The organism is Barrientosiimonas humi (assembly GCF_006716095.1).
Taxonomy (GTDB): Bacteria; Actinomycetota; Actinomycetes; order Actinomycetales; family Dermatophilaceae; genus Barrientosiimonas; species Barrientosiimonas humi.
Genome location: NZ_VFOK01000001.1, coordinates 2,833,331 through 2,889,758 on the forward strand (window position 1 = coordinate 2,833,331; position 56,428 = coordinate 2,889,758).

At 72.4% G+C, this 56,428-nt stretch carries 53 protein-coding genes (2 of these 53 cut by a window edge); 21 read left to right on the top strand and 32 right to left on the bottom strand.

The window, feature by feature from the left end:
• The 9 genes from selD to FB554_RS13295 all read right to left on the bottom strand — a co-directional run.
• Window positions 1–174 carry the start of a selenide, water dikinase SelD gene (selD, locus tag FB554_RS13260; protein ID WP_142006788.1) on the bottom strand. It extends 819 nt beyond the left edge of the window, so 174 of the gene's 993 nt are visible here — the first part of the coding sequence; it begins with the start codon at window positions 172–174; its stop codon lies beyond the left edge, outside the window.
• Between the two features lie 10 nt (window positions 175–184).
• Window positions 185–1,954, bottom strand: coding sequence for a lysine--tRNA ligase (locus FB554_RS13265; RefSeq protein ID WP_236022402.1), 1,770 nt, complete (start codon window positions 1,952–1,954; stop codon window positions 185–187).
• 100 nt (window positions 1,955–2,054) lie between these two features.
• Window positions 2,055–3,320, bottom strand: coding sequence for a choice-of-anchor P family protein (locus FB554_RS13270; protein ID WP_142006792.1), 1,266 nt, complete (start codon window positions 3,318–3,320; stop codon window positions 2,055–2,057).
• A 206-nt stretch (window positions 3,321–3,526) separates the two neighbouring features.
• A complete protein-coding gene (locus FB554_RS17210) occupies window positions 3,527–3,697 on the bottom strand; it encodes a hypothetical protein (protein ID WP_170206883.1) in 171 nt (56 codons plus the stop codon).
• 113 nt (window positions 3,698–3,810) lie between these two features.
• Window positions 3,811–4,239, bottom strand: coding sequence for a DUF3592 domain-containing protein (locus FB554_RS13275; RefSeq protein ID WP_142006794.1), 429 nt, complete (start codon window positions 4,237–4,239; stop codon window positions 3,811–3,813).
• Window positions 4,236–4,682: a DUF3592 domain-containing protein gene (locus FB554_RS13280; protein ID WP_142006796.1), complete on the bottom strand. Its 447-nt coding sequence runs from the start codon at window positions 4,680–4,682 to the stop codon at window positions 4,236–4,238. The genes FB554_RS13275 and FB554_RS13280 overlap by 4 nt, the downstream gene beginning before the upstream one ends.
• A 15-nt stretch (window positions 4,683–4,697) precedes the next feature.
• On the bottom strand, window positions 4,698–5,999 hold the full coding sequence (locus FB554_RS13285) for an adenylosuccinate synthase (RefSeq protein WP_142006798.1): 1,302 nt from the start codon (window positions 5,997–5,999) through the stop codon (window positions 4,698–4,700).
• 44 nt (window positions 6,000–6,043) lie between these two features.
• Complete coding sequence (locus tag FB554_RS13290) at window positions 6,044–7,009, bottom strand: helix-turn-helix domain-containing protein (protein ID WP_142006800.1); 966 nt, start codon at window positions 7,007–7,009, stop codon at window positions 6,044–6,046.
• Window positions 7,010–7,047: 38 nt separating this feature from the next.
• Window positions 7,048–7,455, bottom strand: coding sequence for a DUF3151 domain-containing protein (locus tag FB554_RS13295; protein ID WP_142006802.1), 408 nt, complete (start codon window positions 7,453–7,455; stop codon window positions 7,048–7,050).
• Window positions 7,456–7,620: 165 nt separating this feature from the next.
• On the opposite strand from FB554_RS13295, the gene FB554_RS13300 reads away from it, so the two are divergent.
• The 4 genes from FB554_RS13300 to FB554_RS13315 are packed head-to-tail and all read left to right on the top strand — an operon-like array spanning window position 7,621 to window position 12,200.
• The gene (locus tag FB554_RS13300) at window positions 7,621–9,018 is read left to right on the top strand and encodes an ABC transporter substrate-binding protein (RefSeq protein WP_142006804.1); all 1,398 of its coding nucleotides are present in this window, start codon (window positions 7,621–7,623) and stop codon (window positions 9,016–9,018) included.
• Window positions 9,015–9,971, top strand: a complete 957-nt coding sequence (locus FB554_RS13305; protein WP_211344606.1) for a carbohydrate ABC transporter permease — start codon at window positions 9,015–9,017, stop codon at window positions 9,969–9,971. The genes FB554_RS13300 and FB554_RS13305 overlap by 4 nt, the downstream gene beginning before the upstream one ends.
• A gap of 13 nt (window positions 9,972–9,984) precedes the next feature.
• Complete coding sequence (locus tag FB554_RS13310) at window positions 9,985–10,812, top strand: carbohydrate ABC transporter permease (RefSeq protein ID WP_142006806.1); 828 nt, start codon at window positions 9,985–9,987, stop codon at window positions 10,810–10,812.
• A 50-nt stretch (window positions 10,813–10,862) separates the two neighbouring features.
• The gene (locus FB554_RS13315; protein WP_142006808.1) at window positions 10,863–12,200 is read left to right on the top strand and encodes a glycoside hydrolase family 32 protein; all 1,338 of its coding nucleotides are present in this window, start codon (window positions 10,863–10,865) and stop codon (window positions 12,198–12,200) included.
• Here FB554_RS13315 and FB554_RS13320 read toward each other — a convergent pair.
• The 11 genes from FB554_RS13320 to FB554_RS13370 all read right to left on the bottom strand — a co-directional run bounded on the left by FB554_RS13320 (window position 12,124) and on the right by FB554_RS13370 (window position 22,899).
• On the bottom strand, window positions 12,124–13,143 hold the full coding sequence (locus FB554_RS13320; protein ID WP_142006810.1) for a LacI family DNA-binding transcriptional regulator: 1,020 nt from the start codon (window positions 13,141–13,143) through the stop codon (window positions 12,124–12,126). The genes FB554_RS13315 and FB554_RS13320 overlap by 77 nt on opposite strands.
• A gap of 3 nt (window positions 13,144–13,146) precedes the next feature.
• Entirely contained in the window at window positions 13,147–14,175 is a 1,029-nt protein-coding gene (fbaA, locus tag FB554_RS13325; RefSeq protein WP_142006812.1) for a class II fructose-bisphosphate aldolase, read from the bottom strand.
• Window positions 14,176–14,316: 141 nt separating this feature from the next.
• The gene (locus FB554_RS13330) at window positions 14,317–15,222 is read right to left on the bottom strand and encodes an SDR family oxidoreductase (RefSeq protein ID WP_142006814.1); all 906 of its coding nucleotides are present in this window, start codon (window positions 15,220–15,222) and stop codon (window positions 14,317–14,319) included.
• A gap of 82 nt (window positions 15,223–15,304) precedes the next feature.
• On the bottom strand, window positions 15,305–16,774 hold the full coding sequence (locus FB554_RS13335; protein WP_142006816.1) for an alanine/glycine:cation symporter family protein: 1,470 nt from the start codon (window positions 16,772–16,774) through the stop codon (window positions 15,305–15,307).
• Between the two features lie 11 nt (window positions 16,775–16,785).
• The gene (locus tag FB554_RS13340; protein WP_142006818.1) at window positions 16,786–17,469 is read right to left on the bottom strand and encodes a TrmH family RNA methyltransferase; all 684 of its coding nucleotides are present in this window, start codon (window positions 17,467–17,469) and stop codon (window positions 16,786–16,788) included.
• A 170-nt stretch (window positions 17,470–17,639) separates the two neighbouring features.
• Window positions 17,640–18,290, bottom strand: a complete 651-nt coding sequence (locus FB554_RS13345) for a 4a-hydroxytetrahydrobiopterin dehydratase (protein ID WP_142006820.1) — start codon at window positions 18,288–18,290, stop codon at window positions 17,640–17,642.
• Between the two features lie 65 nt (window positions 18,291–18,355).
• Window positions 18,356–19,303, bottom strand: coding sequence for a helix-turn-helix transcriptional regulator (locus FB554_RS13350; protein ID WP_142006822.1), 948 nt, complete (start codon window positions 19,301–19,303; stop codon window positions 18,356–18,358).
• A gap of 39 nt (window positions 19,304–19,342) precedes the next feature.
• Window positions 19,343–20,398, bottom strand: a complete 1,056-nt coding sequence (locus tag FB554_RS13355) for an ABC transporter substrate-binding protein (RefSeq protein ID WP_142006824.1) — start codon at window positions 20,396–20,398, stop codon at window positions 19,343–19,345.
• A 409-nt stretch (window positions 20,399–20,807) separates the two neighbouring features.
• Complete coding sequence (locus FB554_RS13360; protein WP_142006826.1) at window positions 20,808–21,431, bottom strand: hypothetical protein; 624 nt, start codon at window positions 21,429–21,431, stop codon at window positions 20,808–20,810.
• Window positions 21,432–21,569: 138 nt separating this feature from the next.
• On the bottom strand, window positions 21,570–22,112 hold the full coding sequence (gene pyrE, locus FB554_RS13365) for an orotate phosphoribosyltransferase (RefSeq protein ID WP_142006828.1): 543 nt from the start codon (window positions 22,110–22,112) through the stop codon (window positions 21,570–21,572).
• Window positions 22,113–22,125: 13 nt separating this feature from the next.
• Window positions 22,126–22,899, bottom strand: coding sequence for an SDR family NAD(P)-dependent oxidoreductase (locus FB554_RS13370; protein ID WP_142006830.1), 774 nt, complete (start codon window positions 22,897–22,899; stop codon window positions 22,126–22,128).
• 73 nt (window positions 22,900–22,972) lie between these two features.
• Between FB554_RS13370 and FB554_RS13375 the strand changes: the two genes are divergently transcribed.
• Entirely contained in the window at window positions 22,973–23,773 is an 801-nt protein-coding gene (locus FB554_RS13375) for an exodeoxyribonuclease III (protein WP_142006833.1), read from the top strand.
• A gap of 10 nt (window positions 23,774–23,783) precedes the next feature.
• Window positions 23,784–25,256: a flavin-containing monooxygenase gene (locus tag FB554_RS13380; RefSeq protein ID WP_142006835.1), complete on the top strand. Its 1,473-nt coding sequence runs from the start codon at window positions 23,784–23,786 to the stop codon at window positions 25,254–25,256.
• A gap of 34 nt (window positions 25,257–25,290) precedes the next feature.
• Here the strand turns inward: FB554_RS13380 and FB554_RS13385 are convergent, their stop codons facing one another.
• The 4 genes from FB554_RS13385 to FB554_RS13400 all read right to left on the bottom strand — a co-directional run bounded on the left by FB554_RS13385 (window position 25,291) and on the right by FB554_RS13400 (window position 33,687).
• On the bottom strand, window positions 25,291–27,012 hold the full coding sequence (locus FB554_RS13385) for an MFS transporter (RefSeq protein ID WP_142006837.1): 1,722 nt from the start codon (window positions 27,010–27,012) through the stop codon (window positions 25,291–25,293).
• Window positions 26,990–27,721, bottom strand: coding sequence for an LppX_LprAFG lipoprotein (locus FB554_RS13390; RefSeq protein WP_142006839.1), 732 nt, complete (start codon window positions 27,719–27,721; stop codon window positions 26,990–26,992). Before FB554_RS13390 ends, FB554_RS13385 begins: the two co-directional genes overlap by 23 nt.
• Window positions 27,722–27,866: 145 nt before the next feature.
• Window positions 27,867–30,518: an ATP-dependent chaperone ClpB gene (gene clpB / locus FB554_RS13395; protein WP_142006841.1), complete on the bottom strand. Its 2,652-nt coding sequence runs from the start codon at window positions 30,516–30,518 to the stop codon at window positions 27,867–27,869.
• A gap of 187 nt (window positions 30,519–30,705) precedes the next feature.
• The gene (locus FB554_RS13400) at window positions 30,706–33,687 is read right to left on the bottom strand and encodes a S8 family serine peptidase (RefSeq protein ID WP_211344607.1); all 2,982 of its coding nucleotides are present in this window, start codon (window positions 33,685–33,687) and stop codon (window positions 30,706–30,708) included.
• 172 nt (window positions 33,688–33,859) lie between these two features.
• Between FB554_RS13400 and FB554_RS13405 the strand changes: the two genes are divergently transcribed.
• Both FB554_RS13405 and FB554_RS13410 read left to right on the top strand, forming a co-directional pair.
• Window positions 33,860–34,324, top strand: a complete 465-nt coding sequence (locus FB554_RS13405) for an SRPBCC family protein (RefSeq protein WP_142006844.1) — start codon at window positions 33,860–33,862, stop codon at window positions 34,322–34,324.
• A gap of 2 nt (window positions 34,325–34,326) precedes the next feature.
• Window positions 34,327–34,857: an O-acetyl-ADP-ribose deacetylase gene (locus FB554_RS13410; RefSeq protein WP_142006846.1), complete on the top strand. Its 531-nt coding sequence runs from the start codon at window positions 34,327–34,329 to the stop codon at window positions 34,855–34,857.
• Here FB554_RS13410 and FB554_RS13415 read toward each other — a convergent pair.
• Window positions 34,851–35,129, bottom strand: coding sequence for a hypothetical protein (locus FB554_RS13415; protein WP_142006848.1), 279 nt, complete (start codon window positions 35,127–35,129; stop codon window positions 34,851–34,853). The genes FB554_RS13410 and FB554_RS13415 overlap by 7 nt on opposite strands.
• A 122-nt stretch (window positions 35,130–35,251) precedes the next feature.
• Here FB554_RS13415 and FB554_RS13420 point away from each other — a divergent pair, with 122 nt between their 5' ends.
• Window positions 35,252–36,067: an SGNH/GDSL hydrolase family protein gene (locus FB554_RS13420; protein WP_142006850.1), complete on the top strand. Its 816-nt coding sequence runs from the start codon at window positions 35,252–35,254 to the stop codon at window positions 36,065–36,067.
• 228 nt (window positions 36,068–36,295) lie between these two features.
• Here the strand turns inward: FB554_RS13420 and FB554_RS13425 are convergent, their stop codons facing one another.
• From FB554_RS13425 to FB554_RS13445, 5 genes are all read right to left on the bottom strand, one after another.
• Window positions 36,296–36,739, bottom strand: a complete 444-nt coding sequence (locus FB554_RS13425) for a heat shock protein transcriptional repressor HspR (RefSeq protein ID WP_142006852.1) — start codon at window positions 36,737–36,739, stop codon at window positions 36,296–36,298.
• The gene (locus FB554_RS13430) at window positions 36,736–37,815 is read right to left on the bottom strand and encodes a DnaJ C-terminal domain-containing protein (RefSeq protein ID WP_142006854.1); all 1,080 of its coding nucleotides are present in this window, start codon (window positions 37,813–37,815) and stop codon (window positions 36,736–36,738) included. The genes FB554_RS13425 and FB554_RS13430 overlap by 4 nt, the downstream gene beginning before the upstream one ends.
• Window positions 37,816–37,858: 43 nt before the next feature.
• Complete coding sequence (locus FB554_RS13435; RefSeq protein ID WP_142006856.1) at window positions 37,859–38,581, bottom strand: nucleotide exchange factor GrpE; 723 nt, start codon at window positions 38,579–38,581, stop codon at window positions 37,859–37,861.
• Complete coding sequence (gene dnaK / locus FB554_RS13440; protein WP_142006859.1) at window positions 38,578–40,476, bottom strand: molecular chaperone DnaK; 1,899 nt, start codon at window positions 40,474–40,476, stop codon at window positions 38,578–38,580. Before dnaK ends, FB554_RS13435 begins: the two co-directional genes overlap by 4 nt.
• A 337-nt stretch (window positions 40,477–40,813) precedes the next feature.
• Window positions 40,814–42,913, bottom strand: coding sequence for a heavy metal translocating P-type ATPase (locus tag FB554_RS13445; RefSeq protein ID WP_142006862.1), 2,100 nt, complete (start codon window positions 42,911–42,913; stop codon window positions 40,814–40,816).
• Between the two features lie 85 nt (window positions 42,914–42,998).
• Between FB554_RS13445 and FB554_RS13450 the strand changes: the two genes are divergently transcribed.
• Window positions 42,999–45,233 carry an ATP-binding cassette domain-containing protein gene (locus FB554_RS13450; protein WP_142006864.1) on the top strand — a complete coding sequence of 745 codons (2,235 nt, stop codon included), beginning with the start codon at window positions 42,999–43,001 and terminating at the stop codon, window positions 45,231–45,233.
• Window positions 45,234–45,320: 87 nt separating this feature from the next.
• On the opposite strand, the gene FB554_RS17215 is transcribed toward FB554_RS13450, so the two are convergent.
• Entirely contained in the window at window positions 45,321–45,479 is a 159-nt protein-coding gene (locus FB554_RS17215) for a hypothetical protein (protein WP_170206725.1), read from the bottom strand.
• On the opposite strand from FB554_RS17215, the gene FB554_RS13455 reads away from it, so the two are divergent.
• On the top strand, window positions 45,478–46,524 hold the full coding sequence (locus FB554_RS13455) for a DNA polymerase IV (protein ID WP_236022468.1): 1,047 nt from the start codon (window positions 45,478–45,480) through the stop codon (window positions 46,522–46,524). The genes FB554_RS17215 and FB554_RS13455 overlap by 2 nt on opposite strands.
• 27 nt (window positions 46,525–46,551) lie before the next feature.
• Here FB554_RS13455 and FB554_RS13460 read toward each other — a convergent pair whose 3' ends face one another.
• Entirely contained in the window at window positions 46,552–48,099 is a 1,548-nt protein-coding gene (locus FB554_RS13460; RefSeq protein ID WP_170206885.1) for a GntP family permease, read from the bottom strand.
• Between the two features lie 107 nt (window positions 48,100–48,206).
• On the opposite strand from FB554_RS13460, the gene FB554_RS13465 reads away from it, so the two are divergent.
• The 10 genes from FB554_RS13465 to FB554_RS13510 form a co-directional block, all read left to right on the top strand.
• Complete coding sequence (locus FB554_RS13465) at window positions 48,207–48,599, top strand: ArsR/SmtB family transcription factor (RefSeq protein WP_142006870.1); 393 nt, start codon at window positions 48,207–48,209, stop codon at window positions 48,597–48,599.
• A complete protein-coding gene (locus tag FB554_RS13470) occupies window positions 48,599–49,510 on the top strand; it encodes a cation diffusion facilitator family transporter (RefSeq protein WP_142006872.1) in 912 nt (303 codons plus the stop codon). Before FB554_RS13465 ends, FB554_RS13470 begins: the two co-directional genes overlap by 1 nt.
• Window positions 49,511–49,614: 104 nt before the next feature.
• Window positions 49,615–50,022, top strand: a complete 408-nt coding sequence (locus FB554_RS13475; protein WP_142006874.1) for a TOBE domain-containing protein — start codon at window positions 49,615–49,617, stop codon at window positions 50,020–50,022.
• Entirely contained in the window at window positions 50,019–50,858 is an 840-nt protein-coding gene (gene modA / locus FB554_RS13480; RefSeq protein WP_142006877.1) for a molybdate ABC transporter substrate-binding protein, read from the top strand. The genes FB554_RS13475 and modA overlap by 4 nt, the downstream gene beginning before the upstream one ends.
• A 4-nt stretch (window positions 50,859–50,862) precedes the next feature.
• Complete coding sequence (locus tag FB554_RS13485; RefSeq protein WP_236022403.1) at window positions 50,863–51,684, top strand: ABC transporter permease; 822 nt, start codon at window positions 50,863–50,865, stop codon at window positions 51,682–51,684.
• The gene (locus tag FB554_RS13490) at window positions 51,681–52,958 is read left to right on the top strand and encodes an ABC transporter ATP-binding protein (RefSeq protein WP_211344608.1); all 1,278 of its coding nucleotides are present in this window, start codon (window positions 51,681–51,683) and stop codon (window positions 52,956–52,958) included. The genes FB554_RS13485 and FB554_RS13490 overlap by 4 nt, the downstream gene beginning before the upstream one ends.
• Window positions 52,959–53,085: 127 nt before the next feature.
• Window positions 53,086–54,051: a threo-3-hydroxy-L-aspartate ammonia-lyase gene (locus tag FB554_RS13495; RefSeq protein ID WP_142006879.1), complete on the top strand. Its 966-nt coding sequence runs from the start codon at window positions 53,086–53,088 to the stop codon at window positions 54,049–54,051.
• On the top strand, window positions 54,048–54,779 hold the full coding sequence (locus tag FB554_RS13500) for a VIT1/CCC1 transporter family protein (protein ID WP_142006881.1): 732 nt from the start codon (window positions 54,048–54,050) through the stop codon (window positions 54,777–54,779). The genes FB554_RS13495 and FB554_RS13500 overlap by 4 nt, the downstream gene beginning before the upstream one ends.
• 32 nt (window positions 54,780–54,811) lie before the next feature.
• A complete protein-coding gene (locus FB554_RS13505) occupies window positions 54,812–55,615 on the top strand; it encodes an enoyl-CoA hydratase-related protein (RefSeq protein ID WP_217925249.1) in 804 nt (267 codons plus the stop codon).
• A 51-nt stretch (window positions 55,616–55,666) separates the two neighbouring features.
• Window positions 55,667–56,428 carry the 5' portion of an aldehyde dehydrogenase family protein gene (locus tag FB554_RS13510; RefSeq protein ID WP_142006882.1) on the top strand. 672 nt of this gene lie beyond the right edge of the window, so only the first 762 of its 1,434 coding nucleotides appear in the window; the start codon lies at window positions 55,667–55,669; its stop codon lies off the right edge, out of view.

The window sequence follows — 56,428 nt, forward strand, 5'->3', positions numbered from 1 at the left end:
GATGCGCACGGCGGCCGCGTCGTCGCCGCTGTCGATGCCGACGAGCAGGTCGCCGCCGGCCCGCGAGGTCGGCAGGTCACCGAGCACCCGCTCCAGCTCCCCCGGCGGCACCTTGCACGCGCAGCCGCCGCCGGCGGCCAGCTGGGTCAGACGTACGGCGTCGGTCGCGGTCATGCGACCCAGACTAGGCAGCGAGCAGCGCGCGCAGCCGCTCCGGCCCGATCGCCAGCAGCAGCGTGGGCAGCCGCGGGCCGGCGTCGCGCCCGATCAGCAGCTGGTAGAGCAGCCGGAAGAACTCGCGCTGCGCCTGGCCGAGCGCCGCGGCGGTCTCGGGGTCGGCCTTGCGGTCGGGGCGGAAGTCGGCGCTCTTGCCCTGCATCACCTTGGGCACGCCGTAGACCTGGTGGGTCAGCCCGTCGATGCTCCAGTCGGCGTCGATCGCGCCGAGCTCGGCCCCGTCGCCGTCGAGCAGCAGGTCGAGGCTGCGTCGCTCGTCGGCCGAAAGCCGTTGCAGCGCCTCATGATCCGGCTGCTCGCGCACGATGGTGCGGTCTTCGGCCGGCACCTGCTCGGCGACCCACTGGCTGGCGCGGTCGAGCCGCGGCCGCAGCACGTCGAGCCCGGTCACCCGCTGCTCGGGGTCGAGCGCCGACAGGATGCGCAGCGTCTGGTCGTCGTCGCCGGTGGTGATGTCGACGACCGACGCGATCGTGCGGTACGCCAGCGGCACCGGCGTCTGGGGCAGCTCACCGGCGGCCGTCGTGCGGGCCCGCGCGAGCACCGCCACGTCGCCGGCCTGCGCCTTGCCGGCGGCGACCTTGCGCGCCAGCCCGTCCCACTCGTCGTAGGTGCGCTGGATCTCCGCGTCGAGCGCGACGTCGAACGCCTGGTTCGGCCGCTTACGGGCGTACAGCCAGCGCAGCACCGACGGCTCGAGGTAGCGCAGCGCCTGCGCGGGCGTGGGCACACCGCCCTTGGACGAGGACATCTTGGCCATGCCGCGGATGCCGACGAAGGCGTACATCGGGCCGAGGGGGCGATCCCACCCGAACAGCGGCGCCAGCTCCAGCCCGACAGCGAACGAGGACCCGGGCGACTGGTGGTCGACGCCGGACGGCTCGAACACGACCCGCTCGTAGGCCCAGCGCATCGGCCAGTCGACCTTCCAGACCAGCTTGCCGCGGCGGAAGTCGCGCAGCACGACCCGCTCGGTGTGGCCGCAGCGGCAGGTGTAGGTCAGCTCGGTGGTGGCGTCGTCGTAGTCGGTGACCGTGGTGAAGTCGGTGCCGCAGACGGTGCAGTAGGGCTTGTAGGGGTAGTAGTCGCCCGCCCCGGACCCGTCGTCCTCGCTCGCGGCGCCCGACCCCTCGGCGGCCTCGGCCGCGGCGAGCGCGTCGTCCTCGCTGAGCTCGCCCTGCTGCGGCTGCTCCTTCTGCTGGGCGGCGCGCGCGAGCGTGCGGTACTGGTCGAGCACCTTGTCGATGTCGGTGCGGTGCCCCATCGCGAACAGGATCTGCTCGGTGTAGGCGCCGGCGAGATACATCTCGGTCTGGCTGATCCCGCGGTAGTCGACGCCGAGCTCGGCGAGCGCGCCCTCCAGCTCGGAGCGGTAGTGCGCGGCCCACGACTCGTGCGGCGAGCCGGCCGGCGGCGGGACGGAGGTCAGCGGCTTGCCGATGTGCTCGGCCCACGACTCGTCGACGCCCTCGACGTTCGGCACCTTGCGGAACCGGTCGAAGTCGTCCCAGCTGATGATGTGCTCGGCCTCGATGCCGCGGCGGCGGATCTCGTCGCGCACCAGGTGCGGCACCATCACCTCGCGCAGGTTGCCGAGGTGGATGGGGCCGGAGGGCGAGATGCCCGAGGCGCACACGACGGGGGTGTCCCGCCGCTTCGCCTCGGCCACGACCTCGTCGGCGAGGCGGGACACCCAGTCGTCAAGCTGCTCGGTCACGAGCGCCGATTCTACGGGCCCGGCGAGGGCGTACGTCATCGCGCGCCGCGCGCCCCACGGTCACCCGTGGGACGCGCGGCAAAGACCCGCGAGGGTCGGGTCACACGACGTAGCTGCGGGCCTGGGCCACCTCGACGAGCGACCCGGTGGGCAGCGCACCGAACAGCTTCTCCAGCTTCACCTCGATCATCGTCACGGTGAGGCCGGTGCTGGTGCGCACGACCTTGTGCAGGGTCACCGTGGCGACCCCGGGGATGCGCACGACCGTGTTGGGGGCGACCGCGCCGTTGATGACCGGCACCCCGGCCACCCGCAGGTTGGCGACCGTCGAGCCGTCGGTGCTCACCGGGGCGGCACCCGGCGCCGACCGCGTGGTCGTCGCGCTGGCCGTCACCGCGTCGGCGGTGATGAGCCCGCCGAGCAGCGACAGGTCGGTCACCTTGGTCACGACGCTGCTGCGCAGCGAGCTGCCGACGGTGCCGCTGGTGTCGGTGCGGGTGACGCCGGCCGTGAGCACGCCCGGCTGCGACAGCGAGGCCGCCGAGGCGCTCGCCGTCCCGCCCAGGCACGGCACGGTCATGTACGACAGCGGCCCGTTCTTCACGGTGCCGTCGGCGAGCGTGCTGCGCGCCGCGAAGCCCGCGCCGCCGAGCTGGCCGGCGGGCGAGGCCTTCGCCGCCACCCCCGCGTGACCGACGATGATCCGCGTGCCGATCGGCAGGCCCAGCGGGTTGCTGGTCGTGATGTAGACCGACAGCACGCGGGTCGTGGCGCCGCCCGCCCAGGCGCTGGCCTGCCGCGACTGCTCGTTGACCACGACCTTGCCGATGACCGTGCTGCCCGACCTCAGCGCGAGCGTGGTGTTGGGCGCCGGGTTGGCCGCGACGGCCACGCCGCTCACCCGCAGGCCCGCGAGCGAGACCGACTGGCGGTTGGTCGTGACGCCGGTCGAGCTGATCGTGGTGGCGGCGGTCGACCTCAGCGTCGACCCGGTGATCAGCCCGCCGAGCAGGTTCACGCTGGCCGTCGTGCTGTCGGCCTGCGCGGTCTTGGCGGTGGTCGTCTGCGACGAGCGCACCGAGGTGCTGACGGCACCGACCTGCCCGACGACCGGGACGGTGACGGTGGCCGCCGAGTTGGTGCGGGTGAGCGGCGTCGCGCGGGTGCAGCCGAGCGTCGAGTACGACGTCGGCCCGGAACGGACCGACGCCAGGTTGGACAGCACATAGCTGCCGTAACCGGTACCGCTCGCGATGACGTCGGTCAGCTTGGGGGTGACGGCCGCGGCGCGTGCGGCGCCGAGGGTGGACGGGGCGAAGAACGCCAGCACCGCGATGAGGACGAGCGTCCAGGGTGTGCGTCTCATGGTGGACTCCAGAGGGGGTGAGAACCACTGCGCCAGGCGCATCGCTGCGACTGTGCGCAGGCGGGTCAGCTAGGCCCGTGGCCGCAGCGTAGAGCCGGCGAGACCCCCTCCGGCGGCTTCGCCGGACGAATTCTTGGCGCGGTCGCGCGGTCGCGGCCGGCCGGCGTCACCGGAGGGTACGTCCACCCTCCCGCGGGCTGGGCGACTCACCCGTCGAGCAGCGCGAGACCCACCAGCGACAGCAGCCCGCCCACGGCGAGCAGCGCGAGCAGCAGGCCCCGCCAGGGGCGTACCCGCCCGGTCTGCGCTGCCCGCAGCAGCGGCACCGGCGCGACCAGCACGAGCAACGCACCCACGACCAGCAAGACGGCCCCCATCCCCCGCGACCCCTCCGCCACGTTCTCCCCCGGACGGCGCACGCTAACCCGCGGCGGGCGGTCGTGAACGCTGTTCGCCGACCTCGTTCAGCTCCTCCCTGCGGGTGAAAGAATCAGCGGGTCAGCAGCAGCCAGAGGCCGAGCCCGAGCAGGGCGACCCCGCCCACCGCGAACACCGCCCCGCCCCAGAAGATCGCCCCCACCGCCACCGTCGGGGCGTAGGTGCGCGAGCGGCGCGGGTCGGTCGGGTCGACCTCGATGTCGATCGGGTCGCCCGCGGCCAGCGACTGGTTGGTCGCCAGGGCGTCGCGGCCCTCGTGCTCGACCCCGGCCGCGTCGCGGTAGCGATAGGTCACCGTGGGGAGCCGCTTGGCCCGGCCGGGCCGCTCGGGGTCCTCCTCCTGGGCCAGCGCCAGCACCAGCCCGGTGACGCGCGGCCACCGCTCGCGGGCGCGGTAGGGCGCCGTGCGGCGCGCCGCGGCCGTCCCCATCCCGGCCCACCCCAGGCCGAAGAGGATCAGCAGCACGGCGACGACGGTCATACGCCGAGCAGCATCCAGCCGATGCCGGCCAGCCCGAGCCCCAGCACGAGCAGGAACAGCAGCATGACGACGCCGCAGCCGTAGGACACGGCGCTCGGCCGGCCGAACTGGCTGCGCGACGGGTCGTCGGGGTCGACGAAGATCTGCACCGGCCGGCCCGGCTCGACGATGTCGTCGTCGTCGATCTGGGTCTCCTCGGTGAAGCGCCGACCGCTCGCGTCGGCCCAGGCGTACGTCATGAGCCGGACGGTGTGGCTCGAGGACCCGCCATCGGTGCCGGACGTGCTGCGCCGCCGCTCCTGGCGCACGCCCTCCACCAGCGCCTGCGCCGGCTGCCAGGTGGCGGCGCGGCGGCTGCGCCGCAGGTCGCGCACGAGGGTGTGCGGCGCGAGCACGACGAAGATCAGACCGACCACGAGGAAGGCCACGCCGACGACGGTCACGGGGTGCCTCCCCGGTCAGCGCGGGTCGTCGGAGCCGAGCAGGTCGTGCCGCACGATGACCTCGTCACGGCCCGGCCCGACGCCGATCACCGAGACGCGTGCGCCGATCTGCTCCTCGACGAACTCGACGTAGCGGCGGGCGTTCTCGGGCAGCTCGTCGTAGCTGCGGCACTCGGAGATGTCCTCCCACCAGCCGTCGAGCTCCTCGTAGATCGGCTGCGCGTGGTGGAAGTCGCTCTGGTTGACCGGCATCTCGTCGTGCCGGACCCCGTCGACGTCGTACGCCACGCACACCGGCACCTTCTCGAGGCCGCCGAGGATGTCGAGCTTGGTGAGCACGAAGTCGGTGGTGCCGTTGATCCGCGTGGCGTAGCGGCCGACGACGGTGTCGAGCCAGCCCGTACGTCGGGGTCGCCCGGTCGTCACGCCGTACTCGCCGCCGGTCTTGCGCAGGAACTCGCCCAGGTCGTCGTGCAGTTCGGTCGGGAACGGACCCTCGCCGACGCGGGTGGAGTAGGCCTTGAGGATCGCGATGACCCGGTCGATGCGGGTGGGCGGCACGCCCGAGCCGGTGCACGCGCCGCCGGAGGTGGCGCTGGAGGAGGTGACGTAGGGGTAGGTGCCGTGGTCGACGTCGAGCAGCGTCGCCTGGCCGGCCTCGAACAGCACGACCTTGTCGGCGTCCAGCGCCTCGCCGAGCTCCAGCGAGGTGTCGGCGACCATCGGGCGCAGCCGCTCGGCGTAGCCGCGCAGCTCGGCGACGATCTCGTCGGCGGCGATGGCGCGGCGGTTGTACATCTTGACCAGCATCTGGTTCTTGACGTCGAGCGCGGCCTCGACCTTCTGCCGCAGGATCGACTCGTCGTAGAGGTCCTGCACGCGGATGCCGACGCGGTTCATCTTGTCGGCGTAGGCCGGGCCGATGCCGCGCCCGGTGGTGCCGATCTTGCGCTTGCCGAGGAAGCGCTCGGTCACCTTGTCCATCGTCGTGTGGTAGCTGGTGATCACGTGCGCGCTGGCGCTGACCCGCAGCCGGGAGGTGTCGACGCCGCGCGCCTCGAGACCGTCGAGCTCCTCGAACAGCACGCCGATGTCGACCACCACGCCGTTGCCGATGACCGGCACGACGTCGGGGCTGAGGATGCCGCTGGGCAGCAGGTGCAGGGCGTACTTCTCGCCGTCGACCACCACGGTGTGACCGGCGTTGTTGCCGCCGTTGAACTTCACGACGTAGTCGACGCGGTCACCGAGCAGGTCGGTCGCCTTGCCCTTGCCCTCGTCGCCCCACTGGGCGCCCACGAGCACGATCGCTGGCATTCGGTTGTCCTTAGGTCTCCGGTCGGTGGCCGTGCTGCATCCTCTCAGACCGGGGAAGCAGGGCCACCGTCACGGCGCTCGGCGAGGCGCAGCGCGAGCTGGAACCGGGTGGAGACCTGGTGGTCGTCCATGAGCGAGGCGACGCGCCGGCGCACGGTCCGCAGCGAGATGCCGAGCAGCCGCGCGATGGCCTCGTCCTTGAGTCCCTGGCGCATCAGCTCGACGAGCTGCTGGTCGGCGCCGGAGACCGGCTGCACCGGCGCGGCGGCGCCCCACAGCCGGTCGAAGAGCTCGACGAACGCGCTGACCACCATCGGGTCGCGCAGCACGACGTGGTCGCCGCCGGAGCGACCCCACTCGGTGCTCGCGAGCGCCACCTCGCCGCCGAAGCAGACGAACGCCGACGGCAGCGTCGCGGTGAGTCGCTGCTGCTCGCCGAGGCGCGCCCAGGCGTCGACCACCGCGGCCTGCTCGGGCAGCACGTCGGTGCGGTAGAGCGCGCGCTGCTCGCGCCCCGCCTCGAGCAGCTGACGCACGGCGGGCAGCTCGTCGGGGCCGGGGCCGACCTGCTCGTGGGCGATGCGGATCGGGCCGTCGGTGCTCGCGGCCAGGTGCTCGTGCACCGAGGTGAGCGCGTCGTCGTCGACCCGTTCGCGCGCGGGGGCGTGCAGGTCGCCGGTGGACTGCCCGACCCGGTGGTCGGCGGCGAACTGGTCGATGGCGTCACGCAGCCGGGCCAGGTCCTGCCGCCGGGTCGCGAGCTTGGCCTCCTCGGCGCTCAGCACCCGCTCGAGCGAGGCGCGCGGGTGGTCGGCCTGCAGCTCGCCGAGGTCGTTGCTGCGCACGAGCCGCCGGGCGCGCAGCTGCTCCAGCGCCCGCTCGGCCTCGTAGTCGGCGAAGCCGAGCCGGCTGGCGTACGTCGTCAGCGGCAGCCCCGGCGCGCGCAGCACCTGGCGGTAGAGCGCCTCACTCTCGGGCCCGATCCCGAGCACCTGCAAGCGTCCGGACACGGGCCCAGGGTAGGCGCCCGAGGAGGGGCGCTGGCGCGTCAGTCGATGCCGAGCTCGCGGGCGGCGGTGGCCGACGACGAGCGCAGGAAGTCGGCGCAGCGCTGCTGCTCGTCGGTCTCGCCGATCTCGCCGGCGGCCTTCGACAGCACGGCGAGCGCGCGCAGGAAGCCGCGGTTGGGCTCGTGCTCCCACGGCACCGGACCCTGGCCCTTCCAGCCGGCGCGGCGCAGCGCGTCGAGCCCGCGGTGGTAGCCGGTGCGGGCGAAGGCGTACGCCTCGATGGTGAGTCCGTCGGCGAGCGCGTCCTCGGCGAGCTGCGCCCAGGCGAGCGAGGAGGTGGGCGCGGCGGCGGCGACGGCGCGCGGGTCGCGACCCTCGGCGAGCGCGGCGGCGGCCGGGTCCTCGGGCAGCTCGGTGGGCGGGATCCCCAGCAGGTTCTGGTCCATGGGCCCATCCTCCCCCGCCCCGCCCGCACCCTCGCGCCCGGGCCGGGCGGCCCGATCTTCGGCGAACCCGTTGACAGCCGACCGGCTCGGCGGTTCACTACCTAACACGATTTACGTGATGGGGCTCACCCGCATGGCCCCGTCCCCGAACTCCTCGGAGCGGACATGTCCGAACTCACCCGCCGCACGATGCTCGGCGTCACCGGAGCCGGCACCCTCGCCGCGCTCACCGCCGGCTGGCCACGGCTCACCGGCAGCGACATCCCCGGCCGCGGCGACGACGAGCTGCGCGTCGCGATGCTCGGCACCGCGCAGGACGCCGAGGCCCGCACCGGTCTCGTCCAGGCCTTCCGGCGCCGTCACCCCGACATCCCGGTGAGCGTGCAGGCGATCCAGGGCGCCGACTGGAGCGACTTCTTCGCCAAGATCCTCACGCTGGTCGCCGCCGGCACCCCGCCCGACGTCGTGGTCGTCGCGACCGAGGGCACCCAGCTGTTCGCCGACCGGCTGGCCGAGCCGCTGGACCGCTACGTCCAGCGCGACGCGGCCGAGATGGCCGACTACTTCTCCGACGTGCACCCCTCGCTCATCGAGGCGTTCATGTACGACGGCCACCTGTTCCAGCTGCCGGTCGACTTCAACGCGGCGAACATGTACCTCAACGTCGCCGCCATGCGCCGCGCCGGGCTGGAGCGGCCGCCGGACGACTGGACCCACGAGGACTTCCTGCGGATGCTGCGCGCGATGCGCGCCCGCGGCGGCCGCGGCTTCGTGCCGTACTACTGGACCAACCGGCTCTGGGGCGGGGTCGTGCCGTGGCTGTACGCCAACGGCACCAGCTTCCTCACCGAGGAGAAGGCGCCGGGCGGCGACTGGCTGTGGTCCCGCTTCTACGCCGGCTCCCCCGGCGTCGCGCAGCGCTCCGGCGGCTACCTGTGGCGCGGGTCGAACGCCCTCGACCCCAAGGTCGCCGAGGTCTACGAGTTCCTGCGCCGGGTCGTCGCCGAGGGCTTGGGGTCGAGCCCGGCCCAGGGCGGCGGCAACCAGCTGGTCGGCCAGTTCGCTTCTGGCGGAGTGGGATTCACGCCTGCCGGCGGATTCTGGGTGGAGGGTCTCGCCGAGGCCAAGATGCCCGGCAGCGCCTACGACGTGCAGTTCTTCCCGCGCTGGCGCACCCAGCGCCACCAGTTCGGCGCGGCCGGCTACGCGATGATGAAGACCTCCCAGCGCAAGGACCAGGCGTGGGAGTGGATCAAGTTCTGCGCCTCCCGCGAAGGCATGCGCCTGGCCTTCCCGGTGCCCAACACCACGCCCGTACGCCGGTCGATGGTCGACGAGGCGCTCTATCGCGGCAAGGGGCCGGCCCACTGGCAGGTCTTCTACGACACCCTCGACCGCTTCCCCACCACCGGACCGATCCCGGCGCCGCCGCAGCAGGCCGCCGTCGAGACCGCGCTCATCAAGCACACGGTCGGCGCGGTCACCGGCTCGGCCCGCAACGTCGAGCCGACCCTGCGCCGGCTCGACGCCGACCTCGAGCGCGCCCTGAGGAGCACCCCGTGACCACCATCGCCCCGCCCCCGCCCACCGAGGACGTCGTCGCGGCCGAGACCTCGGCCGGCGCCCCGACCGACGACCGCACCCGCCGGCAGACGCGGTGGCTCACCGCGCTCTTCCTCGCGCCCACGGTCATCGGCCTGACCCTGTTCACCCTGGTCCCGATCGTCGCGTCGCTGCTGCTGGCGTTCTTCCGCTGGGACATCATCAGCGACCCCGAGTTCGTCGGCCTCGACAACTTCACCTCGCTCGCCTCCGACCCCACGCTGCGCATCGCCTTCGGCAACACGCTGCTGTTCGTCGTGGTCGCCGTCGCGCTGCAGCTGGCCGTCGCGCTGGTGCTCGCCGTGGCGGTGATGTCGCGGATGCCGGGCTGGCTGCGCTCGGTCTTCCGGTCGGCCTTCTTCTTCCCGCTGATCCTGTCGGCCTCGTCGGTCTCGATCGTGATGGCCTACCTGTTCAACCAGGACTTCGGACTCGTCAACCGCACCCTGAACAGCCTGGGCATCGCGTCGGTGCCGTGGCTGACCTCCGACTGGGCCGCCCCGATCGTCGTGGTCCTGGTCTACGTCTGGCAGAACTTCGGCTTCTCGTTCCTGCTGTTCCTCGGCGGCCTCGCGGCCATCCCGCGCGACGTCTACGAAGCGGCCGCGATCGACGGCGCGACCGGCTGGCGGCAGTTCCGCCAGATCACCCTGCCGCTGCTGTCGCCGACGATGCTCGTCGCGTCGGTCATGGCGATCATCGCGGCGCTGCAGATCTTCGACCAGCCGTACGTCCTCACCCGCGGCGGTCCCGGCGACTCCACCCGCACCGTCGTGATGGTGATCTACGAGAACGCCTTCCAGCAGCTGCAGTTCGGCCGCGCCAGCGCCATCGGCGTCGTGCTGACCGTGCTGATCATGGCGGTCACCGCGCTGCAGTTCCGCCTCTCCCGCCGATTCGTCTTCTACTCCTGAGAGGCACACCGCGATGACCACCGCCGCGACCGCCCGCCTGCGGGCCGTCCCCAAGCTCGCCTTCCTGCTCGTCGCCCTGGCCCTCACCCTCGGCCCGGTCGTCTGGACCGTGCTCACCTCGCTGCGCCCGCCCGACCAGGCCCTCGGCAGCAGCTTCAGCCTCTCCGGCCTGAGCCTGGACTCCTACCGCGCCGTCTTCGAGCAGATCGACATGTGGCTGCTCATCCTCAACAGCGTGCTGGTCACCGGCCTCATCGCGCTGGGCCAGATGGTCAGCGCCGGCCTCGCGGGATACGTCTTCGCGCGGATGCCCTTCCGCGGTCGCGGGGCGCTGTTCTCGGTCATCCTCGCGACGATGATGGTGCCGATGCAGGTCACGATCGTGCCGGTCTTCATGCTGATCCGCGGGATGAACCTGTCCGACACCCTGCTCGCGCTGATCCTGCCGGCGCTGCCGACGGCGTTCGGCACCTTCCTCATGCGCCAGCACTTCATGACGCTGCCGCACGAGCTCGGCGAGGCGGCAGCGATCGACGGCGCGTCGCCGTGGCGCACGTTCCGCTCGATCTACGCCCCGCTCGCCGCGCCCGGGCTCGCGATCGTCGGGATCCTGGCGTTCAACTTCCACTGGAACGAGTTCTTCCGGCCGCTGATCATGACCGTGAGCGAGGAGAACTTCACCCTGCCGCTCGGGCTGGTCTCGCTGCAGGGCAACAAGGGCACCGGGTCGGTCGCGACCGTGCTCGCCGGCGTCGTGCTGTCGATGATCCCCGCCCTGCTCGTCTTCGTCTTCGGGCAGCGGTCGCTGCGCGAGGGCCTCACCACCGGCAGCAACCGGTGACCGACCGCGCCACCGCACCGCACCCCCTTTCCGAGAGGACCACGCACACCGTGCCCCGAAACCCCTTGCCAGCACTGCACATCCGCCCCGACCACGGCTGGCTGAACGACCCGAACGGGATGGTGCACCACGGCGGCCGGTGGCACGTGTTCTTCCAGCACAACCCGCAGCGGCCGGTGCACGAGCGCATCGCGTGGGGGCACGTCAGCTCCGCCGACCTCGTCGGCTGGGACCCGCACCCGGTGGCGTTCGCGCCCGAACCGGGAGGGCCGGACCGGGCCGGGTGCTGGAGCGGGGTGTTCCTGCCGTGGCTCGATCGGCCCGCGATGGCGTACAGCGGGGTGGTGGACGACACGCACGCCAGCACCGTCGTCGTGCGCGAGGCGCTCGACGACGACCTCGACACCTGGACCCCGCCGTACGTCGTCGCCACCACTCCCCCCGACGTCACCCAGATGCGTGACCCGTTCTGCTTCGAGCGGGCGGGGCGGCGGTTCGCGCTGCTGGGTGCGCGCGTCGGTCACGCGACCCCCGCGGTGCTGCTGTTCAGCTGTGACGACCCACGTGACTGGCGCTACGAAGGCGTCTGGCTGACCGGCGAGAACCCTGTGGCCGCAACGCTTCCCGAGTCCGACTTCTGGGAGTGCCCGCAGCTGGTCGAGCTCGGCGGACGGTCGGTGCTGGTGCTGTCGCTGCAGCTCGAGGGGCGGCTGTCCACCGTCGGCCTCCTCGTCGGCGACCTGACCGACGCCGCGAGCGGCGACGGGCTGCCGCGGTTCGAGCCGGCCGCCGCCGGGCTGCTCGACGAGGGTCCGAGCTGCTACGCGCCGCAGGTCGCCCTCGACCCCGACGGCCCGTGGCTGCACGGCTGGGTGCTCGACGTCGGCCGGCCCGACGCCCCGGCGCCCGCGGTGAGCGGCTGCCTCACGCTGCCGCGGCGGCTGCACCTGGTGGGCGACGCGGTGGTGAGCCGGGTCGACGACCGGCTCCGGGCATACGTCGGGGGGCAGCCGAGCACCCCCGTCACCGGCGCGCAGCTCGCGGCCGGGGTCGACCTGCCGCTCGTGGCGCGGGTGACCGGTGCGGGCACCGACCCGACCACGACGCTGACCCTGCGCGGCGCCGAGCGCGACGTCGAGATCCATGTGGGCGCAACGGGATTCGAGGTCTGGGTCGACGCCGACGTGGTGGAGGTCTATCGCGAGACGCTGCCCCCGGTGACGGTCCGGCAGCCGGGCACCGCCGGCTGGCGACTGCGCGCGACGGGCGCCAGCGGCCTAGGCGCCAGCGCATGCGTCTCCGACGCAACGATCACCGAGGTGGTCCCACCGACTCCCGCTGCACCAGCGGCGACTCCAGGAGCAGCCGGCGCGGCCCGGGGTCGCTGATCCCCTCGACAGCGTCGAGCAGCCGGTCCATCGCGACCTCGCCCATCGCGCGGTGCGGCAGCGCCATGGTGGTGAGGCCGGGCACGAAGTTGGCGGCCAGCTCCTCCTGGTCGTCGAAGCCCATGACCGACAGGTCGCCGGGCACGTCGAGCCCGAGCCGGGTGGCGGCCAGCACCGCCCCGGCCGCGACGCGGTCGTTGACGCAGAACAGCGCGGTCGGGGGGTCCTCGCCCTGCAGGACGCGCATCGTCGCGGCATACCCCGCGTCGATGGTCCAGCCGTCGTCGAGGTGCTCGATCACCTTGGGCTGCAACGACTCTCGCGCCAGGCCCGCCCGCAGCCCCTGCAGCCGCAGGGTGCCGGCGACCACCAGGTCGCTGATCAGCACGCCGACGTCACGGTGCCCCATCCCGACCAGGAAGTCGGCCACCGTCTCGCCCGCGCGCACCTCGTCGGGGGCCACCGACGGGTGCGCGTCGTCGGCGTCGTAGCAGTTGGCCAGCACGGTCGGCAGCCCGACGCCGGGCACCTCGCCGACCTCGCGCAGCGACATCGCCGCGTAGAGGAGCCCGTCGACCCGGCGGTAGCGCAGCTCCTCGGCGGCCTGCGCCTCGAGGGCCGGCCGCTCCTGGCTGTCGAAGACCGCCACCAGGTGGCCGCGCTCGCGCGCCCGGTCGGCCGCCCCGCCGAGCAGCTGTCCGGCGAACGGGCTGGTCGCGATGGCGTCGGTGATCAGGCCGACCATCTGGGTGCGCTGGGTGCGCAGGCTGCGCGCGACCGGGTGCGGGACGTAGCCGAGCTCCTGCGCCGCCGCGAGGATGCGCTCGCGCGTGGCCGGCGCGATGTTGCCGGCGTCCTTGTCGTTGAGGACGAAGGACACGGCGGTGCGGGAGACGCCCGCCTTCTTCGCGACGTCAGCCGCGGTCGCCTCCCGCCTCGCCACGCGTCAGATCTTGGTGCCGGCCGAGCCGAGGTGCTGGCACGCCTCCACGACGCGGGCCGCCATGCCGGCCTCGGCCTCCTTGCCCCAGGTGCGCGGGTCGTACTGCTTCTTGTTGCCGACCTCGCCGTCGACCTTGAGCACGCCCTCGTAGTTGGTGAGCATGAAGCCGGCGACCGGGCGGGTGAAGGCGTACTGGGTGTCGGTGTCGACGTTCATCTTCACGACGCCGTAGGACACCGCCTCCTTGATCTCCTCGGCGGTCGAGCCCGACCCGCCGTGGAAGACCAGGTCGAACGGGCGGTCGCTCGCGCCCTGGCCGAGCTCCTTGGCCGCGGCCTCCTGGGCGGCCTTGAGGATCTCCGGGCGCAGCTTGACGTTGCCCGGCTTGTAGACGCCGTGCACGTTGCCGAAGGTCAGCGCCGTGAGGTAGCGGCCGTCCTCGCCCGAGCCCAGCGCCTTGACCGTGGCGATCGCGTCGTCGGGGGTGGTGTAGAGCTGGTCGTTGATCTCGTTGGCGACGCCGTCCTCCTCGCCGCCGACGACACCCACCTCGATCTCCAGGATCACGTTCGCGGCCTTCGCGAGGCCGAGCAGCTCCTCGGCGATCTGCAGGTTCTCCTCCAGCGGCACCGCGGAGCCGTCCCACATGTGCGACTGGAAGTAGGGCAGCCCGCCGTTCTTCACCCGCTCGGTCGAGGCGGCCAGCAGCGGCCGGACGAAGCCGTCGAGCTTGTCCTTGGGGCAGTGGTCGGTGTGCAGCGCGATGTTGATGTCGTAGCTCTTCGCGACCTGCTCGGCGAACGCGGCCAGCCCGAGCGAGCCCGCCACCATGTCCTTGACCGTCGGGCCGGACCAGTACTCCGCGCCGCCGGTCGACACCTGGATGATGCCGTCGCTCTCGGCCTCGGCGAACCCGCGGATCGCGGCGTTGAGCGTCTGGCTGCTGCTGACGTTGATGGCCGGGTAGGCGAAGCCGTCCTTCTTGGCACGGTCGAGCATCTCGGCGTACGCCTCGGGCGTGGCGATCGGCATGGCACCTTCCTCAGGGGTCGTGACGGTCGGTCGTCGGGCTCAGTCTTCCACGCGCGCGGGCAGGACCCGCGCGACACCCGACAAAGCGCGGGGCGGACAGGAATCCCTGTCCGCCCCGCGCATTCGGGAGGTCGTCGGCGATCAGAAGATCGGCTTGCCGCCGGTCACGCCCAGCACCGTGCCCGAGACGTAGCTCGCGTCGGCGGGCGAGGCGAGGAAGACGTACGCCGGGGCGCACTCCGCGGGCTGGCCCGCCCGGCCGAGGGGCGTGTCCCCGCCGAACTGCTCCAGCTTCTCGGCGTCCTGGGTCGCCGGCTGCAGCGGCGTCCAGATGGGGCCGGGGCAGACGGCGTTGACGCGGATGCCGCGCTCGCCGAGGTGGGCCGCCATGTTGACCGTGAAGTTGTTGATCGCGGCCTTGGTCGCGGCGTAGTCGATGAGCGTGTCGGACGGCTCGAACGCCTGGATCGAGCTGGTGTTGATGATGCTCGAGCGCTCGCCGAGGTGCGGCAGCGACTCCTGGGTGATCCAGAACATCGCCGTGAGGTTGGTGGTGAACGTGCGGTCGATGCGGTCGGTGGCGACCTGCTCGAACTCCTCGTCGCGGGCGTACTGGAACGCCGCGTTGTTGACGACGACGTCGAGCCCGCCGAGCTCGTCGACGGTCCGCTGCGGCAGCGAGCGGGCGTACTTCTCCTCGCGCAGGTCGCCGGGCAGCAGCAGCACGCGACGGCCGGCCTTCTCGACCCAGCCGGCGGTGTCCTCGGCGTCGTCCTGCTCCTCCGGCATGTACGACAGCGCCACGTCGGCGCCCTCGCGGGCGTACGCGATCGCGACCGCGCGGCCGATGCCGCTGTCGCCACCGGTGATCAGGGCGACCATGCCCTCGAGCTTGCCGTGGCCCTCGTAGGACGACTCGCCGTGGTCGGGCACCGGGTCCATCGCGGTCGTGCTGCCGGGCGGCTCCTGCTGCTGGGCGGGGAAACCGCCCTCGCTGTTGACCCGCTCCTCGGCGTTCTTGACGACATCGGGCTTGCGGACGGACATGGGTGGACTCGCTCCTTCGCGATCAGACGGGTAGGTCTTGCGTCGTCACGCTAGGTCGGGTCCGGCCGCGGGCGGTACCCACTCAGGGGCGGGAGATCGCCTCGTCCTCCGGCTCGCCCGGGCCGACGACCTCGGCGCGGTTGCGCCAGGTCTCGACGTAGCCCGGCACCGGCACGTCGCCCTGCACGAACACCGGGTCGACACCCGAGGAGCGCTGCTGCTGGTAGTGCTTGAGCAGCCGGAAGGCCACCGCCGACAGCAACGCGATCGAGATCAGGTTGACCAGCGCCATCGCGCCCATGATCGCGTCGGCGAACGCCCACACGACGTCGGCCGAGAGCACCGCGCCGACGAGCACCGCGAGGCACGCGACCGCCCGGAACGCCGCGAGCAGCGTGCGGTCGTTCTTGATGAACTCCAGGTTCGACTCGCCGTAGTAGTAGTTGCCGATGATCGAGCTGAACGCGAGCAGGAAGACGATCATCGCGAGCAGCCAGCCGGCCCAGTCGCCGAGACCCTGGGTGACCGCGCCGTACGTCAGGTCGATGCCCGCGCTCGCGGCGCCGTAGTCCTGCTCGGAGGACAGGATGATGAAGGCGGTGATCGAGCAGACGATGAGCGTGTCGAAGTAGACGCCCAGGGTCTGCACCAGACCCTGCTTCACCGGGTGGGTCACGGCGGCGCTCGCGCCGGCGTTGGGCGCCGAGCCCAGACCCGCCTCGTTGGAGAACATCCCGCGCTTGACGCCGGCGAGGATGACCGTGCCGACCGCCGCGCCGGTCACGGAGTTGGCGGTGAAGGCGTCGCTGACGATGTCGCTGATCATCTGCGGGACGTTGCCGATGTTCTGGATCACGATGACCAGGCCGACGGCCAGGTAGAGCAGCGCCATGACGGGCACGACCGCCTGGGTCACGTGGGCGATGCGGCGGATGCCGCCGAAGACGACGAGGCCGGTGAGCACCGCGAGCGCGATGCCGACGCCCCAGCCGAGGCCGGAGCCCTCGTAGCCGGAGGTCGAGCTCAGCGTGCCGGAGATGGTGTTGGCCTGCAGCGAGGAGAACGCCAGCGGGAAGCAGATCAGCAGGATGATCGCGAACAGGATGCCCACCCAGCGCCGGCCGAGGCCGTACTGCATGTAGTAGGCCGGGCCACCGCGGTAGCCGTCCTTGTCACGCACCTTGTAGAGCTGCCCGAGGGTCGACTCCACGAAGCTGGACGCGCCACCGATCGTGGCCATCAGCCACATCCAAAAGACCGCGCCGGGGCCGCCGAGGGTGATGGCGGTGCCGACGCCGGCGATGTTGCCGACGCCGACGCGCGAGGCGGCCGAGACGGTGAACGCCTGGAACGCCGAGATCGACTGGGCCTCGCCCTGCGCGTTGCGCGGGGTGGGGTCGCGCAGGGTGCGCAGCATCGCCGGCAGCAGGCGCACCTGCACCACGCTGGTGCGGATCGTGAAGTAGAGACCGAGCACCACCACGACGGGCAGCACGATCCAGCTCCAGAAGAGGTCGCCGTTGTCGGCGATGAATGTCTGGACGTCGTCCATGCCGCGAGACGCTACAAGCGATCGGTCGGCCGCGGAGCGCCGGGGCCGAAACCTTCTCGATCCGGCACCTGGCCGAACACGTGCCGACGCACCCACGCGTGCATCGCGATCGCCCCCGCGGCGCCGGCGTTGATCGACCGGGTCGAGCCGAACTGCCCGATGTGCAGCACCACCTCGCACGCCTCGCGCATCGGCTCGCTCAGGCCCGGCCCCTCCTGGCCGAGCACGAGCACGCACGCGGCGGGCAGGTCATACGTCTCCAGCGGCTTCGAGCCCGGAAGGTTGTCGATGCCGACGAGCGGCAGCGAGCCCTCGCGGGCGGCCCAGTCGGCGAGGTCGGCGGCGGTCGGGTGGTGGTGCTCGTGCTGGTAGCGGTCGGTCACCATCGCGCCGCGGCGGTTCCACCGGCGGCGGCCGACGATGTGGAAAGCCTTGGCGTTGAACGCGTTCGCGGTGCGGATGATCGAGCCGATGTTGAAGTCGTGCTGCCAGTTCTCGACCGCGACGTGGAACGGGTGCCGCTGCGCGTCGAGGTCGGCGACGATCGCCTCGTGGGTCCAGTACCGGTAGTGGTCGGCCACGTTGCGCCGGTCGCCGGCGCGCAGCAGCTCGGGGTCGAAGCGCGGGTCGGGCGACCCGTCGGGCAGCCGGGGCGCCTCCCCCTCCCACGGCCCCACGCCCACCTCCTGTTCCATGGCAGTCGAGGGTAGGGGAGGGCGGGCACACGTCTCGTCGACGATGCCGGCCGGGCGAGCCTGCGAGCCCGGCCGGAGGAGGAGACGAGACAGAGGTCGTCGGCGTCTCGTCGACGATGCCGGCCGGGTGAGCCTGCGAGCCCGGCCGGAGGAGGAGACGGGACAAAGGGTTAACGCGCCAGCGGGAGGTCCTGGGCGAGGGGCGGGATGCCGTCGGTGGCGTCGCAGACCCGCGCCTGGTTGCCGGCGCCGTCGCCGAGCAGCCACCAGTCGGGGGCGCGGCTGTCGTCGAGCAGCGAGCCGCCGGCGTCGAGGGCGGCGCGCACCCGGTCGCCGGAGGGGGTGTCGACGGTGGGCACGTTCACGCGGTATCGGGTCTGGCCCGCGTCGTCGGTGAAGGTGACGGTCTGGTGGTCGGTGGACAGGTCGACCGAGGCGCCGGGCTCGATGCCAGCGACGGCGGTCCAGAACTGCACCGACCCGGGCGGCACCGGGGCGTCGTCGGCGAAGCGCAGGTCGGCCGCGCCCTGGGCGGACAGGCCCTGCTCGCGCGCGAGGCCGCTGATCGTGCGGGCGAGGTCGAGGTCTCGGTCGGTGACCTTGCCGACGTCGTGACTGACCGAGCGCACCGTCACGTGGTCGAAGCGCAGGTCGACGTCGGGGTGGTGGTTCGCCCGGTCGGCCGCCTCGCCGATGGCCTGCACGAACCGCACGCCCGCGGCGAAGTCGTCGGTGGAGAAGGTCGCCACGATCGCGGTGCCGGCCCGGTTCCAGTCGGGCAGGTCGAGCGCCGGACGGTCGTCGCTGCTCTGGGAGCTCATGCTCCGACCCTAGGGCTCGCGCGCCCGGCTGCGGCAGGTCTTCACCGACCGTTCACCGGTCCGGCTCAGCCACCCGCCGCGAGGCGGGTGGCGCGGGCGGCGAGATCGGCGTACGCCCGGCGCAGCTCGTCGGGTCCCTCCACCTCGAACTCCACGGGCAGGCGCAGCAGCCACCACGCGACGTCCTCGATGCGCTCGCTGCCGGCGCGCAGCCGCGTGGTCTGGGCGTCGACCTCCTCCAGGTCGGCCCAGGAGCCGATGTCGGTGCGGGCCTGCTCGAGCGGCAGGCGCACGAGCACGCTCGCGCTGGCCGGCCAGGCCGAGCCGACCGAGCGCAGGATGTAGTCCTCGGGGTCGGGGCACTCGCGCGGGCTGAAGGTGAAGGTGCTGGTGCGCGCCGCGCCGATGCGGTCGATGCGGAACGAGCGCCAGTCGTCGCGGTCGAGGTCGAACGCCATGAGGTACCACCGGCGGCCGGTGGCGACGAGGTGATAGGGCTCGATGCGCCGCTCGCTCGCGGTGCCGTCGCGCGCGACGTAGTCGAGCCGGGCCTGCACCGACTCGCGGATGGCGCGGGCCAGGACGAGCAGCACCTCGGGGTCGACCTCGACGGGGTGAAGCTCCAGCGTCACCGTGGCGTCCTGCACCGCCGCGACCTGGGCGCGCAGCGGCGCGGGCAGGACCTGGTCGAGCTTGGCCATGGTGCGCACGGCGGCCTCCCCCACCCCGGCGACCGTGCCGCCGGCGGCCAGGCGCAGGCACACGGCCACCGCGACGGCCTCCTCGGTGTCGAGCAGCAGCGGCGGGAGCGCCTTGCCGGCGCCGAGCTGATATCCGCCGCCGACGCCGTGCGAGGCGTGCACGGGGTAGCCCAGCTGGCGCAGGCGCTCGACGTCGCGGCGCACGCTGCGGGTCGTCACCCCGAGGCGGGCAGCGAGCTCCGGGCCGCTCCAGACCGGGCGGGCCTGCAACAGGCCGAGGAGCTGCAGCACGCGCGCGGTGGTGTCGGGCATGACGCCATTGTGCGCCCGCGTGCGGACAGCTGCTGTCCGCTAGGAGGACTCCGACTCGGCGGTGGCCGACCCGGCCGGCGGGGCGTCGGTGGGTGCGGGGCCGGACGGGGAGTCGCTCGGCGCGGAGCCCGACGGGGAGTCAGCCGGCACGGAGTCGGTCGGGGCCGGCGCCGGGGTCATCGACTCGGTCTCGGTCGACCCCGGGACCGGCATCGACGGCTGCGCGGGCGGCGGCACCACCGGCACGGCGTCGCGCTGTGGCAGCCACTGGGTGTGCAGCCGGCCGAGGGTGCCGTTGTCCTGCAACTTGCCGATGGCCTGGTTGACGCAGCTGGTGAGCGACGAGCCCTTGGGCAGCACCGCGCCGATGCGCTCGGGGGGCCGGTCGAGCCGGCCGACCAGCACGCCGTTGTCGAGCACGGTGTTGGCGAGGAACGTCGCGGTCGGCAGGTCGGCGACGACCCCGTCGATCTGCTTGGCGCCGAGCGCCTCGCCCGCCTTGGCGATGCTCGGGTAGGCGACGGCCGGGGTCGTGGGCTTCAGCACCTGCTGGATCGCGGCGAGGGAGGTCGTCTGCTCCGACGCGCCGAGCCTGGCCGAGCGCAGCTCGGCCTCGGTGGTGCCCCCGTCGATCGGGCTGCCTTCGTACGTCAGCAGCGCGTGGCGTACTTCGGCGTAGCTGACCGACATGTCGACGACCTGGGTGCGCTGGGGCGTGATCGACACCTCCGCGAGCGCCAGGTCGAACGGCTTCTCGCCGCTGCCGACGATCTGCCCGAACGGCACCCGCTTCCAGCGCACGTCGCGCGGGTCGAAGCCGAGCTGCTGACCGATGCGGAAGGCGAGCGCGGACTCGAACCCCTGGCCGTTGCCGGGCTCGTTGCCGACGAACCACGGGGCGTACGCCGGGTCGAAGGTCGCGACCGTGAGCGTGCCCGGGTTGATGGTCTTCAGCTGCTGCCCTCCGCAGACCGCAGCCGTGCGGGTGCTGGAGGAGCTGGTGCCGGTGCTGCTCGAGGTGGTCGTGCAGGCCGCCAGCAGCAGGGCCACCGATCCGGCCGCGAGAGTGCGCGCCGCGCGGCCTGCCGTCGTCATGGGTGCGACCTTAGCCCGCGTGGCTCGACGTCTCGTGATGCACACGCTCGGGTGGGCTCGTCGAACCCGGCCGACAGCGCGAGCCCGGCCGACAGCCGCGAGCTGGGCGACGGGTCGCGCCGGCGGTGACTACCCGTCCGACAGGTCTCCCCCGGTGGACCTGGCGAACGGGTAGTCCTCCCGCGGGTCGTGGCGGTGCGGGAACCCGGCGGCTCGAGGAACGCCCGGACGAAGCGACGCCCGGACGAGCGGCGGGGACGTGGCGAGGGGCTGGGCCCCCTCCAGTCGCCCAGCCCCTCGCGCCGACCCCCTGGGCCGTGCTGGTGTTGCACCCGTAGAGACGCACTGACCCCGCCAGGGGTTGCACCGGCTGCCGGAAATATCTCCTGCGTCTCGGTCAGTGGTCGCCTCAGGCGGCCGGCGGGTAGTTCAGCACCACCCGGCCGGTGGCCTTGGCGGCCTCGCCCAGCGCCACCCGCTTGTTGGCGGCCGGGCTGCCCTGGTCGCCGGCGACCACGGCGACGAGGACGTTGTTCACCCGGGTGACGACGGCGTACTCCGTGCCGTTGGTCAGCGTCCGGCTGAACCGGGTCGAGTCGACCTGGCGCCACCCTTCCTGCAGGGTGCACTGGGTGCCGTCGGTGGTGATCGCGTTGAGCGCCTTGGCGCCGCTCGTCCAGCCGGTCACGGTGACGTTGGCGTTGCGCGAGCCGAGGGACCCGTCGCCGGAGTAGTACGCCCACTGCCGGCCGGCCACCGGGCTGATGCCGTCCGGGTTGCCCGGGTCGCAGGCCATCGCGCCGGTGACGGCGGGCATGTTGGCGTACTGGCCGCTGTCGTACTGCTGCGGCATGCCCGCCACCCTCGCCGAGGCGTAGTTCGGGATGGTGTAGGCGTTCTCGGTGCTGCCGCCGTCGGAGCTGCCGTCGGCCGAGGCGCTGGTGGCGACGACGCCGCCGGCGAGGACGGCTGCCGTGGCGGTCGCTGCTGCGCCGCGGACGAGTCGGGTCCTGGTGCTGGTTCGAGCCTTCATCGTGGTTCCCCCTTGTCAGTGGTCGCGCGCCCCCTGACGCGCTGACCTCAGGCTGGCGCGCCGGCCGCGCGCAGGGGAACCCCCGGAGAGAGTTCTCTCGCCGAGCGAACCGGCGGGGGCGCCGACCGGTGGGGGGCGTCAGGCCAGGCCGAGGTCGGCGAGGCCGTACGCCGCGAGGTAGGTCGGCACCTGCTCCTCGACCTTCTCGCGCGCGCCGGTGGCGCGGTCGGCGATCACGGCGACCCCGACGACCTCGGCCCCGTCCTCGCGGCACGCGGCGACGGCCTCCAGAGCCGACCCACCCGTGGTGCTCGTGTCCTCGACGACCAGCACGCGCCGGCCGGAGATCGACGGGCCCTCGATGCGCCGCTGCAGACCGTGCGCCTTGCCGGCCTTGCGCACGACGAACGCGTCGAGCGCCTGCCCGTCGGCCGCCGCGGCGTGCAGCATCGCGGTGGCCACGGGGTCGGCGCCCATGGTGAGCCCGCCCACGGCGTCGTACTCCAGGTCGGCGGTCAGCTCGCGCATCACCCGGCCGACCAGCGGGGCCGCCGCCCCGGAGAGCGTGACGCGCCGCAGGTCGACGTAGACGTCGGCCTTCGCGCCCGAGGACAGCGTCACCTCGCCCCGCACGATCGCGTCGTCCTTGATGATCTGCAGCAGCGTGTCGCGGTCGGTCACGCCGGCCAGTGTCTCAGGTCCGGTTCGGCCGGTGCCGGGCGACGATGCCCTGGCGGCGCAGCAGCGAGCGCGGCGCGATCCGCAGCAGCGGCACGATGACCTTGTACTGCGCGCCCGGCACCGACAGGGTGCGCCCCTTGTCGACGTCGGTGAGCGCGTCGCGCACGAGCTTGTCGGCGCTCAGCCACATCGCCTTCGGGATCGCCGCGCCGTCGATGCCGGCGCGGTCGTGGAACTCGGTGCGGGTGAAGCCCGGCAGCAGCGCGGTCACCTGCACCCCGCTCCCCTGCAGCTCCGAGGCCAGCCCCTGGGAGAAGGACGTCAGATAGGACTTGGCGGCGGCGTACGTCCCCGACGACAGCCCGCCCGCGACCGACGAGACGTTGATGATCGTGCCGCGCCCGCGGTCGCGCATCGCGCGGGCGGCCGCGTGGCTGAGCACCACCGGCGCGCGCACGAGCAGGTCGAGCATCCGCTCCTCGTCGCCGATCTCGTTGCGCAGGAACGACTTCCGCAGACCGAAGCCCGCGTTGTTGACGAGCACGTCGATCGGCCGGACGGAGTCGGAGAGCCGCTCGGCGACCCGGCCGAGCTGCTCGCGGTCGATGAGGTCGGCGGCCAGCACCTCCACCGTGATGCCGTACGCCGTCTGCAGCTCGTCGCGCAGCGCACCCAGGCGCGCCTCGTCGCGGGCGACCACCACGAGGTCGTCACCCCGCGCCGCCAGCTGCTCGCAGAAGGTCTTGCCGATGCCGGAGCTCGCGCCGGTCACCATCGCCGTCGTCATGGCCGCGAGTCTCGCACGTGGACCTACCGCCCGGTAAGGATGCGTGTCAGACGGCCCGCCTATGGTGCACCCCGTGCGCATCGCGACCTGGAACGTCAACTCCATCCGCAGCCGCATCGACCGCGTCGTGGGGGTGCTCGAGCGGCACGACCTCGACGTGCTGCTGGTGCAGGAGACCAAGTGCCGCGACGACCAGCTCCCGGCCCTGCCGCTGGCCGACGCCGGTTACGACATCGCCCACTACGGCCTGAACCAGTGGAACGGCGTGGCGATCGTCTCCCGGGTCGGCATCGACGACGTCGAGCGCGGTTTCGCCGGCATGCCCGACTGGGGTGACCCGGCGGCGGCCGAGGCGCGGGCGATCGGCGCGACCTGCGGCGGGGTGCGCGTCTGGTCGCTCTACGTCCCCAACGGGCGCGAGCTGGACCACCCGCACTACGCGTACAAGCTCGACTGGCTGGCCCACCTGCGCGACACCGCCGCGGGCTGGCTGGCCGACGACCCGCAGGCACAGATCGTGCTGGCCGGCGACTGGAACATCGCGCCGCTGGACGAAGACGTCTGGAGCGTGGCCTATTTCGCCGACAAGACCCACACCAGCGAGCCCGAGCGCGCGGCGTTCCGCGCGGTGGTCGACGCCGGGTTCGCCGACCTGACGAGGGCATACACACCGGGGCCGGGGGTCTACACCTACTGGGACTACACCCAGCTGTCGTTCCAGAAGCGGCGCGGCATGCGCATCGACTTCGCCCTCGGCAGCCCCGCGCTGGCGGCCCGGGTCACCGGCGCGCAGATCGACCGCGAGGAGCGCAAGGGCAAGGGCGCGTCCGACCACGCGCCGGTCCTCGTCGATCTGGCCGACGCCGCGAGCTAGCCTCGCGTCCATGACCGAAGGCGATGAGCTGCACGACGTCGTCGTCGTCGGCGCCGGGTTCGCGGGCATCGCGATGGGGGTGGCGCTGAAGGCGTCCGGGCGTGACTTCCTGATCCTCGAGAAGGCCGACGAGATCGGCGGCACCTGGCGCGAGAACCGCTACCCCGGCTGCGCGTGCGACGTGCCCGCGCACCTCTACTCGTTCTCGTTCGAGCCGAATCCCTACTGGTCCAAGACTTTTGCCGACGCCGACGAGATCCAGGACTACCTGCTCTACTGCGTCGAGAAGTACGCCCTCCGCCCCCACCTGCGCACCGACGCCACCGTGCAGCACGCGCGGTACGACGCCGCCACCGGCGTCTGGACCGTCACCGTCGCGTCCGCCTGGGGCGAGCTGCGTCAGCTGCGGGCCAGGGCGCTGGTGCTCGGGGTCGGGGCGCTGCACGAGCCGGTCGTCCCCGACCTGCCCGGCCTGGAGACCTTCGAGGGCGAGCTGCGGCACACCGCGACCTGGGACCGCGGGCTCAGCGTGCAGGGGCGCCGCGTCGGCGTGATCGGCACCGGCTCCAGCGGCGTGCAGATCATTCCGCCGCTCGCCGAGGACGCCGCGCACCTCACCGTCTTCCAGCGCACCCCGGCGTGGGTGCTGCCCCGCGACAACACCGACTACTCCGAGGCAACCATCGACCGCTTCGAGCGGCACCCGATGGTCATGCGGGCCCACCGCACCCAGCTGCGGGCCACGCACGACGCCCGCGGCCGCGCGTTCACCGACCACCCCGGCCTGCTCAGGGCGATGCAGCTGCGCGCCCGCCGCCACCTCGCCGCGGCCGTCTCCGACCCGACGCTGCGCGAGCGCCTCACCCCCGGATACACGATGGGCTGCAAGCGCATCCTGCTGTCCGACGACTACTACCCCGCGATGGCCCGGCCCGACGTCACGCTGGCCACCGACGCCATCGAGCGCGTCGAGCCGCGGGCCGTCGTGACCGCCGACGGCACCCGGCACGAGGTCGACTTCCTCGTGCTGGCAACGGGTTTCGACCCGATCGGCTCCTACCGCTACCTCGGCGTGACGGGCCTCGACGGGCGGGTGCTCGGGCAGGAGTTCGCGCACGACGCGCAGACCTACCTCGGCGTGACCGTGCCGGCCTTCCCCAACCTGTTCGTACTGCTCGGCCCGAACACCCTGCTCGGACACACCTCCGTGCTGCTGATGCTCGAGGCCCAGGTCGCGCTCACGATGCGGCTGCTCGACGAGCGCGACCGGCGCGGCGCCCGCGCGGTGCAGGTGCGCCCCGAGGTGGTGCCGGGCTTCATGGCCGAGATCGACCGCCGCAGCGAGGGTTCGGTGTGGGAGTCCGGCTGCCACAGCTGGTATCTCGACGACGCCGGCCGCAACCGTACGCTCTGGCCCGGCTCGGTCCGGGAGTACGAGCGCCGCCTGACCCGCCCCGAGCTGGTCGACTACACCTTCGGCTGACCAGGGGCGCCGCTCCCTCTCCGGGGGCGGCGGGTCAGTCGAGGGCGGTGTGGTGGGCGACGCGCTGGCGGCCCAGCAGCAGCGACGCGGCGGCCGCGACGAGCGCGGCGATCGCCGCCCCGAGGAACACCGTCTGCACCTGCACGACGCCGGCGTCCTTGACCTGCTGCACCGTGGGGTTCTCCAGCGCCTGGACGGTGGCGTAGAACCGGTTGAGCCCGATCGCGGTGAGCAGCCCGAGGCCGACGACCATCCCGACCATCCGCGAGACGACGACCAGCGCGGCGGCGATGCCGTGGGCGTCGGCGGGGGCGTCGTCGAGCGCGGCGTCGTTGATCGGGGCGATCGAGAGCCCGATGCCGAGGCCGACCGCGGCCAGCACCACCGTCGCCCAGACCTGCGCGAGCGAGCCGGGCCCCCACGTCGACATCACCAGCATGCCCACGCCGGCGAGCGCCAGCCCGGGAGCGGCGACCAGACCCGGTCCGACCCGCCGCAGCAGCCAGCCGCCGGCCAGCGCACCGATCGGCACGGCGACCAGGAAGCGCACCAGGATCAGCGCCGCCTGCGTCTGGTCCTCGGTGACGGTCAGCCGCGCGAGGATCGGCACGTCGACGACGACGGCCACCAGCGCGACCCCGACCAGCGCCGAGGCGACCAGCGCGGGGCGCACCCGCCGCCGCACGACGCCGCGCGCGATCAGCGGCTGCGCGGCCACACGGTGGCGCACCAGGTAGAGCCCGGCCGCGACGGCAGCCACCGGCAGCAGGGTCCAGCCGAGCGGGCCGATCACCTGCTTCTCCGGGTCGGCGGAGGCGAACGTCAGCACCAGGCACCCCAGCGCGACCGTCACGAGCAGCGCGCCGACGAGGTCGATGCGCCGCAGCACCGGCCAGACGAGCGGCGCGGCGAGCAGCACGGTCACCACCAGCGCGATGGCCCCCCACAGACCGATCTGGGTGAACAGGCGGGAGGTGTGGCCGGCGTACGGCACGAACGGCTCGCCCAGCGTGATGTCCTGCGTCAGCCGCTCCGGCGCCCACAGGGCCAGCCCGAGCAGCAGCAGCGTCGCGACGCCCGCGACCGCCGTGGCGGCCTTCCACAGCCGCGGCCGCGGCAGGCGTACGCCCTCGCCGGACTCACCCGCGCCGGTGGGCTCGGCGTCGGCCGCGGAGCCGGGGTGCCCCGCCCCGCGACCCAGCACCAGCACCATCGCGCCGAGCACGATGCCCGCGATCGCGTTGAGCCAGAAGATCATTCGCCAGTCCCACACGGCCAGGACGGCCGCGCCGAGCAGCGGGCCGAGCACGCTGCCGATCTCCTGCACCGCTCCGACGACGCCGAGCGGCGTGCCGCGCTCGCCCGCCGGCCACAGCTGCGCCACGAGGGCCAGCGTGGCCGGCACGAGCCCGCCGCCGCCGATGCCCTGCAGCACCCGGCCGCCGACGAGCACGGACAGCTCGACCGCGAGCGCCGTCGCGGCGGAGCCGATGACGAAGATCGCGAGGCAGCCGAGCAGCACCCGCTGGCGCGACACCAGGTCGGAGAGCCGCCCGATCAGCGGCAGCACGGCGATGTAGCCGAGGAGGAAGCCGGAGATGATCGGCGTGGCCCGCTGCAGCGCGTCGATGCCGAGCCCGACGCCGGACATCATCTGCTCCAGCGCGAGCACGACGACATAGGTGTCGGCGGCCGCGAGGGCCACCGCCACCGACGCCGTGCCGAGCAGCGCCTTAGGCCGGGGGCTGGACGTCAACCTTCTTGCCGTACTGGTCGAGGCGCAGGATGTAGCTAGAGGTCGCGTCGTTGTAGAACGCGCCGGTGATCTTGGCCACGCGCAGCTCGTTCTTGTCGGTCAGGAGGTACTCGACCTGGTAGACGCGGCTCGGGTCGCCGATGGTGAGCACACTGGTCACGTCGGCGCCGAGCAGCTGGCCGGTGATGGGCGTGACGACCTCACTGCCGTCGCGCCGCTCCTTGCCGAACGCGGCCTTGCGCGTCTTGGGCATCAGCGAGGACAGGCCCTTGTCGGGGGTGAACAGGGTGGCCGGGTTGGGCGCGCCGTAGGTCTTCGGGTCGATCTTGCGCATGTCGGGCCAGATCGGCAGCTTGGCCCACACGTCGTCACCGATCGCGCGGATCGGCACGTTGGCCTCGACGCTGCCGACCTTCGCGGCGAAGGTGCCGCTGAAGTTGGGCTTGTTGCTGCCGTTGCCCTGGCCGCGCAGCAGTCCGCTGGCGTTCTGCGGGATGCCCTCCGAGGTCAGCGCGATGCGCATCCCCGACGTCTTGTCGACGACCGACTTGGCGGCGGCCAGCCGCGACATCGGCGTCGCGGAGCTGCTCTCGGACTTGTCCCCACCACCCCCGCGCGAGTCGGCGCCCGAGCTGCAGGCGGTGATCGAGGAGAGGCACAGCAGCGCGGCGGCACCGGCCACCGCGCGCCTCGAATGACGCATCGGCATGAAGCGAACCTATCTGGACGGACGGCGGGTCGCGGCTCGGACGTACCGGCGAGTCACTTCGGTTCCACCGACTGAGAAACGCACGCAGAAAGAGCGGCTGCCGTACGTCCTCGCACGGCAGCCGCTCCCCTCGCCCGGTCCGGGGTCAGCCCTGCGGGCTCGCCCCCTGGTCGGAGGTGTCCGACCCGTGGTCGGGCTGCTGGCCCTGCTGCTCCGACTCCCGGAACTCCTGCGGCGTGCGCAGCACCAGGCCGCCCTCGCCGACGTCGACGACGACCTTCTGGCCGTCCTTGACCTCGCCGGACAGCAGCTTGCGGGCCAGCCGGTCGCCGATCTCCTTCTGCACCAGGCGGCGCAGCGGCCGCGCGCCGTAGGCCGGGTCGAAGCCGACGTCGGCCAGCCAGTCGCGGGCGCCGGGCGTGAGCTCGAGGGTGATCCGGCGGTCGCCGACGCGCTTGCCGAGCTCATCGACCTGCAGGCCCACGATGTTGCCCAGCTCGTCCTTGGACAGCGGGTCGAAGATGACGATCTCGTCGAGCCGGTTGAGGAACTCCGGCTTGAACGCCTGCCGCACGGTGTCCATCACGGCCTTGCGCTTGGCCTCGTCGCTCATGTTGGGGTCGACGAGGTAGGAGCTGCCGAGGTTGGAGGTCATCACCAGGATCACGTTGCGGAAGTCGACCGTGCGGCCCTGGCCGTCGGTGAGCCGACCGTCGTCGAGCACCTGCAGCAGGATGTCGAAGGTCTCCGGGTGGGCTTTCTCGACCTCGTCGAGCAGCACCACGCAGTACGGCCGCCGGCGCACCGCCTCGGTGAGCTGACCGCCCTCCTCGTAGCCGACGTACCCCGGGGGCGAGCCGATCAGCCGCGCCACGGCGTGCCGCTCGGAGTACTCCGACATGTCGATGCGCACCATCGCGCGCTCGTCGTCGAACAGGAAGTCGGCGAGCGACTTGGCCAGCTCGGTCTTGCCGACGCCGGTCGGGCCGAGGAACAGGAACGAGCCGGTCGGCCGGTTGGGGTCGGCGACGCCCGCCCGCGCCCGGCGTACGGCGTCGGCGACGGCCTCGACCGCGCCCAGCTGGCCGATGAGCCGCTGCCCGATGACGTCCTCCATCTTGAGCAGCTTGGCGGTCTCGCCCTCGAGCAGGCGGCCCGCCGGGATGCCGGTCCAGGAGGAGATCACGTCGGCGATGTCGTCGGCGGTCACCTCGTCCTTGACCATCGGCGCCTCGCCGCCGGCCGTGGAGGCCGTGGCCTCGGCGGCCTGGGCGTCCTCGAGCTGCTTCTCCAGCCCCGGCAGGTCGCCGTAGAGCAGCTTCGACGCGCCGCCGTAGTCGCCCTCGCGCTGCAGCCGGTCGGCCTGGGTGCGCAGCTCGTCGATCTTGGCCTTGAGGTCACCGACCTTGTTCAGGCCGGCCTTCTCCTGCTCCCACCGGGCGTTGAGCGCCGACAGCTCCTCCTGCTTGTCCGCGAGGTCGCTGCGCAGCTTGGCGAGCCGGTCGCGCGAGGCGTCGTCGGTCTCGTTCTCCAGGTGCAGCTCCTCCATCTTGAGCCGGTCCACCTGGCGGCGCAGCTGGTCGATCTCGACGGGCGAGGAGTCGATCTCCATGCGCAGCCGGGAGGCCGCCTCGTCGACGAGGTCGATCGCCTTGTCGGGCAGCTGCCGGCTCGTGATGTAGCGGTCGGACAGGCTCGCGGCCGCCACCAGCGCGGAGTCGGAGATGGCCACCTTGTGGTGGGCCTCGTAGCGCTCCTTGAGCCCGCGCAGGATCGCGATGGTGTCCTCGACGCTGGGCTCGCCGACGAAGACCTGCTGGAAGCGGCGCTCCAGCGCCGGGTCCTTCTCGATGTACTCGCGGTACTCGTCCAGCGTGGTCGCGCCGACCATCCGCAGCTCGCCGCGGGCCAGCATCGGCTTGAGCATGTTGCCGGCGTCCATCGCGCCGTCGCCCCCGCCGCCGGCCCCGACCATCGTGTGCAGCTCGTCGATGAAGGTGATGACCTGGCCGTCGGAGCTCTTGATCTCCTCGAGCACGGCCTTGAGCCGCTCCTCGAACTCGCCGCGGTACTTCGCGCCGGCGACCATCGAGCTCAGGTCGAGCGCCACCAGGCGCTTGTCGCGCAGCGACTCGGGCACGTCGCCCTCGACGATGCGCTGGGCCAGGCCCTCGACGACGGCGGTCTTGCCGACGCCCGGGTCACCGATGAGCACCGGGTTGTTCTTCGTACGCCGGCTGAGCACCTGCACGACGCGCCGGATCTCGGAGTCGCGGCCGATGACCGGGTCGAGCTTGCCCTCACGGGCCACGGCGGTCAGGTCGGTGCCGTACTTCTCCAGCGCCTCGAAGGTGCCCTCGGGCTCGGCGCTGGTCACCTTGGAGCCGCCGCGGGTGGCGGGGATGGCCGCCTCGAGGGCCTGCGCGTCGAGGCCGAAGTCGCCGGTGCGCGCGAGCGCGACCAGCAGGTGGTCGGTCGAGACGAACGAGTCGCCCATCGAGGACATCAGCTGACGCGCCTGCTCCATGACGTTGGCCAGGGCGCGCGACATCGACGGCTGCTGCACCGACGACCCTGCGGCCGTGGGGAGCTGCCGGATCGCGGCGTCAGCGGTCTGGCGCACCGCCGCGGGCGAGGTCCCGACGGCCTCGAGCAGCGGTGCGGTGGTGGTGTCGGTCTGGTCGGCGAGCGCCGCGAGCAGGTGGGCGGGCTCGACCTGCGGGTTGCCGTCGGTGGTCGCGCGGCGCACGGCCGCCGAGATGGCCTCCTGCGCCTTGGTGGTCAGCTGAAGATCCAAGGGTGCTCCTGGGGTGATCGAGACGGGTTCACTTGGTCCAACGAGCCAAAGTTGAGTCTATTCCGCTCAAGGCTGACTTTTCTGCTGCCGCGGCCCTCGGCGGGAACGCGAAGGGCCCCCGGCGACTCGCGTCACCGGAGGCCCCTCACGCTAGGCCCAAACCGGGCCCTCCGCAGGTCTCATCGAGCTACGGGTTCACGGTCACCAGGGTGCGCGCGGCCTCGGTCGACCCGTTGTTGAACGAGATGAGTCCGAGGTAGCGCTGCCCGGCGGTCAGCCCGCTCCAGCTCGCGGTCACCGTCACCGGCTGACCGATCTGGACCTGCTGCGAGGCCGGGGTGGCCGTGAGGTTGCCCGCCGGCGTCGAGCCCACGACGAAGCTGTGCAGCTTCACCGGGACGGTCGCGGGACCGGCGTAGTTGTCCACGATGACGGTGTACGTCCCCGCGGGCGGGTTCTGCAGCGTCACCGCCTCCTCCGAGGTGCCGCCGCCGCTGGTGCCGACGGTCTGCCCGTTCCGCTGGACGGTCAGGTCCAGGTCGGTGCCGGAGGTGTAGTCGCTGTCGAACGTCGCGAACCGCGCCACCTTGGTGCCGGCCGGGACGTTCACCGTGAACACCGCGTCGGTGGCCGTGGTGGCGTCCTTGGTCTGCACCGCGCTCGGCACGAGGCCGGCGGGAGCCGCGGTCATGGTGCCGGTGAACCCGGGCGTGACCTTGATCTCCTGCGAGCCGCTGGTGCCGGTGCCGGTGATCTCGGCCGGGGCCGAGGCCGCCACCGCGCGCACCGCGATCGGGCTGCGCACGGACTGGCCGCGGTTGCCCTCCCACGTCAGCGCACCGAACGACCACTGACCGAACGCCGCCGACGTGCGGGTCAGCGTCACCGTGAAGGTGCGTGACTGACCCGGCGGGACGGTGATCGAGCTCGGCGACACCGTCGCGGTGAAGCCGGCCGGCGCCTGCACCTTGGCGGTGTAGCGGGTGGCCTTCTTCTCCACGTTGGTGACCGTGCGGGTCACGGTCTGGCGACCGGCGAGGTCACCCACCGCGATGCTCGGGTAGTTCAGGTCGCTCGGGTCGGTGCTCCCGGCGGCCTCGCAGGTGCTGGCCTCGGTGACCAGCTGCAGCTGGCCGATGCCGCAGGCGTAGCGCAGCCAGTCGTTCCAGCCGGCGTCGTACACCAGGCCCGGGTTCATCGCCTGGGCAGGACGCACGTGGCCCGCGCCGTAGTCCAGCGGCGTCGCCGCGCGACCGGCCCGCTGGATCGGCTGACCGGTGTTGTCCAGCGTCGTCGCCGTGGTCATCAGCGCCGACTTGACCGCCGCCGGCGACCACGTCGGGTACTTCTGCATGACCAGCGCGGCGATGCCGGCGATGTGCGGCGTCGACATGGACGTGCCGGAGTAGGAGCCGAAGTTGTTGCCGTTGTTCCCCGGAGGGGCGACCGCCGCGATGACCGACGACCCCGGAGCGGTGATGTCGGGCTTGAGCAGGTCACCACCGCCGGCGAGCGCCGGACCGTAGGAGGAGAACCCGCTCATCTCCGGCGCGCGCACCGGCTTGGGGTCGACCGCCGAGATCGTGGCCGTCGCGCCGCTGGTCGCGGCGTAGGTCTTGATCGCGGCACCGCTGGTCGCGTCGACGTGGATCGACGGGACCGCGTGGTAGTCGGCGTCGAGCGACTGACCGGCGGCGGTGTTGGCCAGCACCATGCCGACGCCCCCGGCGTTCTTCACCGCGAGGCTCTTGTCGGTGCGGGCGTTGCCGCCGCGGTCGCAGATCACGATCTTGCCCTGGGCCTTGGCCGGGTCGAGCGCGGGCTGCACGCCGTTGCCGGCGTTGCCGTCCGCGTCGCTCTGGCACAGCCGCGCCGCGTCGGCGGGCGCACCCGCCGCGGCGACCGATGCCGCGGTGACCAGCGGGGCCGGGCCCACGCCCGGGCCGACGCCGACACCGTCGTACGTCTGGCCGTTGCCGAGCGTGATCGTCTTCTTGGCGCCGCGGTCGTGCGTCGAGGAGGCGACGGTCGTCGTCCACGGCGAGTTGTGCGCCACCGAGGAGGTGCCGACGGTGTCGCCGGAGTTGCCGGCCGAGGTCGCGACGAACACACCCGCGTCGGCGGCCGAGAGGAAGGCGAGCTCGTCGGGGGTGACGACGTACTCGCGCGAACCGGAGATGGAGTAGTTGATGACGTCGACGCCGTCGCCGACCGCGGTGTCGATGGCGGCCACCAGGTCGCTCGTCGAGCCGCTGGCGGAGCCGTCGGGCGTCGCCCACAGCGCCTTGTACGCGGCGATGCGGGCCTGCGGCGCCATGCCGCTCATCGTGCCGACGTCGGTGCCGTCGATGGTGGCCTTCACGCCGTCGTTGCCGGCGGCGGTGCTGGCGGTGTGCGAGCCGTGGCCGTTGTAGTCGCGCGGCGACTTGAACTCGAACGGGTAGACCGTCGCGTTGTCGGCGAAGTACTGCGCGCCGATCAGCTTGTTGTTGCACTTCACCGGGGTGCCGCTGGTGCCCGGCTCGCACTTGCCCTTCCACTTGCTCGCGATGGTCGAGCGCTCGGTGGCGGACATCTCGGTCTCGGCGAACGCGGGGTTCTCGGGCCAGATGCCGGAGTCGATGACGCCGACGATCATGCCCGCGCCGGCCTGGTTGGGGCCGCCGAACTGCTTCTGCCAGACGCCGGTGGAGCCGTCGAGCCCGAGGAACCGCGGGGTGCTGACGGTGTCGGCCTTGCGCTTCTCGTCCTTCCAGACGCGCAGCACGTTGGGCGACTTCTCCAGCGCGTTGACCTGGCTCGCGGTGAGGTTGGCGGTGAAGCCGTTGAAGGAGACGCTGTACTGGTGGGTCAGCGCCGAGGTCGGAGCACCGACCGAGCGCAGCACCTGCGTCTGCTTGCCCTTGAGGTACCTGCCGTACGCGACGGCCGGCGCAGAGCTGCGCTGCACCTTCTTGCCGCGTGCGGGCTTGGTGGCGGCCAGCCCGGACTGACCGCCGGTGTAGCTGGCGATCGGGGCACCCGCGACCTGGACGACGTATCGCGCCTTGGGGCCGGAGTCGGACGGGGCGCCGGAGGCGGACGGGGCGCCTCCTGCGAGCGGAGCGACGGCCAGCGCCGCACTCGCCGCGCCGACCACCACCGCTCTGCGCGTGACGTACACAGACATGAACGAAACTCCTCGTGCAGGGAACGCCGCGCAAGAAGGTGTGCGGCGTGGGCACAAAGTAGGCGCAAATCAGCCACCGGCGGTGGCTACTCGTCAGTAGTTTCCGACCGTGTCGGACGTCCACCCCTGGGGGCACTTGTGGGGATCCCACCCTGCGGGTGAGGGTGGCCGCATGAGCGACGACACCCAGATCACCGTGGAACGCACCATCGATGCGCCGGCCAGCGAGATCTTCGACGTGCTGAGCAACCCCAAGCGCCACCCCCAGCTCGACGGCTCCGGCTTCGTGCGCAGCGAGGACCAGGGCGACCGCATCCAGCAGGTCGGCGACGTCTTCCGGATGAACATGGAGGGCGACCACATGGGCGGGGAGTACCAGACCGACAACACCGTCACCGGCTACGCCAAGGACAAGCTGCTCGCGTGGCAGACCGCCCCGGCCGACACCGACCCGCCCGGCTGGGAGTGGGTCTGGGAGCTGGAGCCGCAGGGCCCGGACAGCACGCTGGTGCGCCACACGTACGACTGGTCGAAGGTGACCGACACCGCTCTGCTGCAGAAGGTCGGTTTCCCGCTGGTCACCGAGGACCAGCTCGAGGACACCCTGGGCAAGCTCGCCGAGACGGTGTCGAGCTGACCATGGCTCGTCTGGAGGCGGTGCAGGGCGACATCACGCGCGAGCGCGTCGATGCGATCGTCAACGCCGCCAACAGCTCGCTGCTCGGTGGCGGCGGCGTCGACGGCGCCATCCACCGGGCAGCGGGCCCGGCCCTGCTGCAGGAGTGCCGCGCCGTGCGCCGCGACCGGCTCCCCGACGGGCTGCCGGTCGGCGACGCCGTCGCCACCGGGGCGGGCGATCTCCCCGCCCGCTGGGTGATCCACACCGTCGGCCCGAACCGCCGCGCGGGACAGACCGACCCGGCGCTGCTCGCCTCGGCCTACACCCGCTCGCTCGAGGTCGCCGACGAGGTGGGTGCGCGCACCGTCGCCTTCCCGGCGGTCAGCGCCGGCGTCTACGGCTGGGACCCGGGCGAGGTCGCCCGCATCGCGGTGGAGGCCACCCGCACGTCGCCGGTGACCGAGCGCCTCGAGCTCGTGCGGTTCGTGCTGTTCAGCGAGGACGTGCTCGAGGAGTTCCGTTCTGCCCTGGGCGATCTCGCCGATCAGTGACGGTCTGGTGAGACGTCCTCGTCGAGCCAGCCGTCGTGCTCCTCGGCGAGCGCTCCGAAGCGGGCCGCGAGCGCTCGCGCAGGCGCCCCCGTCGGGTCGTCGATGGTGTTGACCCCGACGTAGACCGCCCACTCGTGGTCCTCGGAGTCGTCCTCGCCGGAGAGCGCCTCGCGCACCACCCGCACCTCGGAGAACCCGTCGTCGTCGCGCAGGTCGTCGGCGACCGCCTCGGCGTCGTCGCGGCTCGGGAACACCAGCAGGAAGTCGACCACGCGACAAGGGTGCGACCTGCCCACCGGCGCGTCAATCGACCACACCCGTGTCGCCCTCGATTCACCCGCCGTGCGCCTGGGGCTCGGCGCAGGTTTGCCCGGGCTGCCTACCCTGCCGCGCGATGGCGGGGCGATTCGTGGCCGTAGGCGACTCCTTCACAGAGGGCGTCGGCGACAGCAACGTGTTGTATCCCAACGGAGTTCGCGGGTGGGCCGACCGGATGGCGCGGCAGCTCGGCCGGCACGACCCGGCGTGGGAGTACGCCAATCTCGCCATCCGCAGCAAGGTGCTCGACGAGGTGGTCACCGAGCAGCTGGACCGGGCGCTCGAGCTCGACCCCACGGTCGTGTCGTTCTACGCCGGCGGCAACGACATCCTCGCGCTGCGGGTCGACATGGACTCGGTGCTGCAGCGCTACGAGGCCGCCCTGACCAGGCTGGTCGGCAGCGGCGCCCGGGTGCTGGTCTTCACCACGTTCGACCTGAAGATGTCGGCGATGCTCGAGCCGTTGAAGCGCCGGATCCGCTTCTACAACAACGGTGTTCGGCACCTGGCCGCGCTGCACGGCGCGCAGCTGGTCGATCACACCCAGTGGCGGGAGTACGACGACCCACGCCTGTGGAGCCTCGACCGGATCCACATGTCGCGGCTGGGGCACAAACGGCTCGCGGGCTACGTCTGCGACTCGATCGGGGTGCCGCACACGCTGAAGATCCCCGAGCTGCCCGACTGGGAGCCACGGCACTGGCGGCAGGTGGTGAAGGAGGAGCGGGTGTTCCTCCGCGACGAGGTGGTGCCGCTCGTACGTCGCCGGATGAGCGGCGTGCGCGAGGGAGACACCCTGCAGCCGAAGTGGCCCGACCCCGTGCACCCCGCGGACGGGCTGAAGAAGCTCGCGCGCCAGCGGGCCGCCGAGGCCGACCGCGTCGCCCCCTGAGCAGCAGCCCCGCCAGGCAAGCCGATCGAGTAGCCCCGCGAAGCAAGCCGATCGAGTAGCCCCGCGAAGCAAGCCGATCGAGTAGCCCCGCGAGGGACGAGCGGGCGTATCGAGATCGACGGCGGCACACATCGCACGACGGCGGACCACTTGTGATGTGGTCCGCCGTCGTACTTTCTGGTCCGCCGTCGTCGACGACGCAGGGAAGGTGAACCTGCCAGCCGCCGGTCAGCGGTGGTAGGGGCCGCGGGGGGTCCAGGGCGCCAGCGCCGTGGACGTGGAGCGGCGCACCGGCCGCTCGCCCAGCCGCAGCGCGACGATCTGGCCGTCGGAGCCCGCGGCGAAGATGCGCCGGCCGGTCTGCTGCTCCAGCTGCTCGACCTGCTCGGTGAGCTCGCCGACGCGCGAGCGCAGCGCCTCGACCTGGTCCTGCAGCTCGAAGATCCGCCGTATGCCGGCGAGACTCACCCCGTCCTGCGACAGGCGCTGCACCTCGCTGAGGCGACGGATGTCGTGCGGGGAGTAGCGCCGGCCACCCCCTCCCGTGCGGGAGGGGGTGACCAGGCCGAGACGGTCGTACTGCCGCAGGGTCTGAGCGTGCATCCCGGCCAGCTCGGCGGCGACCGAGATGACGTAGACGGGAGCGGTGTCGCCCGAACCCCGGGGGCTCATCGCGTGGCCTTCTCCAGCAGGTCGGACCGCGGGTCGAGCCCCTCCTGCTGCTCCTGGTCGCGCAGCGCCTCGACGGCCTTGGTGGCCTCGTCGGTGAGGCGCTGCGGCACCACGACCTGCACCTTGGCGAGCAGGTCGCCGGTGCCCTTGCCGGTCTTGATGCCGCGGCCCTTGACGCGCAGCACGCGACCGCTGGGGGTGCCGGGCGCGACGCGCACCTTGACGGGCTTGCCGTCGAGCGTCGGCACCTCCACGGTCGCGCCCAGCGCGGCCTCGGCGAAGGTGACCGGCAGGTCGACGGTGAGGTTGCGCCCGTCGCGGCCGAACACCGGGTGCGGCTCGACCGAGACGTGCAGGATCAGGTCGCCGGCCTTGGCGCCGGGCTGACCCGGCTCGCCCTTGCCGCGCAGCCGGACCTTCTGCCCGTCCTTGACGCCCGCCGGGATGCGCGCGGTGACGGTCTTGCCGTCGGAGTCGCGCAGCGTCACGGTGTCACCGGACGCGGCCTGGCGGAACGACAACGAGGCGTTGGCCTCGACGTCGCGGCCGGGTCGCGGGCCGGCGGGGGCGCCGTACTCGGAGTAGCCGCCGTAGTCGGAGTAGCCACCACGGCCGCCGCCGAACGCCCCGCCGAACGGCGAGCCGCCCTGACCGCCGAGGCCGGACAGCAGGTCCTCCAGGCTGATGCCCTCGGCACCGCCACCGGTGGAGTAGCGCACGCGGGTGCCGCCCGGGCCACCCGGACCGCCGGCACCGAAGGCGCTGAAGATGTCCTCGAAGCCACCGGCGCCGCCGCCACCGCCGGGCCCTCCGGCACCCGCGGTGAACCGGGCACCGCCGCGGACCATCTGGCGTACGGCGTCGTACTCCTGGCGCTTCTCGGGGTCGGACAGGACCGCGTTGGCCTCGCCGATCTCCTTGAACTTCTGCTCGGCCGCGGCGTCACCCGGGTTCTTGTCGGGGTGCCACTTGCGGGCCAGCTTGCGATAGGCCTTCTTGATGTCGCTCTCGGACGCGTCCTGCGGGACGCCGAGAACGGAGTAGAAGTCCTTCTCGAACCAGTCTTGACTCGCCATCACACCTCCTTTGCCGGATGGCTGGTCGGTCTTCTCGTGGGCATCAGGCCGGGTCGGCCACGCTCACCCGCGCAGCGCGGACGACGCGGTCGCCGATCTTGTAGCCCGGCTGCATGACCTGCACGACCGTGGTGCCCTCGCTGCCCTCGGGCAGGTCGGCCTGCACGTGCATGAGCGCCTCGTGCAGCGTCGGGTCGAACGCCTCGCCCTTGGCGCCGATGCTCTGCACGCCGAAGCGGGTGAGCGTCGACTCGAGCTTGTCGGCGATCTTCGCGAAGGGCGTGCCCTCGGCCAGGTCGCCGTGCTCGCGCGCGAGGTGGATGTCGTCCATCACCGGCAGCAGCGCCTCGACCACCGAGCCGATCGCGGCGTCGCGGTCCTTGGGCCGCTCCCGCTTCATCAGCTCGCGGTAGTTGTGGAAGGCCGCCTTCTCGCGCAGCAGCTGGTCCTGCAGCTCGGCGGCGCGCTCGTCGGCACCGCCCTCGTTCTGTACGTCGGTCTCGCCCTGGGCGGGACCGCTCCCCGGGGCGCCGGCCGGCGCCTCGGGCTGGGGGGTGGAGCCGGGGGCCTGCTGACCGGTCGGGTCGACCGGCTGCTCGGGCCCGGGCTCGGGGTTCTGCTGGCTCACAGCCGAATCTCCTTCTGCCGCACCGCTGTCGCGCACCTTCCCAGTCTGCGGGTCGATGCGGCGCTTGTCGCGGATGACGGGGCGGCCGTCGTCCTCCGCCGGCTCCTGGGAGCCGGCGGAGGAGTAGGCGTCGGTCACTTCTTGTCGGCCTCGTCGTCGTCGATGACCTCGGCGTCGACCACATCGTCGTCGGACGAGGCGCTCGAGCCGGCGTCGTCGGCGTCGGCCGCGCCGGACGTACCGCCCGCGGGCTGGCCGTCGGCCTGGCCCTCGGACTGCGCGTAGACCGCGGCCCCCATCTTCTGGGAGGCGTCGGACAGCGCCGTCGCCTTGGCCTGGATCTGGTCGGCCGGGGTGCTCTCGTCCTTGAGGGCGTCCTTCAGCTCCTGGATCGCGTTCTCGACCTCGGTCTTGTTCTCGGCCGGGACCTTGTCGCCGCTGTCGGAGAGGAACTTCTCGGTGGAGTAGACCAGCTGCTCCGCGGTGTTGCGGGCCTCGGTCTCCTCACGCCGCTTCTTGTCCTCGGCCGCGTGCTCCTCGGCCTCGCGCACCATGCGCTCGATGTCCTCCTTGGGGAGGGCCGAGCCGCCGGTGATCTGGATCGAGGCCTCCTTGTTGGTGCCGCGGTCCTTGGCCGACACGTGCACGATGCCGTTGGCGTCGATGTCGAAGGTGACCTCGATCTGCGGCACGCCACGCGGGGCCGGCGCGATGCCGGACAGCTCGAAGTTGCCGAGCAGCTTGTTCGCCTTGGCGATCTCGCGCTCACCCTGGAACACCTGGATGTCGACCGACGGCTGGTTGTCCTCGGCGGTCGAGAAGACCTCCGACCGCTTGGTCGGGATCGCGGTGTTGCGCTCGATGAGCTTGGTGAAGATGCCGCCCTTGGTCTCGATGCCGAGGCTCAGCGGCGTGACGTCGATGAGCAGGACGTCCTTCTTGTCACCGGTGAGCACGCCGGCCTGCAGCGCGGCGCCCACGGCCACGACCTCGTCGGCGTTGACGCCCTTGTTGGGCTCCTTGCCGGTGAGGTCCTTCACGACCTGGGCGACGGCGGGCATGCGGGTCGAGCCGCCGACGAGGACCACGTGGTCGATGTCGGAGACCTTGATGCCGGCGTCCTGGATCACCTGCTCGAAGGGCTTCTTGGTGCGCTCGAGCAGGTCCTTGGTGAGCTGCTGCTCGAACTGCGCGCGCGAGATGCTCTCGTCGAGGTGGATCGGGCCGTTCTCGCCCATCGAGAGGTACTGCAGCGAGACGTTGGTGGTCGTCGCGCTGGACAGCTCCTTCTTGGCCTGCTCCGCGGCGTCGCGCAGACGCTGCATCGCGATCTTGTCCTTGGACAGGTCGACGCCGGTGGAGTTCTTCACCTGGCGCAGCAGGTGGTCGACGACCGCCTGGTCCCAGTCGTCACCGCCGAGCTTGTTGTCACCGTTGGTGGCGCGCACCTGGATGGTGGAGAAGCCGTCCTCGGGGTCCTTGCCGACCTCGAGCAGCGAGACGTCGAACGTGCCGCCACCCAGGTCGAAGACGAGGATGAGCTCGTCCTCCTTGCCCTTGTCGAGGCCGTACGCCAGCGCGGCCGCGGTGGGCTCGTTGATGATGCGCAGGACGTTGAGGCCCGCGATCTCACCGGCCTCCTTGGTGGCCTGCCGCTCGGCGTCGTCGAAGTACGCCGGCACGGTGATGACGGCGTCGGTCACCGGCTCGTTGAGGAAGGCCTCGGCGTCCTGCTTCAGCTTCTGCAGGATGCGGGCGGAGATCTCCTGGGCGGTGTACTTCTTGCCGTCGATCTCGGTGCTCCAGTCGGTGCCCATGTGGCGCTTGACGGAGCGGATGGTCCGGTCGACGTTGGTGACGGCCTGGCGCTTGGCGATCTCGCCGACCAGCACGTCGTTGTTCTTCCCGAAGGCCACGACGGAGGGCGTGGTACGTCCGCCCTCGGCGTTGGCGATGATCTCCGGGTCGTTGCCGTCGAGGAAGGCGACGGCCGAGTTGGTGGTGCCGAGGTCGATACCTACCGCACGTCCCATGTGTGTTGACTCCTCGTGAGTTCGGGGTGCGGCACCGGGTGCGGCGCCGCGTCTGACTAGGTCTGACTCAACTCCTGGCCGCCCGAGCCTGTCAAGATCGGACTCCGCAAAGTTGCGTTCACTAGGCTCAACCTTGGGACGGGGGGTTCTGTTCCGGGTCACCCGGGTTGCGCGACGTGATCTGCGTCACACGCTACGCGCGGGACAGCGGGCGCGGTCGGTTGCCGCCGCGATCGCTGCGCGAGCACGTCGAGTGGTCACTCGTTGTCGGTACGCACGCGCCGGCACCCGCAACGAGTGACCACTCGGCGGGTGCCGGTCGGCGGGCGGTCGGGCGTCAGCCCGTGAGGTCGCGCGGGCGCAGGTCGAGGCGGCGCAGCAGCTGGGCGTTCAGCGCGACGACGACGGTGGAGGCCGACATCAGGATCGCGCCGACCGACATCGGCATCGTGATGCCCACGGGCGCCAGCACCCCGGCGGCCAGCGGCACCGCGACGAGGTTGTAGCCGGCGCCCCACACGAGGTTCTGCACGCTCTTGGCGTACGTCGCCTGGGACAGCTCCATCACCGACACCACCGAGCACGGGTCGTCGGAGGCCAGGATGATCCCGGCCGAGCCGATCGCCACGTCGGTGCCGGCGCCGATCGCGATGCCGACGTCGGCGGTGGCCAGGGCGGGGGCGTCGTTGACGCCGTCGCCGACCATCGCGACCTTGCGCCCCTCGCCCTGCAGCTCGGCGACGGACGAGGCCTTGTCCTCCGGGCGTACACCGGCGTAGAAGCGGTCGATGCCCAGCTCCTCGGCGACGGCCGCGGCCACCGGCTCGGCGTCGCCGGTGATCATCACGACCTGCACGTCGCGGTCGTGCAGCTGCTCCACCGCGGCGCGCGACTCGGCGCGGATCTCGTCGGCGAGCCGCAGCGCGCCGGCGATGCGCCCGTCGACCGCGACGTGCAGCACGATCGCGCCCTCGGACTTCCACGGGTCGGTGGCAGCCAGCTCCTCGCCGCCGACCTCGCGCACCATCGCCGGGCCGCCGACGCGCACCTCGCGCCCGTCGACCGTCGCGGTGACACCCACCGCCGGCGCCGAGGTGAAGTCGGTCGCGCGAGGCACCTGCAGGTCACGCTCCTGCGCGGCGCGGACGATCGCCCGGGCCAGCGGGTGCTCCGAATCTGCTTCTGCCGCAGCGGAGTACGCCAGCAGCTGCTCCTCGTCGAGCCCGGACTCCGCGGCCGGCGACGCGGCGGTGACGGCCGGGCGGCCCTTGGTGAGCGTGCCGGTCTTGTCGAAGATCACGGTGTCGACCGTGCGCATCGACTCCATCTCGAGGCGGCTCTTCACGAGGATGCCGGCGCTCGCGGCGCGCTCGGTGGCGATCGAGACCACGAGCGGGATGGCGAGACCCAGGGCGTGGGGGCAGGCGATGACCAGCACGGTGATCGCGCGGGTCACCGCGTCCTCCGGGGTGCCGACGACCGTCCACACCGTCGCGGTGATCAGGGCGGCGCCGAGCGCGAACCAGAAGAGCCAGCCCGCGGCCCGGTCGGCGAGGCGCTGGGCGCGGCTGGCCGACCCCTGCGCCTCGGCCACGAGGCGCTGGATGCCGGCGAGCGCGGTCTCGTCGCCGGTCGCGGCGACCTCGACGCGCAGACCCGAGTCGGTCGCGACGGTGCCGGCGACGACCTGGTCACCCGGCCCACGGCGTACGGGCTTGGACTCGCCCGTGATCATCGACTCGTCGAGCGAGGCGCTGCCGTCGATCACCTTGCCGTCAGCGGGAACTCGGCCGCCGGGGCGCACGAGCACGACGTCGCCGACGCGCAGGTCGGCGGGCGCGACGCTGACCACCTGGTCGCCCTCGACGCGCTCGGCCTCGTCGGGCAGCAGGGCCGCGAGCGAGTCGAGCGCCGAGGTGGTCTGGGCCAGCGAGCGCATCTCGATCCAGTGGCCGAGCAGCATGATCACGACCAGCAGCGCCAGCTCCCACCAGAAGTCGAGGTCGTGCGGCAGCAGGCCGAGCGTCGCGCCCCACGAGGCGACGAACGCGACGGTGAGCGCGAGCGCGACGAGGAGCATCATCCCGGGCCGGCGGGCTCGGATCTCGTCGACGGCGCCGGTGAGGAACGGGCGGCCGAACCAGACGTACAGGATCGTGCCGAGCACCGGCGACACCCACGACAGGCCGGGCACGTCGGGCAGCGAGTAGCCGAGCAGGTCGGCGAACATCCCCGACAGCAGCACGGTCGGCACCGCGAGGATCAGCGACCCCCAGAAGAGCCGGCGGAACATCGCGACGTGGTCGCCGTGCCCGCCGTGGCCTCCCCCGTGGCCCTGGTGGTCACTCTGCTGACTCTCGCCCCCGCCGCCGTGGTCCTCGTGCTGGGCGTGGTCGTGCTCCTGGTGCTCGACGTGCTCCCCGGTGTGCTCTCGCATAGCCCATGTATACCCCCTAGGGGTATTGCTGGCAAGCGGGGCTCAGCGGTCTCGCCCTGTCCGCTTGTGCTCCTACGGTCCGGCCATGGAGCAGCGCTCGATCCGCATCCGCGGAGCCCGCACGAACAATCTCGACGGCCTCGACCTCGACCTGCCGCGCAGCACCCTGGTCACCGTGGTCGGCGTCTCCGGCTCGGGGAAGTCCTCGCTGGTCTTCGACACGATCGCCGCCGAGGCGGGGCACCAGGTCAACGAGACCTATCCGCCGTTCACCCGCAACCGCCTACCCCGCTGGACCCGCCCGGACGTCGAGCGGCTCGACGGCCTGTCCCCCGTGGTCGTGATCGACCAGCGGCGACTCGGCGGCAACGCCCGATCCACGGTCGGCACCATCACCGACGCGTGGACCTATCTGCGGCTGCTGTTCTCGCGGGTGGCACAGCCGTACGTCGGGGAGTCGAACCACTTCTCCTTCAACGACCCGCTGGGCATGTGCCCGACGTGCTCGGGCCTCGGCGAGGTGGTGGTCCCGGCGGTCGAGGAGTTCCTCGACCTCGACCGCAGCCTGGCGGGTGGTGCGATCCGGCTGCCGGGGTTCGGGAACGGCGGTTACTGGTTCCGGCAGTACGCCGACATCGGCTCGTTCGACGCCAGCACCCCGCTGCGGGAATGGACTCCGCACGAGCGCGAGGCGCTGCTGCACGGCGGGCCGGCCGCAGCCCGGCTGGGCACCCGACCACCCGCCGACTACGAGGGCGTCGTCGAGCGGTTCGAGCGGATCTACCTGCACACCTCCGACACGGTCTCGGACCGCAAGCGCGAGACGATCGAGCGCTTCACCCGCTCGCAGACCTGCCCCGACTGCGGTGGTGAGCGGCTCAACCCCGACAGCCGTGCGGCGAGGTTGCTCGACCGGACCATCGGCGAGATGTCGCGCCTGGAGGTCACCGAGCTGCTGGACGTCGTTCGTGCCGTTGACGATCCGACCGTCGCGCCGGTCGTCGCCGAGCTCGCCGAGCGGCTCGGGGCAATGGTCACGATCGGCCTCGGCTACCTGCACCTGGGACGGGCGACGAGCACTCTCTCCGGCGGCGAGGCGCAGCGGATCAAGACCGTGAAGCACCTCGGGTCGAGCCTGATCGAGATGCTGTACGTCTTCGACGAGCCCACCGTCGGGCTGCACCCGCACGACGTCGGATCGATGGTGGAGCTGCTGACCCGGCTGCGCGACAAGGGCAACAGCGTGCTCGTGGTCGAGCACGACCCCGCCGTCATGGCCGCCTCCGACCAGGTGGTCGAGATCGGACCGGGCGCCGGCGGCGAGGGAGGTCGGCTCGTCTTCCAGGGCACGTACGCCGAGCTCACCACCGCGGACACCCCCACCGGCGACGCGCTGTCGACCCAGCAGCCGCTCACCACCGACCCGCGCGAACCCACCGGCTGGCTGCGGGTCGACGACGCCACCCGCAACAACCTCGACCACGTCACGGTCGACGTGCCCTGCGGGGTGCTGACCGCGCTCACGGGCGTGGCCGGTTCCGGAAAGTCAAGCCTCGCAATGGAACTCGTCGGGCAGCATGGCGCGATCGTCGTCGACCAGAAGGCCGTGGCGACGAGCCGGCGTTCGACGCCGACGACGTACACCGGGATCGCGGCGCCGATCCGTCGACTGTTCGCGAAGACCAACGGGGTGCCAGCCTCGCTGTTCAGCGCCAACTCCGACGGTGCCTGCCCGGACTGTCGCGGCCTGGGCGTGCGATACACCGACCTGGCGTTCATGGACGGGCAGGAGACGGTGTGCGAAACCTGCCACGGGCGACGCTTCAAGAACGAGGTGCTGCAGCACACGGTCGACGGCCTGAGCATCGCCGACCTCGACGACCTGCCGATCACCGAGGCGCTGAAACGCTTGGACGACAAGGCGGTTCGGCGTGGGTTGGAGCACCTCGACGCGGTGGGCCTGGGATACCTACGGCTCGGGCAGTCGCTCAGCACCTTGTCGGGCGGCGAGGCGCAGCGGGTCAAGATCGCCAAGGAGCTGCGCGAGACCGCCGTGCCGACGACGTACGTCCTCGACGAGCCGACCACCGGCCTGCACCTGCGCGACATCGGCACGCTGCTCGGCGTGCTCGACGCGCTGCTGGACCAGGGGCACACGGTCGTGGTCATCGAGCACAACCTCGACGTGATCCGCCGAGCCGACTGGGTGATCGACCTCGGACCGGGTCCGGGGCGGCACGGCGGCCGGGTGCTGTTCAAGGGGCCCGTCGCGCAGCTGCGCGGGACCGTCACGGCCGAGGCGCTCGGGCTGGGCAGCTGAGGCTGGACCGAGCCCACAGGCCCCCATGAAGCCGGGTTAGGTGCGTTTGACCCTGATGCATTGAGGTCAAACGCACGTAACCCGGTTTCATGCTCGGGAGATGGCCTTGGCCCGGTTGCGCGGTGGGGTCGATCGGGGCTCGTGCGGGGCGATCCGGTCGCGGGTGCGGTATTGGTTGAGCATGGCCCCGGCCGCGACCACGCCACCCACCCCAGCCCCCGCCCCGTGGGTGCTCCACGTGGACATGGACCAGTTCCTCGCCGCCGTCGAGCTGCTGCGGCGGCCCGAGCTCGTCGGGCTCCCGGTCGTGGTGGGCGGGCGGGGCGACCCCACCGAGCGGGCCGTGGTGTCGACGGCGTCGTACGAGGCGCGCGCGTTCGGCATCCGCTCCGGGATGCCGCTGAAGCTGGCGGTGCGCAAGTGCCCCGACGCGGTCTTCCTACCGGTCGACTTCCCGGTCTACGAGGCGGCGTCGCAGCAGGTCATGGCCACCCTGCGGGCCTTCCCCGGCGCGGTCGTCGAGCTGCTCGGCTGGGACGAGGCGTTCGTCGGCGTGACCACCGCCGACCCGGTCGCGACCGCGCGCGAGATCCAGGCGGCCGTGCTCGCCGCGACCGACCTGCACTGCTCCGTCGGCATCGGCGACACCACGGTGCGCGCGAAGAACGCGACCGACTTCGGGAAGCCGCGAGGGACGTACCTGCTCACCCGGGACAACTGGCTCGAGGTGATGGGCGAGAAGCCGACCAAGGCGCTGTGGGGCATCGGCAACCGCATCGCGGAACGCCTGGCGACGCTCGGGATCCGCACGGTCGCCGAGCTCGCCGCCGCCCCCGACGAACCGCTCGTCGCGGAATTCGGCCCGTCGACCGGACCGCACATCGGCCGCCTCGGACGGGGCGAGGGCAGGGCCACCGTGGACGACACCCCGTGGGTTCCGCGGGCGCACGGCCACGAGACGACCTATCAGCACAACCTCACCGACCCGGCCGAGATCGCTTCTGCCATAAGGGAGCTCGCCGACCAGTGCGTCGCCGACATCCGCCGCGAGGGCCGTCCGTGCCAGCGCGTGCACCTCAAGGTGCGGTTCGCGCCGTTCTTCACCGTGACCCGCGTGCGCAAGCTGCCCGACCCGACGTACGACGTCGCCACCATCACCGACACCGCCCTGGCACTCCTGGGCGGGCTCGGCGACGAGCGACCGATCCGGCTGCTCGGCGTGCGCGCCGAGATGGTGCCGCCGGAGGGTGGGTACGACGTGCGCGGGCACGGCCGCCCGGCCGCGCCCTGAGGAGGGCGCGACGCACGACGCCGGCCCTCAGAGCACCAGCGCCAGCAGCAGCACGAACGGCAGCGACACCAGCGACCCCAGGCTGGTCGCGACGGTGAGCGTCTTGAGCGCTCCCTGCGTCGAGAGGCCCAGCAGCGACTTGAACATCCAGAAGAAGTTGCTGTTGACGTGCAGCGCGAACATCGCACCCGAGGCGATCGCCAGGCAGATGACCACCGGAGCCACGCCGGTCGAGGCGACGACGGGCGCGATGATGCCGCCGGCCGTGATGGCCCCGACCGACACCGACCCGATCGCGAAGTGCAGCACCGCCGCGATGAGCCACGCCAGCACCACGCTCACCAGCACGGGCGCGCCCGCGTCGGCGGAGAACAGCCCGGCCAGCGTCTTGTCCAGGCCGGTCGCCTTGATGACCGCGCCGAGCGAGCCGCCGATGCCGGTGATCAGCAGGATCTCGCCGGTGGTGCGGAAACCGCGCGCGAGCGCGTCCTCGGTGCGGTTGGTGCCGAGCACGCGCCGCCCGGTGACGAACGCGATCAGCAGCCCGACGAACAGCGCGAGGTTCGCGTCCCCGACGAACGCGATGAACGGGTTGGAGAAGCCGAGCAGGTCGGCGAACGCTCCGAACGCGATGAGCACCAGCGGCACCAGGATCGGCAGCAGCCGCACGAGCAGCGGCAGCCGCAGCGCCTTATCGGGCACGTTGTCGAGGTCGTCCTCGTCCGGTACGTCCGTCGCGCCTGCCGCAGCGCCGGCACCGGCGGCACCCGCCGCACCCGCCGCGGTGGCACCGCCCGCACCGGCCGTACCCGCCGCGGTGGCACCGCCCGCGCCGCCCGCACCCGACCCCGTCGCCGAGCCCGCGGCCATGGCCTCGTGCTGGGCGACGTACGCCGCGTGCTCGGGGTGGTCGGGGTGCTCGACCTCGTTCACGTCGATGTCGGTCGCCGGGTTCCACAGGCCCATGCGCAGCAGCTGGCGGAACAGGAACGTCACGATCAGCGCGGTCGCGAGCCCGAGCGGAGCGCCGTAGAGCAGGTAGGTGCCGAGCGGCACCTTGATCAGCCCGGCGACCGCGACCGCGGCGAGGCCGGGCACGACGAAGACGTAGCCGGCGAAGATGCCGACGCCGAGCGCCCCGGCGAGCCAGGGCAGACCGTTCTTGCGGTCGACGACCTGCGCGGACTGCCGGGCCATCGGGGCGGAGAGCACGACCTGCACGTCGACGTAGATCGAGGGGAAGATCGTCGCGAGCGCCGCGCTGATGGCGTAGGGCAGTCGGCCGCCGACGCGCCGCGCGATGACCTCGACCAGCGCCGCGAAGGTGCCGGTCGCCTGCAGCAGCGACCCGATGAGCACGCCGAACCCGATGAGCAGACCGACCTCGGCCATGATCTCGCCGAACCCGCCGGTGATCTCCTCGAGCGTCTTGGCGAAGCCGACGCCCGCCGCGAGCCCCAGGTAGAGCGCCGAGATGATCAGCGAGATCACCGGGTCGACCTTGAAGCGGATGATCAGCAGGATCGCCACCAGGATCGCGATCGCGGTGTGCAGCATCTCCACGGTGGGCTCCATCGACGCCGTGATTTCAGAAACCACTGAGCGTACTGGCGCGCCCGGGCCCCGGACGCAGGATGACCGCGGCTCGACACGGCATCGGCCCCCCTCGCTATTATCGCCGCATGACGATGATTCAGCCGAGCGCGACCGAGCGGGCCACCGAGCCGCTCGAGACCGTCGCGCCGCTCGACGAGCGCGCCGCTGCCGTCTCCGCAGCCGCGATGTTCCGCAGCATGGGAGACCCGGCACGCCTCGCGATCCTGCGCCACCTGCTGATCCGCGAGCACCGGGTCGTCGAGCTGATCGAGCACCTCGGGTTGGCTCAGTCGACCGTCTCGCAGCACCTGGCCTGCCTGCGCGAGTGCGGCCTGGTGACCTATCGGCCGGTCGGGCGCGCGTCGGCGTACTCCGTGACGCAGCCCGAGCTGGTGACCGCGTTCTTCGCCGCGGCCGAGCAGCTGCTGGAGTCGACCTCCGACGCGGCGCAGGCCTGCTCCACGGCGGGGGTGCGCTGATGGGCGCCGGACACTCCCACGGCGGCGGCGCCGCCGGTCACGCGGGCGGCCGGCACCGCTGGCGGCTCGCGGTCGCGTTCGGCCTGGTCGCCTCGTTCTTCCTCGTCGAGCTGATCGCCGGTCTGATCTCCGGGTCGCTGGCGCTGCTGTCCGACGCCGGTCACATGGCCGCCGACGTGGTCGCCCTCGGCGCCGCGCTCACCGCCACCCGCATCGCGACCCGCAAGGACACCACCGGCCGGCGCACCTACGGCTCCTACCGCGCCGAGGTCTTCGCCTCGGGCCTGACCGTGCTGATCATGCTGGCGGTCGCGACCTACGTGACGGTCTCGGCGATCAGCCGCATCGGCGGCTCGCCCGAGGTCGCCACCGGCCCGATGTTCATCGTCGGCGGCATCGGCCTCATCATCAACATCGTCGCGCTCCTGCTGCTGCGCAGCGGCGCCTCGGAGAGCATCAACGTCAAGGGCGCCTACCTCGAGGTCATGGCCGACACCCTCGGCTCGGTCGGCGTCATGGTCGCCGGCGTGCTCATCATGATCACCGGCGACGCCATCTGGGACACCGTGATCGCCCTCGCCATCGCGATCTTCGTCGCGGTCCGCGCGATCATGCTGGCCCGCGAGGTGCTCACCGTGCTCGGCCAGCACGCCCCGGCCGGCATCGACCCGGTCGAGGTCGAGACCAAGCTCGCGGCGATCCCCGGCGTGCGCGAGGTGCACGACCTGCACCTGTGGACCCTGACCTCGGGCATGAACGTCGCCACCGCGCACCTGGTCTCCGACGACCCCAGCCAGACCACCGCGCTGCTGGAGCAGGCGCAGAACCTGCTGCGCACCGACTTCAAGGTCGAGCACGCGACGCTGCAGGTCGAGCAGGACCCGACCCGCTGCGCTGAGGTGAGTTGGTAGTCCGAACCGGCCGATCCCGTACGCCTTCGCCGACTCTTCCGGTAGTCTCATTTTCGGGGAGAGTCGCCACGTAGCGCCGCACCTGTTGCATAGAGTTCTCATTCGTGACGCAAGTGAGGATCAAGCAGGCTGCGGCTCTGCTGGGGGTCAGCGACGACACCGTGCGCCGGTGGTGCGACGCCGGCCGACTGGAGTCGACCACCGACTCCGCCGGTCGGCGGGTGATCGACGGGACTGCGCTGGCGGCGTTCGCCCAAGGGCTCGCCGCCGGCGCCGACTCCCCCGCGCGGCCCACGCCGTCATCGGCCCGCAACCGGATGCCGGGTCTGGTCACGCGCGTCGTGCGCGACACGGTGATGGCGCAGGTGGAGCTGCAGTGCGGCCCGTTCCGCGTCGTGTCGCTGATGAGCCGTGAGGCGGCCGACGAGCTGGGGCTGGAGCCCGGCGCGCTCGCGATCGCGACGGTGAAGTCGACCAACGTCGTCGTCGAGACCGAGGAGGCCGGGGCATGAGCAGCACGTCGAGGATCGCGTCGAGGAGAGCGGCCCCGGCCGCGGTTGCCGCCCTGATCACCGTGGCCGGCTGCGGCAACGGCACCGGGGAGGGCGCCGGCGAGAACGCCGGCTCCGCCGCGCCGGGTGCCGGGTCGGGGGCCGCGTCGAGCGGGCGGGTGACCGGCACGATCACGGTGATGGCGGCGGCGTCGCTCAAGGAGTCATTCACCTCGCTGGCCCGCACCTTCGAGCAGCAGCACCCGGGCACCAAGGTGGTGCTGAGCTTCGGTCCGAGCAGCGGTCTGGCGGGGCAGATCACCCAGGGCGCGCCGGCCGACGTGTTCGCCTCGGCGAGCCGCAAGAACATGGACCAGGTGACGCAGGCGGGCGACGCCGCCTCGCCCACGACCTTCGCCCGCAACCAGCTCACGATCGTCACCCCGGCGAGCAACCCCGCGAAGGTGCGCGGGCTGAGCGACCTGACGAAGCCGTCGGTCAAGACCGCGGTCTGCCAGGCTCAGGTGCCGTGCGGGGTGGTGGCCGCGACGGTGTTCCGCAAGGCCGGGGTCACGGTCAAGCCGGTCACCCAGGAGGTCGACGTCAAGGCCGTGCTGTCGAAGGTCACGCTCGGCGAGGTCGACGCGGGCCTGGTCTACGTCACCGACGCCAAGGCCGCGGGCACCAAGGTCGCCCAGGTCGCGATCCCCGCCGACGACAACGCCTCGACCGACTACCCCATCGCGCCGCTCACCGGCAGCAAGAACCCCGCCACCGCCAAGGCGTTCGTCGATCTGGTCCTGTCCCAGACCGGGCGCCAGGTGCTCACCGGCGCGGGATTCGCTGCGCCATCCTGATGCCGTGAGCCTCCCCGACGTACGCCCTCGCCGGGCGCGGTCGAGAGCGCCCTGGCCCCTGGGGGTGCCGGCGCTGCTGGCCACCCTGCTGCTCCTGCTCCCGCTGCTCGCGATGCTGCTGCGGGCGCCGTGGACCGACCTGCCGCGGCTGCTGGCCCAGCCCGAGGTGCGCACGGCGCTGCGTCTGTCGCTGCTGTGCGCGACCGCGGCGACCGCCATCTCGCTGGTGCTGGGGGTGCCGCTGGCGTGGGTGCTGGCGCGTTCGCAGGCCCGGGGCATCCCGCTGCTGCGCGCGCTGGTGACGGTGCCGCTGGTGCTGCCGCCGGTCGTGGGCGGCATCGCGCTGCTGCTGGCGTTCGGGCGCGAGGGCGTGGTCGGGCGGTGGCTGGACCAGTGGTTCGGGGTGAGCCTGCCGTTCACGACGACCGGGGTGATCGTGGCCGAGACGTTCGTGGCGATGCCGTTCCTCGTGGTGAGCGTCGAGGGGGCGCTGCGGGCGGCTGGTGAGGACCTGGAGGAGGCCGCCGCGACGCTGGGCGCCTCGCGTGCGCGAGCGTTCCGGCTGGTCACGCTGCCGCACGTGCTGCCCGCGCTGGTCGCCGGGGCGGTGCTGTGCTGGGCGCGGGCGCTGGGCGAGTTCGGCGCGACGATCACCTTCGCCGGCAGCTTCCCGGGGACGACGCAGACCATGCCACTCGCGGCCTACCTCGCGCTGCAGACCGACCCCGACGCGGCGGTGGCGCTGTCGCTGGTGCTGCTGACGGTCTGCCTGCTGGTGCTCGTCGGGCTGCGCGAGCGCTGGTGGCCGCACGGGAGCGACGCGTGAGCGAGGTCGGCAGCCTGCGCGGGGTGGCCGGTGCCGGGAGCTTCCGGCTCGAGATCGATCTGACGCTGCGGGCCGGCGAGGTGGTCGCGGTGCTCGGCCCCAACGGCGCCGGCAAGTCGACCCTGCTGCGCACGCTCGCGGGGCTGAACCCGTTGCGCTCCGGGCAGGTCCGGCTCGGCGGCACGCTGCTCGACGACGCCGAGGCCGACGTGCTCGTGCCGCCCGAGCGCCGCGAGGTGGGCCTGGTCTTCCAGAGCTATCGCCTGTTCCCCCACCTCAGCGTGACCGACAACGTCGGGTTCTCCTGGCGGGCGCGCGGCGCGAGCAAGGCGCAGGCGCGCGAGCGGGCCGCCCCGTGGGTGCGGCGGCTGGCGCTGGAGGAGCTCGCCGACCGCAAGCCGCGGCAGCTGTCCGGTGGGCAGTCGCAACGGGTCGCGATCGCGCGGGCGCTCGCGTCGGAGCCACAGCTGCTGCTGCTCGACGAGCCGCTGGCCGCGCTCGACCCGCGGTCGCGCACCGAGATCCGCTCGTCGCTGCGCCAGCACCTCGCGGAGTTCCCCGGCGCAGTGCTCATGGTGACCCACGACCCGGTCGACGCCATGGTGATGGCCGATCGGTTGCTGGTCATCGAGCAGGGCCGCGTGGTCCAGGACGGCTCCCCGGTGGAGGTCGCGCGGCGGCCGCGGACGGCGTACGTCGCTCGGCTGGTCGGCCTGAATCTCTATGCGGGCCAGCACGACTCGCACACCGGTTCGGTCGCGCTGGAGGGCGGCGGCCGCCTGGTCGCGACCACCGAGGACGAGCCGCTGCACGGGGAGCACGTGCTCGTCACGCTGCGACCCGCGGCCATCGGCGTGCACCGCGAGCGCCCCTCGGGCAGCCCGCGCAACTCCTGGCCGGCGCGGGTCGAGGGACTGGAGCAGCTGGGCGACCGCGTACGGCTGGCGACCAGCGGCGAGCCACCCGCCGTCGTCGACCTCACGCCGGACGCGGTGGCCGAGCTGGGCCTGCAGGTCGGCGACTCGGTGTGGCTCGCCGCGAAGGCCACCGAGGTGCTGGCCTACCCCGATACCGCCCAGGCAGATCAGCCCCCGCCGCCGGCGGTCTCGGAGTGGCCGGCGGCACTGAGCCGGGCCGCCGGCCACGCCCGGGCCGCCGGCGACGCCCGGGGGGACCTCGGAGCCGGCCTTACTCTGGGGCACGTGGTGCGCCACCCCCGGCCTGGCCCACGGGACGCCCCACCCGCGACTGGCGCACGAGGCGCCCCAGAGTAAAGCCGTCCCGATGCGTCCTCCCGGGCCAACCGATCAGATACCGACCGTTCGCGGCCGGGGAGCCGGTCTCGGCGCCGGTCCGCGGCCCGGCGCGCGGCGGCCCGGCCCGAGCGGGCACGCTGGCCTCATGCGCCTGCCGATCCCTGACGACGTCCTCGCCGCTGCCGAGCGCCTCGACGGCGTCGCGCACCGCACGCCCGTGCTCACCTCGACCCGGCTCGACGAGGCGCTCGGCCTGCAGGTCTTCCTCAAGTGCGAGAGCTTCCAGCGGATGGGGGCGTTCAAGTTCCGCGGCGCCTACAACACGCTGGTGCAGCTGACGTCGGAGCAGCGCAGGGCCGGGGTCGTCGCCTACTCCTCCGGCAACCACGCCCAGGCCGTCGCCCTCGCCGCGCGGCTGCTCGACATGCCGGCCACCATCGTCATGCCCACCGACGCGCCACGGATCAAGCACGAGGCGACGCTGGGCTACGGCGCCGAGGTGGTGCAGTACGACCGGCACACCGAGTCGCGCGAGGAGATCGGCCGGGCGATCGCCGCGGAGCGTGGCGCGGTCGTCGTGCCGCCGTTCGACCACCCCGACATCGTCGCCGGCCAGGGCACCGCCGCGCTCGAGCTGCTGCAGGACGTCGGACCGCTCGACGCGCTCGTCGCGCCGATGGGTGGCGGCGGGTTGGTGACCGGATCTGCGCTGGCCGCAAGGCTTCTGGCGCCCGACGCGCAGATCTTCGGCGTCGAGCCCGCCGCCGGCGACGACGCCCGGCGCTCCCTCGAGTCCGGCGAGATCGTGCGCATCGACACCCCGCGCACCATCGCCGACGGGGCACAGACGCAGGCGCTCGGCGAGGTGACGTTCGCCCTCGCGCGCCAGCTGCTGACCGCGGTCTGGACGGCGACCGACGACCAGCTCGTGGCCTCGATGCGCACCCTCGCGAGCACGCTGAAGATCGTCGCCGAGCCGACCGCGGCCCTCGGGCTCGCCGGGCTCACCGAGCACCGCGACGAGCTTGCCGGCCGACGCGTCGGCGTCATCGTCTCCGGCGGGAACGTCGACCTTGGCCGCTTCGCCGAGCTGGTCGGGGGTGCGGCATGAGCGGGTCGGAGGGCCGTCCGCCGCAGGCCCAGCACCCGCACGAGCCGCACGACGCGGCGTTCGCGACCCGGCTCAACTGGCTGCGCGCGGGCGTGCTCGGCGCCAACGACGGCATCGTGTCGATCGCCGGCATCGTGGTCGGGGTCGCGGGTGCCACCACCGACCGCTCGGCCATCCTGATCGCCGGGGTCGCGGGCGTCGTGGCGGGCGCGATGAGCATGGCGGTCGGCGAGTACGTCTCGGTCAGCACCCAGCGCGACAGCGAGAAGGCGATGCTCGCCCTGGAGCGCCGCGAGCTGCGCGAGATGCCCGCTGAGGAGCTCGACGAGCTCACCGCGCTCTACGTCGACAAGGGCATCGAGCCCGCGCTCGCCCGCGAGGTGGCCGAGCAGCTGACCGCCAAGGACGCCCTGCGCGCGCACGCCGACATCGAGCTCGGCATCGACCCCGACGAGCTGGCCAACCCGTGGCACGCCGCGGGCGCGTCGTTCGTGTCGTTTCTCGTCGGTGCGCTGCTGCCGATGATCGCGATCCTGCTGCCGGGGCCGACCTGGCGGGTGCCGGTGACGTTCGTCGCGGTCCTCGTCGCGCTGGCCCTCACCGGCCGGATCAGCGCCCGCCTCGGCCAGGCCCCCAGCCTCCCCGCGGTGCGACGCAACATGGTGGGCGGCGCGCTCGCCATGGCACTGACGTACGCCATCGGCACCGCGGTCGGCGTCGGCGTCTGACGGGCGGCCGACGGCGGGCGTACGTTGGTCGCATGGCCGAGAGTCCCGTCACCGTCACGCGGGAGGGCGCCGTCGCCCGCGTCACCCTCACCAACCCCAAGAGGCGCAACTCGCTGTCGGAGGACACGCTGCGCCGGCTGCTCGCCGCGCTCGACGAGGTGGCCGCGAGCGACGCGACCGGCGTCGTGCTGCAGGCCGAGGGGCCGGTCTTCTCCGCGGGGCACGACTTCGCCGACGTGGCCGCGCGCGACATGGTCGGGGTGCGCGAGCTGCTGGCGCTGTGCCAGTCGGTGATGGAGCGGATGCACACGATGCCGCAGGTCGTGGTGGCGCGCGTGCACGCGCTCGCGACCGCGGCCGGCTGCCAGCTCGTGGCCTCCGCCGACCTCGCCGTCGCCGCCGACACAGCGGGCTTCGCGCTGCCCGGCGGCAAGGGCGGCTGGTTCTGCCACACCCCGGCCGTGCCGGTCGCGCGGGCGATCGGGCGCAAGCGGCTGATGGAGATGGCCCTCACCGGCGACGTCGTCGACGCGAAGACCGCGCTCGACTGGGGCCTGGTCAACCAGGTCGTCCCCGAGGGCGAGCTCGACGCGGCGGTCGACGACCTGCTCGCCCGCGCGACCCACGGCAGCGCCGCCTCGAAGGCATGGGGCAAGCGCGTGCTCTACGCCCAGCTCGACCGGCCCGAGTCCGACGCGTACGCCGTCGCCGCCGAGGCGATGGCCGCCGCCTCGCAGACCGACGGCGCCAAGGAGGGCATGAGCGCCTTCCTCGAAGCGCAGACCCTCCTGGACCGACTGACGCAGGGGCGCCGGGCGTACCTATGCTCGGGGTGACGCCGACGACGAGGTCGGCGCCCGATCCGTGAGCCAGGAGGCGGCGACACCATGCGCGACTACGGCAAGTTCTACATCGGTGGCGAGTGGGTGCAGCCCACCGACGGGACGCCCCTCGACGTGATCAACCCCGCGACCGAGCAGGTCGCCGGCCGGATCACGCTGGGCACGGCGGCCGACGTCGACCGGGCGGTCGAGGCGGCGCGCACGGCGTTCGAGACGTACGGCCGGACCGAGCCGAAGGAGCGCCGGGAGCTGCTGTCCGCGATCGTCGCGGAGTACAAGAAGCGCAGTGGCGACCTCGCCGCCGCCGTGACCGAGGAGATGGGCGCGCCCACCAAGCTGTCCGAGACCGCGCAGGTCGGGATGGGCCTCGGCCACCTCGTGACCGCGATGAAGGCGCTGGACTCCTACGCCTTCAGCGAGGACCGCGGCACCACCCGCATCGTGCGCGAGCCGATCGGCGTCTGCGCGTTCATCACCCCGTGGAACTGGCCGCTCAACCAGCTCTCCGCCAAGGTCGCGCCGGCCCTGGCGACCGGGTGCACGATGGTGCTGAAGCCGTCGGAGGTGGCGCCGTTCTCGGCGTACATCTTCGCCGAGATCCTCGACGCCGCAGGCGTTCCCGCGGGCGTCTTCAACCTGGTGAACGGCGACGGGCCGACCGTCGGGGCCGCGCTCGCCGCGCACCCGCAGGTCGACATGATCTCGATCACCGGCTCGACCCGCGCGGGCGTCGAGGTCGCCAAGACCGCCGCGCCGACCGTCAAGCGCGTGCACCAGGAGCTCGGCGGCAAGAGCCCGAACATCATC

Coding starts and splice junctions, on each gene's coding strand:
- FB554_RS13270 (WP_142006792.1), bottom strand. CDS start 3,320: ATGAGACGCACACCCTGGACGCTCGTCCTCATCGCGGTGCTGGCGTTC.
- FB554_RS17210 (WP_170206883.1), bottom strand. CDS start 3,697: ATGGGGGCCGTCTTGCTGGTCGTGGGTGCGTTGCTCGTGCTGGTCGCG.
- FB554_RS13275 (WP_142006794.1), bottom strand. CDS start 4,239: ATGACCGTCGTCGCCGTGCTGCTGATCCTCTTCGGCCTGGGGTGGGCC.
- FB554_RS13285 (WP_142006798.1), bottom strand. CDS start 5,999: ATGCCAGCGATCGTGCTCGTGGGCGCCCAGTGGGGCGACGAGGGCAAG.
- FB554_RS13295 (WP_142006802.1), bottom strand. CDS start 7,455: ATGGACCAGAACCTGCTGGGGATCCCGCCCACCGAGCTGCCCGAGGAC.
- FB554_RS13300 (WP_142006804.1), top strand. CDS start 7,621: ATGTCCGAACTCACCCGCCGCACGATGCTCGGCGTCACCGGAGCCGGC.
- FB554_RS13310 (WP_142006806.1), top strand. CDS start 9,985: ATGACCACCGCCGCGACCGCCCGCCTGCGGGCCGTCCCCAAGCTCGCC.
- fbaA (WP_142006812.1), bottom strand. CDS start 14,175: ATGCCGATCGCCACGCCCGAGGCGTACGCCGAGATGCTCGACCGTGCC.
- FB554_RS13330 (WP_142006814.1), bottom strand. CDS start 15,222: ATGTCCGTCCGCAAGCCCGATGTCGTCAAGAACGCCGAGGAGCGGGTC.
- FB554_RS13335 (WP_142006816.1), bottom strand. CDS start 16,774: ATGGACGACGTCCAGACATTCATCGCCGACAACGGCGACCTCTTCTGG.
- FB554_RS13340 (WP_142006818.1), bottom strand. CDS start 17,469: ATGGAACAGGAGGTGGGCGTGGGGCCGTGGGAGGGGGAGGCGCCCCGG.
- FB554_RS13345 (WP_142006820.1), bottom strand. CDS start 18,290: ATGAGCTCCCAGAGCAGCGACGACCGTCCGGCGCTCGACCTGCCCGAC.
- FB554_RS13350 (WP_142006822.1), bottom strand. CDS start 19,303: ATGCCCGACACCACCGCGCGCGTGCTGCAGCTCCTCGGCCTGTTGCAG.
- FB554_RS13355 (WP_142006824.1), bottom strand. CDS start 20,398: ATGACGACGGCAGGCCGCGCGGCGCGCACTCTCGCGGCCGGATCGGTG.
- FB554_RS13360 (WP_142006826.1), bottom strand. CDS start 21,431: ATGAAGGCTCGAACCAGCACCAGGACCCGACTCGTCCGCGGCGCAGCA.
- FB554_RS13370 (WP_142006830.1), bottom strand. CDS start 22,899: ATGACGACGGCGATGGTGACCGGCGCGAGCTCCGGCATCGGCAAGACC.
- FB554_RS13380 (WP_142006835.1), top strand. CDS start 23,784: ATGACCGAAGGCGATGAGCTGCACGACGTCGTCGTCGTCGGCGCCGGG.
- FB554_RS13390 (WP_142006839.1), bottom strand. CDS start 27,721: ATGCCGATGCGTCATTCGAGGCGCGCGGTGGCCGGTGCCGCCGCGCTG.
- FB554_RS13400 (WP_211344607.1), bottom strand. CDS start 33,687: ATGTCTGTGTACGTCACGCGCAGAGCGGTGGTGGTCGGCGCGGCGAGT.
- FB554_RS13405 (WP_142006844.1), top strand. CDS start 33,860: ATGAGCGACGACACCCAGATCACCGTGGAACGCACCATCGATGCGCCG.
- FB554_RS13410 (WP_142006846.1), top strand. CDS start 34,327: ATGGCTCGTCTGGAGGCGGTGCAGGGCGACATCACGCGCGAGCGCGTC.
- FB554_RS13420 (WP_142006850.1), top strand. CDS start 35,252: ATGGCGGGGCGATTCGTGGCCGTAGGCGACTCCTTCACAGAGGGCGTC.
- FB554_RS13425 (WP_142006852.1), bottom strand. CDS start 36,739: ATGAGCCCCCGGGGTTCGGGCGACACCGCTCCCGTCTACGTCATCTCG.
- FB554_RS13430 (WP_142006854.1), bottom strand. CDS start 37,815: ATGGCGAGTCAAGACTGGTTCGAGAAGGACTTCTACTCCGTTCTCGGC.
- dnaK (WP_142006859.1), bottom strand. CDS start 40,476: ATGGGACGTGCGGTAGGTATCGACCTCGGCACCACCAACTCGGCCGTC.
- FB554_RS13445 (WP_142006862.1), bottom strand. CDS start 42,913: ATGCGAGAGCACACCGGGGAGCACGTCGAGCACCAGGAGCACGACCAC.
- FB554_RS13450 (WP_142006864.1), top strand. CDS start 42,999: ATGGAGCAGCGCTCGATCCGCATCCGCGGAGCCCGCACGAACAATCTC.
- FB554_RS13455 (WP_236022468.1), top strand. CDS start 45,478: ATGGACCAGTTCCTCGCCGCCGTCGAGCTGCTGCGGCGGCCCGAGCTC.
- FB554_RS17215 (WP_170206725.1), bottom strand. CDS start 45,479: ATGTCCACGTGGAGCACCCACGGGGCGGGGGCTGGGGTGGGTGGCGTG.
- FB554_RS13460 (WP_170206885.1), bottom strand. CDS start 48,099: ATGGAGCCCACCGTGGAGATGCTGCACACCGCGATCGCGATCCTGGTG.
- FB554_RS13465 (WP_142006870.1), top strand. CDS start 48,207: ATGACGATGATTCAGCCGAGCGCGACCGAGCGGGCCACCGAGCCGCTC.
- FB554_RS13470 (WP_142006872.1), top strand. CDS start 48,599: ATGGGCGCCGGACACTCCCACGGCGGCGGCGCCGCCGGTCACGCGGGC.
- modA (WP_142006877.1), top strand. CDS start 50,019: ATGAGCAGCACGTCGAGGATCGCGTCGAGGAGAGCGGCCCCGGCCGCG.
- FB554_RS13495 (WP_142006879.1), top strand. CDS start 53,086: ATGCGCCTGCCGATCCCTGACGACGTCCTCGCCGCTGCCGAGCGCCTC.
- FB554_RS13500 (WP_142006881.1), top strand. CDS start 54,048: ATGAGCGGGTCGGAGGGCCGTCCGCCGCAGGCCCAGCACCCGCACGAG.
- FB554_RS13505 (WP_217925249.1), top strand. CDS start 54,812: ATGGCCGAGAGTCCCGTCACCGTCACGCGGGAGGGCGCCGTCGCCCGC.